This is a genomic window from Pseudoalteromonas sp. TAE56 (assembly GCF_000497955.1).
Taxonomy (GTDB): domain Bacteria; phylum Pseudomonadota; class Gammaproteobacteria; order Enterobacterales; family Alteromonadaceae; genus Pseudoalteromonas.
Genome location: NZ_AUTN01000149.1, coordinates 1 through 57,671, shown reverse-complemented (window position 1 = coordinate 57,671; position 57,671 = coordinate 1). Strand labels below are relative to the sequence as shown.

At 39.4% G+C, this 57,671-nt stretch carries 44 protein-coding genes and 1 pseudogene (1 of these 45 running past the window's edge); 17 read left to right on the top strand and 28 right to left on the bottom strand.

Features of this window, described 5'->3' with window-relative positions; genetic code table 11:
• Both L656_RS0119305 and L656_RS0119300 read right to left on the bottom strand, forming a co-directional pair.
• Positions 1–403: the start of an MJ1255/VC2487 family glycosyltransferase gene (locus L656_RS0119305; RefSeq protein ID WP_024600425.1), read on the bottom strand. The gene continues 632 nt to the left of window position 1, outside the view; 403 of the gene's 1,035 nt are visible here — the first part of the coding sequence; the start codon lies at positions 401–403; its stop codon lies off the left edge, out of view.
• Positions 400–939 (bottom strand): phosphatase PAP2 family protein, encoded by a 540-nt coding sequence (locus tag L656_RS0119300; protein ID WP_024600424.1) that lies wholly within the window; start codon positions 937–939, stop codon positions 400–402. Before L656_RS0119300 ends, L656_RS0119305 begins: the two co-directional genes overlap by 4 nt.
• 205 nt (positions 940–1,144) lie before the next feature.
• Here L656_RS0119300 and rraA point away from each other — a divergent pair, with 205 nt between their 5' ends.
• Both rraA and L656_RS0119290 read left to right on the top strand, forming a co-directional pair.
• The gene (rraA, locus tag L656_RS0119295; RefSeq protein ID WP_008169908.1) at positions 1,145–1,642 is read left to right on the top strand and encodes a ribonuclease E activity regulator RraA; all 498 of its coding nucleotides are present in this window, start codon (positions 1,145–1,147) and stop codon (positions 1,640–1,642) included.
• 1 nt (position 1,643) lies between these two features.
• Positions 1,644–2,693, top strand: a complete 1,050-nt coding sequence (locus tag L656_RS0119290) for a formimidoylglutamase (RefSeq protein ID WP_024600423.1) — start codon at positions 1,644–1,646, stop codon at positions 2,691–2,693.
• On the opposite strand, the gene L656_RS0119285 is transcribed toward L656_RS0119290, so the two are convergent.
• Positions 2,690–4,354 carry an EAL domain-containing protein gene (locus L656_RS0119285; protein ID WP_024600422.1) on the bottom strand — a complete coding sequence of 555 codons (1,665 nt, stop codon included), beginning with the start codon at positions 4,352–4,354 and terminating at the stop codon, positions 2,690–2,692. The two genes, L656_RS0119290 and L656_RS0119285, sit on opposite strands and share 4 nt — an antisense overlap.
• A gap of 120 nt (positions 4,355–4,474) precedes the next feature.
• Positions 4,475–5,722 (bottom strand): imidazolonepropionase, encoded by a 1,248-nt coding sequence (gene hutI, locus L656_RS0119280; protein WP_024600421.1) that lies wholly within the window; start codon positions 5,720–5,722, stop codon positions 4,475–4,477.
• 119 nt (positions 5,723–5,841) lie between these two features.
• Between hutI and hutC the strand changes: the two genes are divergently transcribed.
• From hutC to hutH, 3 genes are all read left to right on the top strand, one after another.
• Positions 5,842–6,549: a histidine utilization repressor gene (gene hutC / locus L656_RS0119275; RefSeq protein WP_024600420.1), complete on the top strand. Its 708-nt coding sequence runs from the start codon at positions 5,842–5,844 to the stop codon at positions 6,547–6,549.
• Positions 6,550–6,615: 66 nt separating this feature from the next.
• Positions 6,616–8,289, top strand: a complete 1,674-nt coding sequence (gene hutU / locus L656_RS0119270; RefSeq protein ID WP_024600419.1) for a urocanate hydratase — start codon at positions 6,616–6,618, stop codon at positions 8,287–8,289.
• Positions 8,290–8,291: 2 nt separating this feature from the next.
• Entirely contained in the window at positions 8,292–9,827 is a 1,536-nt protein-coding gene (gene hutH / locus L656_RS0119265; protein ID WP_024600418.1) for a histidine ammonia-lyase, read from the top strand.
• On the opposite strand, the gene L656_RS0119260 is transcribed toward hutH, so the two are convergent.
• Positions 9,824–10,594 (bottom strand): NADP-binding protein, encoded by a 771-nt coding sequence (locus L656_RS0119260; protein ID WP_024600417.1) that lies wholly within the window; start codon positions 10,592–10,594, stop codon positions 9,824–9,826. The genes hutH and L656_RS0119260 overlap by 4 nt on opposite strands.
• A 116-nt stretch (positions 10,595–10,710) precedes the next feature.
• Here L656_RS0119260 and L656_RS0119255 point away from each other — a divergent pair, with 116 nt between their 5' ends.
• The 4 genes from L656_RS0119255 (at position 10,711) to L656_RS0119240 (ending at position 17,414) form a co-directional block, all read left to right on the top strand.
• Positions 10,711–12,738, top strand: a complete 2,028-nt coding sequence (locus tag L656_RS0119255; protein WP_024600416.1) for a methyl-accepting chemotaxis protein — start codon at positions 10,711–10,713, stop codon at positions 12,736–12,738.
• A 371-nt stretch (positions 12,739–13,109) separates the two neighbouring features.
• A complete protein-coding gene (secA, locus tag L656_RS0119250; protein WP_024600415.1) occupies positions 13,110–15,824 on the top strand; it encodes a preprotein translocase subunit SecA in 2,715 nt (904 codons plus the stop codon).
• 67 nt (positions 15,825–15,891) lie between these two features.
• A complete protein-coding gene (gene mutT, locus L656_RS0119245) occupies positions 15,892–16,290 on the top strand; it encodes an 8-oxo-dGTP diphosphatase MutT (protein WP_024600414.1) in 399 nt (132 codons plus the stop codon).
• A 23-nt stretch (positions 16,291–16,313) separates the two neighbouring features.
• Entirely contained in the window at positions 16,314–17,414 is a 1,101-nt protein-coding gene (locus L656_RS0119240) for a phosphotransferase enzyme family protein (RefSeq protein ID WP_024600413.1), read from the top strand.
• 36 nt (positions 17,415–17,450) lie between these two features.
• Here the strand turns inward: L656_RS0119240 and L656_RS0119235 are convergent, their stop codons facing one another.
• From L656_RS0119235 to pmbA, 3 genes are all read right to left on the bottom strand, one after another.
• Positions 17,451–19,526, bottom strand: coding sequence for a M13 family metallopeptidase (locus L656_RS0119235; RefSeq protein ID WP_024600412.1), 2,076 nt, complete (start codon positions 19,524–19,526; stop codon positions 17,451–17,453).
• Positions 19,527–19,773: 247 nt separating this feature from the next.
• The gene (locus tag L656_RS0119230; protein WP_024600411.1) at positions 19,774–20,259 is read right to left on the bottom strand and encodes a DUF721 domain-containing protein; all 486 of its coding nucleotides are present in this window, start codon (positions 20,257–20,259) and stop codon (positions 19,774–19,776) included.
• A 72-nt stretch (positions 20,260–20,331) separates the two neighbouring features.
• Positions 20,332–21,681 carry a metalloprotease PmbA gene (pmbA, locus tag L656_RS0119225; RefSeq protein WP_024600410.1) on the bottom strand — a complete coding sequence of 450 codons (1,350 nt, stop codon included), beginning with the start codon at positions 21,679–21,681 and terminating at the stop codon, positions 20,332–20,334.
• Between the two features lie 144 nt (positions 21,682–21,825).
• Between pmbA and yjgA the strand changes: the two genes are divergently transcribed.
• Both yjgA and hemN read left to right on the top strand, forming a co-directional pair.
• Positions 21,826–22,359: a ribosome biogenesis factor YjgA gene (yjgA, locus tag L656_RS0119220; protein ID WP_024600409.1), complete on the top strand. Its 534-nt coding sequence runs from the start codon at positions 21,826–21,828 to the stop codon at positions 22,357–22,359.
• 122 nt (positions 22,360–22,481) lie between these two features.
• On the top strand, positions 22,482–23,855 hold the full coding sequence (hemN, locus tag L656_RS0119215; RefSeq protein ID WP_024600408.1) for an oxygen-independent coproporphyrinogen III oxidase: 1,374 nt from the start codon (positions 22,482–22,484) through the stop codon (positions 23,853–23,855).
• A 62-nt stretch (positions 23,856–23,917) separates the two neighbouring features.
• Here hemN and L656_RS0119210 read toward each other — a convergent pair whose 3' ends face one another.
• The 3 genes from L656_RS0119210 to L656_RS0119200 form a co-directional block, all read right to left on the bottom strand.
• Positions 23,918–24,433, bottom strand: coding sequence for a DUF2489 domain-containing protein (locus L656_RS0119210; protein WP_024600407.1), 516 nt, complete (start codon positions 24,431–24,433; stop codon positions 23,918–23,920).
• Positions 24,434–24,445: 12 nt separating this feature from the next.
• Positions 24,446–25,054: a Der GTPase-activating protein YihI gene (gene yihI, locus L656_RS0119205; protein WP_024600406.1), complete on the bottom strand. Its 609-nt coding sequence runs from the start codon at positions 25,052–25,054 to the stop codon at positions 24,446–24,448.
• A gap of 754 nt (positions 25,055–25,808) precedes the next feature.
• Positions 25,809–26,441 carry a c-type cytochrome gene (locus tag L656_RS0119200; protein WP_024600405.1) on the bottom strand — a complete coding sequence of 211 codons (633 nt, stop codon included), beginning with the start codon at positions 26,439–26,441 and terminating at the stop codon, positions 25,809–25,811.
• Between the two features lie 281 nt (positions 26,442–26,722).
• Between L656_RS0119200 and yihA the strand changes: the two genes are divergently transcribed.
• Positions 26,723–27,391 carry a ribosome biogenesis GTP-binding protein YihA/YsxC gene (gene yihA, locus L656_RS0119195; RefSeq protein ID WP_024600404.1) on the top strand — a complete coding sequence of 223 codons (669 nt, stop codon included), beginning with the start codon at positions 26,723–26,725 and terminating at the stop codon, positions 27,389–27,391.
• Positions 27,392–27,400: 9 nt separating this feature from the next.
• On the opposite strand, the gene L656_RS0119190 is transcribed toward yihA, so the two are convergent.
• The 3 genes from L656_RS0119190 to polA form a co-directional block, all read right to left on the bottom strand.
• Entirely contained in the window at positions 27,401–27,919 is a 519-nt protein-coding gene (locus L656_RS0119190) for a DUF1285 domain-containing protein (protein WP_024600403.1), read from the bottom strand.
• Positions 27,916–28,503: a YceI family protein gene (locus L656_RS0119185; RefSeq protein WP_024600402.1), complete on the bottom strand. Its 588-nt coding sequence runs from the start codon at positions 28,501–28,503 to the stop codon at positions 27,916–27,918. Before L656_RS0119185 ends, L656_RS0119190 begins: the two co-directional genes overlap by 4 nt.
• 490 nt (positions 28,504–28,993) lie before the next feature.
• Positions 28,994–31,729, bottom strand: a complete 2,736-nt coding sequence (gene polA, locus L656_RS0119175) for a DNA polymerase I (protein WP_024600401.1) — start codon at positions 31,727–31,729, stop codon at positions 28,994–28,996.
• A gap of 524 nt (positions 31,730–32,253) precedes the next feature.
• On the opposite strand from polA, the gene elbB reads away from it, so the two are divergent.
• From elbB to L656_RS0119160, 3 genes are all read left to right on the top strand, one after another.
• Entirely contained in the window at positions 32,254–32,901 is a 648-nt protein-coding gene (elbB, locus tag L656_RS0119170) for an isoprenoid biosynthesis glyoxalase ElbB (RefSeq protein WP_024600400.1), read from the top strand.
• 227 nt (positions 32,902–33,128) lie between these two features.
• Entirely contained in the window at positions 33,129–33,524 is a 396-nt protein-coding gene (locus L656_RS0119165) for a c-type cytochrome (protein ID WP_007582093.1), read from the top strand.
• Between the two features lie 164 nt (positions 33,525–33,688).
• Positions 33,689–36,253 (top strand): sensor domain-containing diguanylate cyclase, encoded by a 2,565-nt coding sequence (locus tag L656_RS0119160; protein WP_024600399.1) that lies wholly within the window; start codon positions 33,689–33,691, stop codon positions 36,251–36,253.
• Positions 36,254–36,268: 15 nt separating this feature from the next.
• Here L656_RS0119160 and rep read toward each other — a convergent pair whose 3' ends face one another.
• Entirely contained in the window at positions 36,269–38,287 is a 2,019-nt protein-coding gene (gene rep / locus L656_RS0119155) for a DNA helicase Rep (protein ID WP_010553826.1), read from the bottom strand.
• A gap of 162 nt (positions 38,288–38,449) precedes the next feature.
• Here rep and ubiK point away from each other — a divergent pair, with 162 nt between their 5' ends.
• A complete protein-coding gene (ubiK, locus tag L656_RS0119150; protein ID WP_024600398.1) occupies positions 38,450–38,713 on the top strand; it encodes a ubiquinone biosynthesis accessory factor UbiK in 264 nt (87 codons plus the stop codon).
• Between the two features lie 218 nt (positions 38,714–38,931).
• On the opposite strand, the gene L656_RS0119145 is transcribed toward ubiK, so the two are convergent.
• The 8 genes and pseudogenes from L656_RS0119145 to ilvG form a co-directional block, all read right to left on the bottom strand.
• The gene (locus L656_RS0119145) at positions 38,932–39,576 is read right to left on the bottom strand and encodes an NAD(P)H-binding protein (RefSeq protein ID WP_024600397.1); all 645 of its coding nucleotides are present in this window, start codon (positions 39,574–39,576) and stop codon (positions 38,932–38,934) included.
• A 4-nt stretch (positions 39,577–39,580) separates the two neighbouring features.
• Positions 39,581–40,241: pseudogene (gene can, locus L656_RS01000000122440) on the bottom strand (carbonate dehydratase).
• Positions 40,242–40,271: 30 nt separating this feature from the next.
• Positions 40,272–41,447, bottom strand: coding sequence for a methyltransferase (locus L656_RS0119135; protein WP_024600396.1), 1,176 nt, complete (start codon positions 41,445–41,447; stop codon positions 40,272–40,274).
• Between the two features lie 61 nt (positions 41,448–41,508).
• Complete coding sequence (locus tag L656_RS0119130) at positions 41,509–42,492, bottom strand: ABC transporter substrate-binding protein (RefSeq protein WP_033037225.1); 984 nt, start codon at positions 42,490–42,492, stop codon at positions 41,509–41,511.
• A 147-nt stretch (positions 42,493–42,639) separates the two neighbouring features.
• Positions 42,640–44,193: a threonine ammonia-lyase, biosynthetic gene (ilvA, locus tag L656_RS0119125; protein ID WP_024600394.1), complete on the bottom strand. Its 1,554-nt coding sequence runs from the start codon at positions 44,191–44,193 to the stop codon at positions 42,640–42,642.
• A 2-nt stretch (positions 44,194–44,195) separates the two neighbouring features.
• Positions 44,196–46,052: a dihydroxy-acid dehydratase gene (ilvD, locus tag L656_RS0119120; RefSeq protein ID WP_024600393.1), complete on the bottom strand. Its 1,857-nt coding sequence runs from the start codon at positions 46,050–46,052 to the stop codon at positions 44,196–44,198.
• Positions 46,053–46,155: 103 nt separating this feature from the next.
• On the bottom strand, positions 46,156–46,401 hold the full coding sequence (gene ilvM, locus L656_RS0119115; RefSeq protein ID WP_024600392.1) for an acetolactate synthase 2 small subunit: 246 nt from the start codon (positions 46,399–46,401) through the stop codon (positions 46,156–46,158).
• Complete coding sequence (gene ilvG, locus L656_RS0119110) at positions 46,398–48,047, bottom strand: acetolactate synthase 2 catalytic subunit (protein WP_024600391.1); 1,650 nt, start codon at positions 48,045–48,047, stop codon at positions 46,398–46,400. The genes ilvM and ilvG overlap by 4 nt, the downstream gene beginning before the upstream one ends.
• Positions 48,048–48,763: 716 nt before the next feature.
• On the opposite strand from ilvG, the gene L656_RS0119105 reads away from it, so the two are divergent.
• Positions 48,764–49,642 (top strand): TraB/GumN family protein, encoded by an 879-nt coding sequence (locus L656_RS0119105; protein WP_024600390.1) that lies wholly within the window; start codon positions 48,764–48,766, stop codon positions 49,640–49,642.
• A gap of 47 nt (positions 49,643–49,689) precedes the next feature.
• Here L656_RS0119105 and L656_RS0119100 read toward each other — a convergent pair whose 3' ends face one another.
• The 5 genes from L656_RS0119100 to L656_RS0119080 all read right to left on the bottom strand — a co-directional run bounded on the left by L656_RS0119100 (position 49,690) and on the right by L656_RS0119080 (position 56,873).
• The gene (locus L656_RS0119100; RefSeq protein WP_024600389.1) at positions 49,690–51,099 is read right to left on the bottom strand and encodes an ATP-binding cassette domain-containing protein; all 1,410 of its coding nucleotides are present in this window, start codon (positions 51,097–51,099) and stop codon (positions 49,690–49,692) included.
• 345 nt (positions 51,100–51,444) lie between these two features.
• Positions 51,445–53,172, bottom strand: coding sequence for a response regulator (locus L656_RS0119095; protein WP_024600388.1), 1,728 nt, complete (start codon positions 53,170–53,172; stop codon positions 51,445–51,447).
• Between the two features lie 127 nt (positions 53,173–53,299).
• Complete coding sequence (locus tag L656_RS0119090) at positions 53,300–55,633, bottom strand: fatty acid cis/trans isomerase (protein WP_024600387.1); 2,334 nt, start codon at positions 55,631–55,633, stop codon at positions 53,300–53,302.
• A complete protein-coding gene (locus L656_RS0119085; RefSeq protein WP_024600386.1) occupies positions 55,630–55,992 on the bottom strand; it encodes a hypothetical protein in 363 nt (120 codons plus the stop codon). Before L656_RS0119085 ends, L656_RS0119090 begins: the two co-directional genes overlap by 4 nt.
• An 86-nt stretch (positions 55,993–56,078) precedes the next feature.
• Entirely contained in the window at positions 56,079–56,873 is a 795-nt protein-coding gene (locus L656_RS0119080; RefSeq protein WP_024600385.1) for a VOC family protein, read from the bottom strand.
• Positions 56,874–57,671: the final 798 nt, after the last annotated feature.

The following is a 57,671-nucleotide window of genomic DNA, read 5'->3' as shown; positions in this document are numbered from 1 at the left end:
GACCAAACATAGGTACGTTATCTGACAAAAATGCGGCTTGATGACTAATGCCAACAACAGGTATATCAGCTCTTTTTGCAGCCCACGCTGTAACGGGCTCAAAGTCATTAAGTACAAAATCGTACTGCTTTATGTCAAGCGATTTTATATCTCTCACCAGCTTACAAATTCGCATGTTTTTAAGTGTTTTTAAATTTTTTATTTGACCATTTTCAGTACTAAACGATAAGCCCCTATACGCTTTATAATCTAAGAATTCGTGCATATCAAAATAATCTTTATTTGCTCGTCCTGAAAACACATAATCAACATCAATACCGAGTTTATTAAAGCAGCTAGCCATAACCCTAGCTCGCGTTATATGACCATTACCGGTGCCCTGCACTCCATACAATATTTTCATACAGGTACCACGAGTGCTAACGCAAATAAACCACAAAAACTGCCAATAATCGCACCAATAACGATATCAGCTGGAAAGTGTACGCCTAATATCACACGAGAAATAGCCACACCAGCAGCCCAACTAAGTAGTAGCCATACATACTCAGGAAAAAAATGACTTAGTATAATTGCAACTAAAAACGCTGCAGCGCTGTGACCAGAGGGTAAACTAAATTTATCACTTGGTACTATATAGGCATTTTTTACTAAACAGTCGCATGGGCGGATCCGGGCAAATCTGTTTTTAGCTAATAAATAAATAGGTCTTTCTATAGCAAAACCAATCAATATCGCTACAGGTAATAATTGATGCTGCTCATTATTACTAAGCCACCACACTGCTAAACACACGAGTATGTAAAGCCCACCATCACCGCTTTTAGATAACCCGAACGCCATTGTTTTAAACCACTTCGGTGAGTTGCAATTAAATAGAGTTAAAAATAATTGCTCATCTAGCAGAGCTGCCCTTTTAAACATATTATTGTTACCCATCACTTACCCCTCATTGCATAATATATGAACACCGATTTAGCTTAGGTGTTGTAAATAACAATTGAGTGACGCTTTTAAGACACTATTATTGCGATTAGTGTTCTAGCTCATGTTTTGCCTAAATTTACTGCGATTAAGTCGTTGTTATTGCTTATAAGGAGGGTATACTGAGGTATAAATTAATGTATCTTTTGAGGATAAAATAATGGATTACAGCACTTCTGATTTATGCGACCACTTTGCTGATGTGGTTGATGTGCTAGAGCCAATGTTCATCAACTTTGGTGGTCGACACAGCTTTGGTGGCCGCATTAAAACGGTTAAATGTTTTGAAAATAATGAACTGATCCGCGAATTACTTTCTCAAGATGGTACAGGCTTAGTACTTCTTATTGACGGTGGTGGCTCAACTCGCCGTGCGCTTATTGATATTGAATTGGCTGAACTTGCACTTGAAAACAACTGGAATGGGATTGTTGTTTACGGCGCAGTACGCCATGTTGATGAGCTTGAAGAACTCGATTTAGGCATTCAAGCTATTGCTTCTATTCCTGTTGCAGCCGACAGCGAAGGTGCTGGCGAAGATGCTATAGGCGTTAACTTTGCAGGCGTATCTTTTTTTGATGACGACTTTATTTATGCTGATAGCACAGGCATTGTTTTATCTGCAGAAGAATTAGAATTGGAAGTTGTAGAAGTATAACGTGACCACCCATTTAAAAATATATGATGAAAGCGCGGTTAGGTCACTTTGTTCTAGCCGCGTAAATGAAAAAAAAGCATGGCAATCAATGGCCTTGCTCGACACTCAAGTAAACCTGCAACAAGCACTTATTGACGCTGCTCAATTTGGTATTCGCTATGTACTTCTTGGTATTTGCGAAGATATAGGCCCAAAAGCAAACTTAGGAAATGGCGGTGCAAACGAAGCATGGCCGGCTTTTTTAAAACGCTTTTTAAACCAACCCCATAATCAGTTTATTGCCACTCAAAAAGTACTTTTATTGGGTGAAGTAAATACTGATGATTTAATGACTCAGAGTAACCAACTTAATAATCAGCAAGCCCAGCAGCTAACTCAATTACGAGATTTATGCCAACAACTTGATGAACGCGTAGAGTCAGTATTAAGCCTTATTTTTAAAGCAGGGCTTGAGCCAATCGTCATTGGCGGAGGTCACAATAATTGCTTAGGTATTATTCGCGCGCTAAGTAAGTCAAAAAACACGCCTGTTAATGCTATCAATTTTGACCCTCATGCCGATTTTAGAGAATGTGAAGGACGCCATAGTGGTAATGGTTTTCGCTACGCGTATAACGAGCAACATCTAAGTAATTACCATGTTATTGGCTTACATGAATTAAAAAATAATCAAGCAATTATAGATGCAATGAGTGAAGCTAACTTTAAGTTTGATAGCTATCAATCTATACAAGTTAAGCGAAAAATTACACTAACGCAGGCAATTGAAAATGCACTAAGTAATTTTAATGATTTACCACTGGGTGTTGAAGTTGATTTAGATAGTATTACTTATATGCCAGTTAGTGCATATACATACTGCGGATTTAGTGTGAGTGACACTGAGCACTTTGTGCATTTAGCTGCAAGCCACCGGCACTCTAAGTACTTACACTTATGTGAAGCAGCGCCTAGCCAGCACCCTAACGGGTTAGATGCCGGTGCTGCCCATGTAGGGCAAGTGATTAGTGCACTTGTAAATAGCTACCTACAAGCCAAAGAAAACACTTAACGTTGTTGAACCGATCGCCACTCTTTTAGCCAGCTCATTAAACCGATACTACTTAGCGGGTGACCAAAGTAATAACCTTGGGCAGCATAACCTTTTAAGCTTTTTACAAACTTAAGTTGCTCAAGTGTTTCAACTCCTTCAAAAATCACTTTTGTTTTTTGTTGGCTATGCATATCAACCATTCCACCAACTAAACTGCGTATATTGTTTTGATTACTAAAGTCAGCGGTAAGTGAAGGTGAAACCTTAATATACTCAACCGCTAAACTTGGTAACTTAGAAAGTAGTACCGGGTTATCACCAAGTCCATCCACGCATACTTTTAAGCCTATGTTATTAAGCCTTGCGATCATGCCTCGGCCTTTGTCATCTAAACCAGCAAAAATATGTAAAGGGCATTCAACAATTAAGTCTCCCGCCTCTAAGTGATGCTCATTTATAACAACATCAACAAATTCAACAAACTCTTCATTTAGCATTTCCGGGCCAAATACGTTAATGCTAAGCGGTATAGAAATACCCTCTACTCTAAGCGCCATTGCAAGCTCAGCGGCTCTTTCCATTACAAATTTAGCAAGCGGGTAACCAAGCCCTGCAATTCTGATGTCGTCAATAAAACGATTAGCAGATAAAATTCCTTGCTTAGGATGCTGCCAACGCAGTAGTAATTCTAAAAACTCAATTTGACCATTGTCATTACAAATTATAGGTTGAAAATAGAGTTCTAATTCGCTCGAAAAATCAATATTTGCCAACTCTTTTAGTCGCGCTTGTTGCTCTCGTAGTTCAATCATCATTTGTTGATGATAAGGCACAACCTTGCGATTTGGGTGGCTATCGAGTGCTAGGTATGCGTACGATATTAAATTATCAAAGTTATTGTCTTGCTCATTACAATCAACATAACTCGCCCTCGCTTTTACCTCTACAGTGCAGTTAGCAACATTAAATGGCTTAAGCGTTGCACCCAGTATTTGTTCAATAACCAACTCATGTAAATGTTTTTGATTCGCGAAACTACAAATAAACGCAAAGTTAAGGCCCCCTAAGTGGGCTAGCTTTTCTTGCCCTACTAAAGTCACTATTTCGTCACTTGAAAGTAATTCTTTTATTCGATTAGCCGATTGTGCTAAAAGTATATCGCCAAAATCACGTCCAATATGCTGGTTAACTTGCTCAAATCCTTCAAGACGAATAACGACTAATGCAGCACTTACTTGCTTATTGTCGCACCATGCATAGTAACCTTGACGTAACTGTTTTCTATCTGCAAAAACCGAAAGCGGTGACTCTTCAATAAATGCATCATCTGTTGGTTCTGGCTCTATCACGACTTCTATTTCAGCGCTTTCATCATTTAAAAAGCCAACAATAGTTAATAATAATATTGCTAACACAACCCAAAATAGCGGAACTTCCAATAATAAATGAGCTGAAAATAGAACAACAAATAAAAGACCAGCCAGTGAGCTGGTAATAATCATGCTCCAATTATTTCGCTCGAAGGCTTGCCATAAATGAAAACAAAATCCAAAGGCAAGTAGAATGGCAAGCCAAGCCGCACCACTGCTCAAAATAGCCAAACCAACAGCTGCTGTGCATAAATAACTAAACTTAATACTGACATTTTTAACGGCAAATAAAGTGGCAATCATCGCCATCAATAGTGCACCACTAAAAAATATTGGAAAATTACTGTCGGTTAGTATGTTCAAATTAACGGCATCCGTATTCGCTAAAAAAGTTTAAACCAGATTATATGTGGGTAAAAATAATACAAACTAGTTAATTCTACCCAAAATCCATAAATTTAACAGTTTATTTACGCCAAATTGGTAACTTAATTGTGATGGATGACTTATTTGCCAATGCGCAATATCAGCTCTTGCGCCAACTTTTAAAATACCACGATCGTCTAACCCAAGTGCTTTAGCTGCATTACGAGTAACACCTGCCAATGCTTGCTCGGGTGTTAATCTAAACAATGTGCATGCCATGTTCATCATCAAGTGCACTGAGCATAGTGGTGAAGTACCTGGATTAAAATCACTCGCAATAGCTATAGGTACTTTATATTGATTAAGTAACTCAATAGGTGGAAATTTAGTTTCTCTTAAAAAATAAAATGCACCGGGTAATAACACCGCGACCGTCCCAGCGTTTGCCATGGCTTTTACACCCTCTTCATCAAGATGCTCAATATGATCTGCCGAAAGGCCATTGAACTGCGCCACCAGCTCAGCACCATGTTGATTAGATAACTGCTCAGCATGACATTTTACTGGGAGATTATGCTTTTTAGCCGCCTCAAAAACACGTTTGGTTTGCGAATGACTAAAGCCTACATTTTCACAAAATACATCGACTGCATCAGCAAGGTTATTAGCCACTACCTGATCAAGCATATCAGTACATACCAAATCAATATATTCATCAGCGCGGCCTTTGTATTCAGGCGGTAGAGCATGCGCCCCTAAAAAAGTAGTTTTAATATCAATAGGATGATGCTCACCTAATAAACGAGCTACTTCTAATATTTTTATCTCGTTTTCAGTATCCAGTCCATAACCCGACTTTATTTCAACGGTGGTTACACCTTCTTTTAACAACGTATTTAAGCGATCTTTTGCATCAACAAACAATTGCTCACGGTCGGCTGCTCTCGTCGCTTTAACCGTACTTGCTATGCCACCGCCTTGTGCCGCAATTTGCTCATAACTTACACCCTGCAAGCGCTGCTCGAACTCTTGCGATCTTGAACCTGCAAACACTAAATGCGTATGACAATCTATTAAGCCCGGCGTTAACCACTGCCCTTTTACACTCAATGTCGGCGTTGCAAACACATCAAAATTGGGCAACGTTGATTGCTCTCCAATCCACGCAATTTTACCATTTTTAATAGCTATAGCAGCATTTTCGATTGCGCCATAAGGGGCATTTATATTGCTATCCATAGTGGCAATATTGGCATCAGTCAAAAGTAAGTCAATTTCTTCTAACTCATAGTTTTTTGTTGTGGTTTGCATTTTGCAGCCCTTTTTACGCCGAGAGTGATGAAAATATAGTCTAACAACCCATCTTGTATATACAAGACAATTGTGTCATCTTATTTATATAGTTTATTTTTAATGTAACCATAAATTTAATGACGACACCTAAATTTGCGCAAATAAAACAATTCATTGTTGATAAAATTCGCAGCGGTACGTGGCAAGAAAACCAACGTGTTCCCTCTGAAAACGAACTTAGTAGTCAATTTAGTGTCAGCAGAATGACAGCCCGCCGAGCACTAAGCGAATTAACCGAGGCAGGTATTTTAACCCGCAGCCAAGGGCTAGGTACATTTGTAGCCACATTTAAATCGCAGTCATCGTTACTCGAAATAAAAAACATTGCTGATGAAGTAAAAGAACGTAACGGTAATTACACCTGTAGTGTACTCATACTTGAATCAATAAATGCAGTCGCACCTATTGCCATTGCGCTTGGTGTTGAGATTGACAGTGTTGTATACCGAAGTGTACTCGTGCATAACGAAAACGACAGCCCCTTGCAGCTAGAGGAGCGTTTTGTAAACCCTGCTCTTGCGGCTGGTTACTTACAGCAAGACTTTAGCACACTTACACCTCATGAATACCTATCTAGTGTTGCACCACTTACACAAGCAAGGCATACCGTGGAGGCTATTATGCCAAACAGCGAGATGTGCCAATGGTTGAACTTATATAATGAAGAGCCGTGCTTACAAGTTATTCGACGCACATGGTCTGTTAACGGCATTGTAAGCTTTGCGCGCCTTGTATCACCGGGCAGTAAATATCGCTTAGGTGGCCACTTAACATTTAAAAAATAACAAACAATAGCGCTTACTGCGCTTTTTTTATAACAAATCACCTTGTATATACAACAGGAGCAAAACATGAACAACCGACTCGACACAAGTCGCGTAATACGTGCACCTCATGGCGATAAAATAAGTGCTAAAAGCTGGCAAACTGAAGCAGCTAAACGCATGCTAATGAATAACCTAGACCCTGAAGTTGCAGAACATCCTCATGCACTTGTTGTATATGGTGGTATTGGCCGAGCAGCTCGCGATTGGCCAAGTTATGACAAAATTATAGAAACCCTCGATAGGCTCGAAAACGACGAAACCCTACTTGTACAATCAGGAAAACCCGTTGGTGTATTTAAAACCCACAGTAATGCCCCTCGTGTACTTATTGCCAACTCAAACCTTGTTCCGCACTGGGCAAATTGGGAACATTTTAACGAGCTCGATAAAAAAGGCTTGATGATGTATGGGCAAATGACAGCAGGTTCTTGGATTTATATTGGCTCTCAAGGCATAGTACAAGGTACTTACGAAACATTTGTAGCTATGGCAAAGCAACATTTTTTAGGCTGCGCTAAAGGGAAATGGGTATTAACAGGTGGTCTTGGTGGTATGGGCGGTGCGCAACCACTTGCAGCTACAATGGCAGGGTTTAGCGCGCTAGTTGTTGAATGCGATGAAAGCCGTATCGATTTTCGTATAAAAACAGGCTACGTTGATATAAAAGCAACGAGCCTTGAACACGCACTGCAATTAATAACCGATGCATGTATAAAAGGTGAAGCCCTATCGGTGGGTTTGCTTGGTAACGCTGCTGATGTATTTAATACACTGGTTAAAACAGGTATTACACCTGATGTAGTTACAGATCAAACATCAGCTCACGATCCACTCAATGGTTACTTACCACAAAACTGGACAATGGAGCACGCAGCACAAATGCGTGAGCAAGATCCAAAAGCGGTAGTAAAAGCCGCAAAACAATCAATGGCAGTCCAAGTTAGAGCCATGCTGGCGCTGCAAAAAGCGGGTGCCGCCACTACCGATTATGGAAATAATATTCGTCAAATGGCGTTTGATGAAGGTGTTACCAACGCGTTTGATTTTCCTGGATTTGTACCCGCCTATATTCGCCCTTTATTTTGTGAAGGTATTGGACCGTTTAGATGGGTAGCGCTATCGGGCGACCCAGAAGATATTTATAAAACCGATGCAAAAGTAAAAGAGCTTATTCCCGATGATGCACATTTGCATAACTGGCTTGATATGGCCCGTGAACGCATCCAATTTCAAGGGCTACCTGCACGTATTTGTTGGGTAGGTTTAAAAGATAGAGCACGCCTTGCACTGGCCTTTAACGAAATGGTTAAAAATGGCGAACTTAAAGCCCCTATCGTTATTGGTCGCGATCACCTCGACTCTGGCTCAGTTGCCAGCCCTAACCGTGAAACCGAAAGCATGAAAGATGGCTCTGATGCGGTATCAGATTGGCCATTACTCAATGCACTCCTTAATACGGCAAGTGGTGCTACTTGGGTGTCACTTCATCATGGCGGCGGTGTAGGTATGGGCTTTAGCCAACACTCTGGTGTGGTTATTGTTGCCGATGGTACAAATGAAGCTAAAGAGCGTATTGCTCGCGTACTTTGGAACGACCCTGCAACGGGCGTAATGCGCCATGCTGATGCTGGATACGACACAGCAAAAAACTGCGCTAAAGAACAAAATTTAGACCTACCTATGCTAAACGAGGAATGATCATGTTCGAACATACTCTCACACCAGGCTCACTTAATTTAAACACACTGAGAAAAATTAATAATTCACCGGTAAAGTTAAGCCTCGTAAAGCATGCTGAATCACAAATAGCTGCCAGCGCACAAACCGTTCAAAACGTTATTAATGAGCACCGCACTGTATACGGGATTAACACCGGCTTTGGGTTATTAGCTAATACCAAAATAGCCGACGATGAACTTGAATTATTACAGCGCTCCATTGTGCTTTCACACGCTGCGGGCATTGGCGAATACATGGATGACAGCACAGTAAGGTTAATGATCACCTTAAAAGTAAACTCGCTTTCGCGCGGCTACTCGGGTATTCGTCTGCAAGTAATCCAATTTTTTATGCAGCTGCTTAGTAGCGAAGTATATCCGTGTGTGCCTAAAAAAGGCTCCGTGGGGGCATCGGGAGATTTAGCCCCTCTTGCGCATATGTGCCTACCTTTATTAGCTGAAGGTCAAATGCGACATAAAGGAAAAATAATTAGTGCAGCGCAAGGGTTAAAAATAGCGGGGCTTGAACCTCTTACCCTTGCAGCTAAAGAAGGCTTAGCATTATTAAATGGCACACAAGCGTCGACTGCATTTGCACTACAAGGCCTATTTAGAAGCGAGAACTTATATGCACAAAGCTGCGTTATCGGCTCGATAAGCATAGAAGCTGCAATGGGTAGTCGCGCGCCATTTGATGCACGTATTCATGATATTCGTGGTCAGCGCGGACAAATAGACACTGCTCAAGTATTTAGAGAGCTACTCGATACGCACTCTCAAATTAGTGATTCCCACGTCAATTGTGAAAAAGTACAAGACCCTTATTGCCTTCGCTGCCAACCTCAAGTGCTAGGTGCTTGCCTAACTCAGATACGCCAAGCCGCAGAAGTATTGTTATGCGAGTCAAACGGTGTAACCGATAATCCGCTAGTTTTTGCCGATGTAGGCGACATAATATCGGGAGGAAACTTTCATGCAGAGCCCGTTGCAATGGCCGCTGATAACTTAGCTATCGCAATTGCCGAAATTGGCGCATTAGCAGAGAGGCGAATTGCATTACTTATCGATTCAAACCTATCCAAGTTACCGCCATTTTTAGTTGAAAACGGCGGTGTAAATTCAGGTTTTATGATTGCTCAAGTTACCGCAGCAGCGCTTGCGTCAGAAAACAAATCATTAGCGCATCCAGCTTCGGTTGATAGCTTGCCTACATCTGCAAATCAAGAAGATCATGTTTCTATGGCAACCTTTGCAGCAAGGCGCTTAGATGAAATGGCCAATAATACCCAAGGTGTTTTGGCAATAGAATGGTTAGCATCGGTTCAAGGGCTAGAATTTAGAAAACCGCTTGAACCATCAAATAAAGTACAAAGCGCTAAAGCGTTATTGCGCGAGCATGTGAGTTATTATGATAAAGACCGCTATTTTGCTCCCGATATAGAAGCTGCCAATACATTATTAAGTGAAGGTAAGTTATGCGACTTCATAGAGAGCAGTCCCCTACCTTCAGCATATTAAATACCATATTGGTAAGTAAAGCCTAGCGCTTCGATAGCTGAGCCAATAACTTTGCGCTCAGCTTTATCATCACTGGTAAAGCGTGGTAACTCACCGCCATGTTCTGCACACTTCACTGCGTAGTATTCAGCTTTAGTGGGGTGCGCAGGATTAACCACATTATAAATATTTTGCCCTACTTGCCAGTGCTCTATCACCGCAAAAATAGCATTAATTACATCTTGTTGGTGCACCATATTTACCACTTGCTCACTTGATGTATTGAGCTCTTTACCTGCCACAAAACGCCCAGGTTCTCTATTAGGCCCTAGTAATCCAGCTAAACGCAGCACTTTTCCGTCTTGCTCAAGTACTTGCTCTTCTGCCTCATAGAGCTTTATTTGGCGCTCGTTTGTGCATGAAATATCGCAACTTTCACTATATACACCAGGCTCTTGATCGTATACCCCGGTTGATGAGCACAATAAAAAGCCCTTTGCGTTTAACTCCTTTGAAAGCTTAAGCGCTGCGGTGAGAGTTTCAGGATAATTACTTTCACTGTGCCTGCTACGTGGTGGAATAGCACATACCCAATAAGCATTTTGTAAATCAACTTGATGCACTAATTGGCCACCTTCAAGTGTAAACTGACGCTCAAAGTCAAACTCGTGTATATCTGTTCTATGCGTTCCTTGTACTTGCCAATCAGCTTTTTGCGCACTTACGCATAAAGCATGTCCTAACCAACCTGCACCTAATACTACTAATTTATTACTTTTATTTGTCATTTTTGTATAAGCCTTTATTTTAAACGCATAATTAGTTCTTTCTATCTAACTTTATAGAGATTTTAAGTAAGATATGATTAGATATAATTTCATAAATAATAAAAATATGCGTACTCATGCTAAATAATTTATCATTACGGAAGAAAATATTATTATTGATTGGTGGAACAATTACCGTTTTACTAATTATTGCCTCAACATTTTTTGTTAAACACATTGCCAACCTCTCTAGAGAAAACATAGAAAACGAAGCACAGAGTTATCTACAGACCGAGCAACTTTCAATGCAAAGTTACTTTGCGATGTACGGTAAAATGGTATCAACCTTTGTTAATAACCCACATTTAATCAATTTTTTTGAAAATTGGGATACTCGCGATCAAGCACTTGAAAGCGCGCCAGGTTACAACGAAGTAAACCAAGACTTTGTGCGTTTAAGCTCAAACGACGAAAATATTTTATCGGCCTTTTTTGCCTCAGCAACCACCGGTGAATACTTTAAAGAAAATGAACGTACAAGTCACTACAACGGCCAGCCTTATTACGCCTACAAGCGTGGTTGGTGGCAAGAAGCCATGCAAGTTAACAAACTTTACGTAGGTCCAATCTCCGTTGATTTAACCACAGGCGTAGCATCCGCAGTTGTACAACAACCTGTTTATAACGCACAGCGTAAACTCATTGGTATGGGCGGTGTTGATTTACAATTAAACAAAATTAACGACATGGTCGAAAATATTCGCTTTAATGGCCAAGGTTATGGGTTTTTACTCGATGGAAATCAAAAAGTAGTGCACTTTTCAAAAGCCACTGGGCACAAGCTTTCAATTACAGATGAAGGTGCAAACGGTAAAGAAGGACTCGATGCGCTTGAACAACAATTTACAGATACCGCAGGCTTTAAAGAGTTAAACACACAAATGCGAAATAACCTTGAAGGCAGCCAAATGGTTACCTTTAAAGGAGAGCAGTTTTATGTGGTTTACCATCGTCTGCAGTTAGAGCAGCCTTATATAGATTGGTATGTAGGTCTACTTATTCCTACTAGCATGATTGAAGAGCCCGTAAATGCTGCAGTAACTGCAACAACAACTGCAGTAATTATTATCTTAATTATTATATTAGCTATGATTTTATGGGCTACCCATATGATTTCAAAACCCATTACAACGCTTACACTCATTATGCGTGATATAGCATCGGGCGAAGGCGATCTTACTCAAAAAATTGATATTGATAGCCAAGATGAAGTCGGCCAACTGGCCAATCACATGAATACGTTTATTGATAAGTTACGCGCCATGATGCTCGAAACCGCAGCTCAAGCAGAGCAACTAAGCAACGCAGCAGCTCAACTAAGACATGTTTCTGAGCAAACTAATTCTGAAATTCAACAAGAGAAGCAACAAGTTGATAGCGTGAGCGCTGCGGTAACTGAAATGGCAACTACCGTGCTTGAAATATCACGTAATGCACAACATACAAATAACGCAGCTGAAGAAGTTCAGGCAATTACAGCTGAAGGTGCAAGCCGTTCTACACAGGCGCAAAAAGTAATGACTGAACTGGCGTTGCATATTGGTGAAGCATCCAAAGTGGTTGCGGGCCTTGAACAAGAAAGTAATAACATTGGTGCATTAGTCGATGTTATTAACTCAATTGCCGATCAAACCAACTTACTTGCACTTAATGCGGCTATAGAGGCTGCTCGTGCTGGCGAACACGGTCGAGGCTTTGCCGTTGTTGCGGATGAAGTACGCTCACTAGCAAGTCGCACACAAGAATCAACCGACGATATTCGTAATATGATTTCGCGTTTGCAGCAAATAGCTCAACAGGCCTCGGTGATGATGCAACAAGGACAAGACCAAACCGAAGGCTCAGTGCTGCAAACTAAAGAAGTACTTAGCTCACTTCACAATATTGCGCAGTCGGTCACTAAAGTACAAGACCAAAGTCATCAAATAGCAACATCAACTGAGGAGCAAACAGTCGTTGCTGAAGATATTAATACGAGCCTTTCGGCAATTAATAACTTAGTGAACAGTACCGCTGACCATGCACACACCCTCGCTGACGAAGCTCGTGACTTAAGTGATTTAGCTGCAGCGCTTAACAAAACGGTTAATCAATTTAAATTATAAAACTCTCATTTAATAGCTGTGTTTAAGCGTCAAACTTAAGCGCAGCTATAACCCTTGTTTTTAATTTATTTAGCACCATATCTTTACAGTTCGCTACTATTTTTACTGTAATTGAGTAATACAAAGTTATTTTTGCGAACCAGATCAAATTTTTCGATTTTATACACAGATCTTTTTATTGAGATAGTTTGTTGTTTGGCAGAGTCTGGTATAGTAGCGCACGTAATAAACAGTGCTTTTTGAGCGGTTTAATACAATATTGCTAATTAATATGTTCTAAGTGTTATTTAAAAGCACATATTAATTACCAATTGTTAAAAATGGGTTAGCCGATACTCGGCTGACAAAGAATACATTGTAACGGTTTTATCATGATATCTAATTTATTTACCAAGCTTTTTGGTAGTCGCAATGACCGCACTATTAAAAACTTAAGAAAGACGGTCGCGCTAATCAATGCGCTAGAAACGCAACTTGAAGCGCTTTCTGATGAAGATTTAAGAGCTAAAACAGCTGAGTTTAGAGAACGTTACGATAACGGACAAGGCCTTGACGACATTCTACCTGAAGCTTTTGCTGTGGTACGTGAAGCGTCAAAGCGCGTAAATGGCATGCGTCATTTCGACGTGCAGTTATTAGGTGGTATGGTTTTACATCAAGGTCGCATTGCAGAAATGCGTACCGGTGAAGGTAAAACACTAACAGCTACCCTACCAGCTTATTTAAACGGCTTAACAGGCAAAGGTGTTCACGTAATTACTGTGAATGACTACCTTGCTAAACGTGATGCTGAAACCAACCGTGCGTTATTTGAATTTTTAGGCCTTACTGTAGGCTGTAACGTACCTGGTATGATGCCACAGCAGAAGAAGCTAGCTTATACTGCTGACATTACATACGGTACAAATAACGAATTTGGTTTTGACTACCTTCGCGATAATATGGCTTTTAGCATTGATGAACGTGTTCAGCGTCCATTATTTTATGCTGTAGTCGATGAAGTGGATTCAATCTTAATTGATGAAGCGCGTACTCCGCTTATTATTTCAGGCCCAGCTGAGGACAGCTCTGAGCTATACACTGAAATAAATACCATCGTTCCTTTACTTGAACTTCAAGAAAAAGAAGACGAAGAAGGTGTTGAAGGCGATGGCGATTACACTATTGATGAAAAGTCTAAGCAAGTTCATTTAACAGAACGTGGTCAAATTAAAGTAGAAGAGCTACTTACTGAACGCGGTTTAATTGAAGAAGGCGATTCGCTTTACTCAGCGGCAAGCATTACGCTATTAAGTCACGTTTATGCGGCTCTTCGTGCTCACAAGCTATACCAAAAAGATGTTGATTACGTTGTAAAAGAAAACGAAGTAATCATTATCGATGAGCATACTGGTCGTTCAATGGAAGGTCGTCGTTGGTCAGAAGGTTTACACCAAGCTGTTGAAGCTAAAGAAGGTGTAAATATTCAGAACGAAAACCAAACACTTGCATCTATTACGTTCCAAAACTACTTCCGTTTATACGAAACACTAGCAGGTATGACAGGTACTGCTGATACTGAAGCTTTTGAGTTTCAATCTATCTACGGCCTAGATACCGTTGTTATGCCAACTAATAAGCCAATGGTTCGTGATGATCGCGCCGACTTAGTTTATCTAACGCAAGAAGAAAAATACGAAGCAATTTTAATTGACATTAAAGACTGCCAAGACCGCGGACAACCGGTACTTGTAGGTACTATTTCAATTGAAAGTTCTGAGTATTTATCACAGTTTCTACGCAAAGAAAAAATTAAGCACAACGTACTTAATGCTAAATTTCATGCGCAAGAAGCTGACATCGTTTCAGACGCGGGTCTGCCAGGTACAGTAACAATTGCAACCAATATGGCCGGTCGTGGTACCGATATCGTGTTAGGCGGCAACTGGAACAGTGAAGTTGAAAAACTTGAGAACCCAACTGCTGAGCAAATTGCTGATATTAAAGCGGCTTGGAAAATTCGCCATGATGCAGTAATTGATGCCGGCGGTTTACATATCATTGGTACTGAACGTCACGAATCTCGTCGTATAGATAACCAATTACGTGGTCGTTCTGGTCGTCAAGGTGACGCCGGCTCTAGCCGTTTCTACCTATCGATGGACGATGCACTAATGCGTATCTTCGCTGGTGAACGCATGACTAACATGATGCGTAAACTAGGTATGCAACGCGGTGAAGCAATTGAACATCCATGGGTTAACCGTGCGATTGAAAATGCACAGCGTAAAGTAGAAGCACGTAACTTTGATGTTCGTAAGCAATTACTTGAGTACGATGATGTAGCAAACGATCAACGTCGCGTTGTTTACTCTCAACGTAATGAGCTACTTGAAGAAGGCGATATTTCGGAAACTATCACAGCAATTCGTGGTGATGTTCTTGCTGGTGTAATTGATCAGTACATTGCACCGCAAAGCCTTGCTGAAATGTGGGATATTCCTGGCCTTGAAGAGCGTTTAAAGCAAGATTTCTTAATTGAGTTACCAATCACTCAGTGGTTAGCTGATGACAATAAGCTATATGAAGAAAAGCTTCGTGAGCGTATTGAAGAAGCTGTTGAGCAGTCATACAAGCAAAAAGAAGAGCAAGTAGGCGATTCTGTTTTACGTCAGTTTGAAAAAGCGATTATGCTACAAAGTCTTGATCAACATTGGAAAGATCACCTTGCTGCGATGGATCACTTACGCCAAGGTATTCATTTACGTGGTTACGCGCAAAAGAATCCTAAGCAAGAGTACAAGCGTGAATCGTTTGAGTTGTTTTCTGAAATGCTTGAAAACTTGAAAGTAGATGTTGTAAGCATCCTAAGTAAAGTACAAGTACGCGCAGAAGAAGATGTTGAAAAAGTAGAAGAGCAACACCGTAAAAGTGAAAATGCTCCTCGCGAATACCAACATGAAGAAGCTGAGCAAGTAGGTGGCGAAGCGCCAGCACCAGAAACAGCGACTGTAATGGCTCGTACAGAACCAAAAGTAGGTCGTAATGACCCTTGCCCTTGTAAATCAGGTCAAAAATTCAAACAATGTTGCGGTAAATTAAAATAGCCCAATATTGTTATTAGCTTATTAAAAAGCGGCGCTAGCGTCGCTTTTTTTATGGAGTTTTAAAGTAATGACTATAGAAATTGTACATGTAGCTGTTGGTGTTATTAAGAAAAATAACGCTATATTCATTTGTAAACGTGCAGATGAACAACATCAAGGCGGTTTATGGGAATTTCCTGGTGGCAAAGTAGAAGCAGGTGAAAGTGTTTTTGTTGCACTTAAACGCGAGCTTATTGAAGAAGTTGGATTAACAATTCACAGCTCTAGTCAACTTATGGTGATTGAACATGACTACGGCGATAAGTGCGTTAAATTAGATGTACACGTAGTGAGTAACTTTAGCGGTGAAGCACATGGCGCTGAAGGACAACCTAGTGAATGGGTAGCAATTAGTGAATTAGAAAATTATGATTTCCCTGAAGCTAATGCTGAAATTATCCAGAAAATAGTAGCCCGATACGCATAACAAACTAGGTACAAGTGAGCGCAATGAACATCTCAATACAAAATAAGCTAAGCGAACAATTAGCATTAAATCCTGAGTTAACTCAAGTTAGTGTGATTGGTAGCGGCCATATAAATAGTACATGGCTACTTAGATGTATTGATAAACAGTTTATTGTGCAAAAACTTAATACTGAGGTATTTAAATACCCTGCTCAGTTAGTAAGTAATGCAAAACTAATTGAGCAGCATTTAAATACCAAACAACTACAAAGCAACTACCCCCTTGAAACAGTTAAGCATATAGCTACGCAGAACAATGAATACTTAATAGAAATAGATAACGAACACTATCGTGTACTTAATTATATTAGTGACAGCTACAGCGAAGACGTTGTTAAAAACACGCAACAGAGCGAGCAAGCGGCTTACGCTTTTGGTGTATTTACGCATGCCTTGCAAGACTTTGATGCACAACAACTACATACTGTAATTCCTGATTTTCATAACTTAGCGATGCGCTTTGAGCAATTAAATACCGCAATCACAAATAACTCTGTAAATAGAGTAAAGCACTGCGCTGACGAAATAGAATATTGCTTATCGCAGCAGCATTTAATTACTGAGCTTAGTAGTATAGCTAAGCAGATACCACTAAGAGTGTGTCATAACGATACAAAAATAAATAATATGCTGTTTTGTAGTGCAACTCACAAAGCAAAAGCAGTGATTGATTTAGATACCTGCATGGCGGGATTTCGGCTTTATGATTTTGGTGACATGGTACGCACTTTCTGCTCCCCCGAAGCCGAGGATTCAACAAACTTACGCAACGTTGTTATTCGAAAAGATATATTTTCAGCCATTGTTAAAGGCTATGTAACGCCATTAAAAAGTAGCATGAGTAAACAAGAACAAGAAAGCCTGCTGCTAGGCGCTAAAATAATGCCGCTCATGTTAAGTGTGCGCTTTTTAACTGATTACTTAAATAACGATGTGTACTTTAAAGTGGCTCATGCAGAGCACAATTTAGAGCGCGTACAAAACCAACTCGCGCTTTATAAAAACATACTGAGTAACGAAGAATGGATGCACGCGTACTTAGTCGATGAACAAATTCAAGATACAAAAAAACCAGTAAGCTAAAAACTTACTGGTTTTTATTATTTACATACAATGTAATTACCAGATTTTTACGCGGTCTTCTGGTTTGATATACATTTTATCACCTTCTTTTACGTCAAACGCTTCGTAAAACTCAGGCATATTCGACAAGATACCGATTACACGGTAGTGACTTGGTGAATGAGGGTCTGTTAATAAACGATTACGTAACTCTTCATCGCGATAGTTACGACGCCAAATTTGTGACCAACCCATAAAGAAACGTTGATCGCCTGTGTAACCATCAACCACAGGTGCTTTTTTATCACCTAAAGATAGCATATACGCTTTATGCGCAACCGTTAAGCCACCTAAGTCACCAATGTTTTCGCCAAGCGTTAGCTCGCCATTAACACTTGCATCTTCAAATGGTTTATATTCGTTATACTGTGCAACTAAAGCCGCTGTACGCTCTTCAAATTGCTTAAGGTCAGTCTCACTCCACCAGTTACGTAAGTTACCGTCACCGTCATATTTAGCACCTTGGTCGTCAAAACCATGACCAAGCTCGTGACCAATTACTGCGCCAATTGCGCCGTAGTTTACAGCATCATCCGCTTCTAAATTAAAGAATGGCGGTTGTAAAATAGCAGCAGGGAATACAATTTCATTGTTTACTGGATTGTAATACGCATTTACCGTTTGCGGAGTCATATGCCACTCAGAGCGATCAACTGGTTTACCCAATTTAGCAATCATGTCTGCGTATGCCCATTCGCTATAACGAATGTAATTGCCTACTAGCTCATCTGAGTTAATCTCTAGCTCAGAGTAATCTTTCCACGTGTCTGGATAACCAATTTTAGGCGTAAATTTGTCTAGTTTTTCTTTCGCTGCAAGCTTTGTTTCAGGGCTCATCCACTCAAGATTTTCGATAGCAACGCCATAACCTTTAATTACGTTATCAACTAACTCTTCCATGCGTGCTTTAGCTTCTGGCGGGAAGTTATCTTTAACGTATACCTTACCTAAAATTTCACCAAGAACACTGTTAGATGCATCAACCGCCTGCTTCCAAAGAGGTGCTTGTTCTTCTACGCCACGAAGTGTTGTGCTGTAAAAGTCAAAGTTAAGGTTAACTAAATCTTCACTAAGTAGCTCTGCATAACCACTTACAAAATGAAATTTTAAGTAGTTTTTCCACGTCGCTAAATCAGTGTCTTTGTAAATAGTAGCTAGTGCTTCTAAGTAGCTTGGTTGACGTACAATAATGTCACTTGCACTCACACCTGCATCTTTAAAGAATGCAGCTAAATCAAGGTCGCCCATCAACTTGCTTGCGTCTGCTACTGTCATCTTGTTATAAGATTTAGTTGCGTCACGGCTTTGCACGCGGCTCCACTGTGCATCAGCTAGTGTTTTTTCAAATGCAAGTACGCTCTTAGCAGCTTCTGCTGCATTCTTAACGCCTGACTTAGCTAAAATATCAGTGATGTATTGCTCGTAAGAAGCGCGAATTTTAGTGAATTTTTCGTCATCGTTTGAGTAATAATCACGATCTGGTAAACCAAGACCCGACTGAGATAAATACAATGCATACTCGCTTGAATTTTTAGCATCGTTATTTACAAACCAACCAAACGGTAAAGTACCACCTTGTTTTTGAATTTTAGCCATTAAACCCACTAAATCAGCTTTAGATTTAACGCTATCAATTGTATCTAATGACGGTTGTAATGGCGTAATACCTAGCTCATTACGCGCATCTTTATTCATATAGCTTTTATAAAATGCACCAATTTTGTACTCATCACTGCCTTTTTTAGCGGCTTTGTTTGCGGCTGCACTTTCAAGGGCTATTTTCATCGCTTTTTGCGACTCATCATATAACTGCGAAAAAGAACCGTAGTTAGATTTATCACCTGGTATTTCAGTTTTAGCTAACCACTGTCCATTTACATGGTAGTAAAAATCGTCTTGTGCGCGTACCGAACTATCCATATTAGCTAATTCAATACCAAGCTCTAGTGGTTTTTCAGCAGGTGCTGTCACTACTGGAGTGTCGGTTACTTTAGTTTCTTGTTGTTTTTCACCACAACCTACCAAGCCAAGTGCAAGTGCAATACTTGCAGCAGCCATTGTTACTTTATTCATAATGATTCCGTTTGTTAGTTAGAATTTAATACCAACTCCATTAAATTCTTGAATATAGCAGGAGTAAAAATAGCACTGCCTACACGCTTTTACTTAATGGAATGGGTATCAGGGACTTCAATCAATATACATTACCAGCCAGTATCATAAACCTCATTAGGGCAACAATAAAATGGAATATGTAACAAAGTATTTTGAATGCGGTGAGCTGCCAAATTGACCCCACCAATAACAAGATGGTGGGTAGTTAAGGCTCGCTTTTATTTTTTCCATGAAGCGCTAAACGCTCAAGTTTTTCTTTTAAAGAAGGAGGGGCCGAAGATGCTATGGCGTTTAAGTAATCAGCTGTTTGCTTACTCATTTTACGAGAGTTGGTAACTGCAGGACTGCCCGACTTATTCGCAGTACTTAATCGCTGAGTCGCCTGAGGATTTGCCGTGATTTTTATTTGCCCAAGCTCTGCCATCCCGGCGGCTCTAAAATGTGAGAGCATATCCATTTTTAGATAGTTAAGCCTAAGCGCGATAGGTGCAGATACCGCCTCGATCATTAGCGTACCGTCTCGGTAATTACTTACTCGGCATTTATCACCCAACTTAGGACCTAAAAAATCTTTTAATAAGGTTTGCTGTGTATCAAGTGCTTGGCTTTTGCCTGCATAAGCAGATAAACGATTATTTAACCCCGCCATAATATCGGTTAGCGGTTTTGGTGCATATCTATCTTTAGCCATTTTACACCTCGTAAAAGCTCACTTAGACCCAGAGATAATACTCTGGACCCAAGTATACACTGCCTATTAATACTACGCGCCGGCTATTTGCATTTGCTCTATTAATATTGAGCCAGTTTGAATACCACCACGGCGCTCTATGTCACCACCAATAGCAGATATACCTTTAAACATATCTTTTAAATTACCAGCAATGGTAATTTCACTTACTGGATATTGTATTTCACCATTTTCAACCCAAAAACCAGCAGCACCACGAGAGTAATCACCTGTTACTGTGTTTACGCCCTGCCCCATTAGCTCGGTTACTAATAAGCCTGTGCCCATGGTTTTTAATAGTGCAGTTAAATCGTTATGAGTTTGTTCAACAAGCCAGTTATGTATACCGCCCGCATGCCCTGTTGGCGTCATATTCATTTTACGCGCGGCATAGCTTGCTAATAAATAAGTTTGTAACTCGCCGCCTTGAATAATTTCTCTGTCAATGGTTTTAACGCCTTCGCTATCAAACGGTGACGACGCCAAACCTTTTAAAATATGCGGGCGCTCAGCTATATTTACACAATTACTAAATACTTGTGTGCCTAAGCTATCAAGTAAAAAGCTTGATTTACGATAAAGTGCGCCACCACCAATTGCCGACACTAAGTGACCAAACAATGAGTTTGCAATATCAGCTCTAAAAATAACAGGCACTTTCATTGTGCCTAGCTTTTGACTATTTAATTTAGCGAGCGTTTCAGCTGCCGCTTCAAGCCCAACTGCCGCTGCGTCATTTAAACCCGCTTGATCGCGCGCAACAGTATAAGCAGAGTCGCGTTGCATCTGTTCGCCATCTTGACCTATCACCATAGTGCTAATGCTATGACGAGTACGTGGAAAACCGGTTATCAAACCATGGCTGTTACCATAAACACGTAGCCCCTGATGCGATGAAAAGCTCGCACCATCAGAGTTAACAATACGCTCATCAGCATTTAGTGCAGCTTGCTCAGCAGCATGACAAAGCTCAATGCCTTCCTCAGGACTTACATCCCAAGGGTGGTATAAATCTAAATCTTTAGGATTAAATTCTAGCAATTCTTTATCAGCAACGCCGTTAAATGGGTCATCAGATGTAAACTTAGCTATATCAATCGCTTTTTCTACTACCATACGCAACGTTTTCGGATTTAAATCAGCGGTTGACGCCGAGCCTTTATTATTACCAACATATACGCTAATGCCTAAGCCGCCATCTTGGTTAAACTCAATGGTTTCTACTTCACCCATTCGAGTACTAACCGATAAACCAGATGTACTAGACATGGCCGCTTCGGCAGCTGTAGCGCCTAATTTTTTAGCATGTTCGAGTACTTCTGCTACCGCATCTTTAACTTGCGATATTTGAGAATAAATTGGATCGTTTTGTTGGCTTTTCATAAATTAAGTCCTGAGCCTTAGAGGCATAATGCACGCATTTCTTATATTTAAATGCTAACACACTCAATGCATCACATCAGCTAATATTCCTAAGTATCATATTCATGTATAATGGCAAAAGTTATTTTTATTTAAGAGCACCCCATGGCAAAGAAAAAAGGCAAGCCTGCTGAAATTGAAGAAGAAATTGAATATGTATCAAGAACGGAGCTTAAGCGCGAAGCGCAAGAGTTTCATCAGTTAGGTACTGAAATTTCCAAAATGGGTAAAAAACAGCGCGAACGCCTGCCATTAAATGACGATTTAAAAGCGGCAATGGTTGTTGCTGATAAAATAAGTAATAAAAGCGATGCGTATCGCCGTCACTTAAACTACATTGCTAAAACGTTGCGTACTGTAGAAAACATTGACGCTATTAGAGCGATTATCGATGTAATGCTTAATAAAAATAACCAAGCTGAAGTATTGGTCAAAAAAATTGAGCAACTACGTTCAGACTTAATTGAACAAGGTGATGATCTTATCAATGAGACTATTGAGCAGTTCCCGTCTCTTGATCGTCAGCAAATGCGTCAATTGGTTCGTAATGCGGCAAAAGAAGCAAAAGCTGAAAAGCCTGGTAAAGGTTATAAAGAGTTATTTCAATATCTCAAAGATGCACATACCGTTACGTATTAATTAGACCGTATTAATTGATATTTTATTAAAAAAGGTGCTTCGGCACCTTTTTTGTTATAGATCAAACCGCCTCCCTGCGTACTTTTTTATAATCCCCCTAAATAAATACTTAGGTGCGCGTGATGATTAAACTTCCACAGTGGGATCAAACTCTAATAAACAAATATAATGTGTCTGGCCCGCGTTATACCTCATACCCCACGGCTCTATCACTGCGTGACGGTTATCAGCAACAAAACTTACTAAACGCGATAGAATCGTCAACGAGTCGTTCACTTTCTTTATATATTCATATTCCATTTTGTAGTCAGCTTTGCTACTACTGTGGCTGCAATAAAATAATTACCCGCCATCAATCTAAAGCAGATACGTATCTCGACTTTTTAGCAAAAGAAATTACTGCTCAAGCGCATTTATTTAAAAGCTACACGGTTGAGCAATTACATTTAGGTGGCGGTACACCCACTTTTTTAACCGCAAAACAAATGACCCGTTTAATAAAGCTTTTAGAGCAGCACTTTAATTTTACGCGAACTACTGAACGCGGTATTGAAATAGATCCACGTTCGCTTGCCGAAAACATGCTTGTTGATTTAAGGATGCTTGGCTTTAATCGTGTCTCGTTTGGGATTCAAGACTTTAACGACGACGTGCAACTTGCTGTTAATCGTCCGCAAAATGCAGATACGGTTAAGCAATTAATTACACAAGCTCGCGAGCTGGGATTTCAATCTATTAATGCAGATATGATTTACGGGCTTCCTCTGCAAACACCAGAGAGCTTTAAGCAAACTATAGAGCAACTTATTGAGTTAAGCCCTGACCGAGTATCGGTGTTTAACTACGCGCATTTACCAGAGCGCTTTGCCGCACAGCGAAAGATTAAAGATGCAGATTTACCCAGTGCACATAATAAACTCACCATGTTTAAAAATACGCTGGAGCAGATGACGCAAGCAGGCTATCAATTTATTGGTATGGACCACTTTGCAAAAATCGACAACGAACTAGCTGTTGCGCAAAATGAAGGGAAATTACATCGTAATTTTCAAGGTTATACAACCCATGGAAATTGTGATTTATTAGGCTTAGGCGTGTCATCCATTTCGCAAATTGGCACTGCCATTTTACAAAATCAAAAAGAATTAAAACATTATTACCACAGCGTAGAAACACAAAGCGGCTGTGCTCTTAATAAAGGTATGCATTTAACACATGATGATGTAATTCGTGCTGATGCAATTAAGCAGCTCATTTGCCAGTTTGAATTAGATATACAAGACTTTAGTAAAAAGCATGCGCTTATATTTAATGACTACTTTGAGGATGCGTTAATTGCGCTTACGCCACTTATAAAAGATGAACTAGTCACTATAAATGATAATAAAATTAGCGTAACACCACGCGGCAACTTATTCATTCGTATTATTTGCATGTGCTTTGACGCTCATTTACAAAAACAAATAAATGCGACACGTTTTTCACGAGTGATTTAACTAAAAACTGTCCGGCATAAAAAAAGCAGACCAAGGTCTGCTTTTTCTGAGTACTCGAAAAACTAGTTAAAAACCACTTTATCGCTGCCAGGAGCCGCTTTAAACTCGATGATAATTTTAGCGCAATCGGCTTTAACTTCATCTTTGAGTGTTTCTTCAGCTTGCCAGCGAGCCTTATCTAGCTTAAAAATCTCTTTTTTAGCGTATTTTTTACGTGCATCGTGTGTCGGCATTTCTTTAACTACCTGGTACATTTTATAAATGCCAGGGTACTGTATTGTTAAATCACGCTCGCTCTCAAAGCCATATTGAGACATAAGTACCCAAATACGTAAACAGCCTTCAGAAAACTCACACTGCTCTTCATTCATTGCACGCGCAATTAAATGAATACTATCGGCTAGTTTGGCATTTCGCTTTAAACGCGACTTCTCAAGCTTTTGCTTTTGTTCAGCCTGCGTTTTAGCAATTAACTTTTTTTGCGCATTTAACTTGTACAGCAACTGACCCGCATAAAATGCCAGACCAACTATTATAGCAGCGCCTAAAAGTAAGGCTAAAATTACCGCGGTACTCATTATTTATCCTTACTATTTGTCGTCTTCATCTAACCATTCGTTGGCTAAATCGTCAGATAAGTATTGATCGAAATCAGAATTGCCTTTGCTTTCAATATCATCTTCAAAGTCATCTTCAAAGTCATCTTCAAATTCGTCTTCATCCTCGTCTTCAATACCAAGAATTTCACATAACGCCTGATGACGAGCAATACGGCTATTAAAGTACTTAGCATCTTTACCTGTTAGCATTTCACCTTCTTCATGACGCTCTACTAATTTAAGTAAACGTTCGTCATTCTCAAGTGCTTCTAGCTCTTGTTCAGGTGTGAATTCAGGCTCGATTACCTTTTTCAGCTCAATAGTTGGCTTTAAGTTGCGTTTCATTTCAACTTTAGGCTCAGGCGCAGTTGCAATTAATGGTACTGGCTTTTTACTGCCTACACGCTTATCTTTAGGCGCGTGACCACCATTGTGGCTTTCGCTATCTAGTAAATCTGGCGCGTTACGAGAACCTGGCTTAGCGCCTTTGGTTTTTTTAACTCGCTGCTCTTTTAATGCGCGCATTTCTTTAAGCTTATCTTGGCTTAAACGAACAGGTCCGTTTGCTGGGCTTTTGCGTGACTTTTTAGTTCTACTCATATCTTGATCATCTCACTTAAGAGGTTTTGAGCGAAGCGCAAATTAATGGGCATCGCAGTGCTGGCCTAGCCAGAAGAATTCAGTTTGCGCTATAGAGGTTGGGTTTCCCATTTAAAAGCGCCTTAGCTAATTAATCGCTAATTTTAAACGGTGGGTATTGTAACAGGACAAATAAAAAGGCGGTAGAGAAAACATCTCTACCGCCTGCTAATCTGAGCGCCATTATCTGGACACTTCTCCCTTCGACTTTTTTTAGTCTTTATTATTTTTATTATTATCAGTCCGTATTGTTATTATTTTTACGTTCCTTGTTACATTCCATTTTGTTTTTATTATTAAACTTCCATGAGTTTTTTATTATTATCGGCCATCCTGACACTTTTTTATTATTTCCTTTAGTAGCACTAATCTTGTGCTATGTAGTCATGCCGCGCTACTTTCCTTGATAGTAATTTCCGTTTTATTATTGTTGTTTTGCGACAGTGGTTAATTTACTCGTTAATGATTTTGTTACAACTGGTTTATATAACTTTTATTATATTAATTACATTAGGATATTAAACTTAACATAAATTACAACAACTTAAGGTGCAACAAGAAATAAAAAGAAGACTTATCTTACAACCAAACATGGTCAATGTCTTACATTTAAGCGGGCGATATCGTTAATTTTCGACACAAAAAAAGCAGCCAGGGCTGCTTTTTTTTAACACATTGTAGTTTATTTATTATTAACTGCTAAATAAATACGACTTTAGTGTAAACCACCTAAGTACTGAGATAGTACTTCAATGTCTTTATCTGTTAATTTCTTTGCAATGTCGCCCATCATGCCATTTAAGTCATTATGACGAGTACCATCACGGAATTTTTCAAGTTGAGACTTGATGTATCCTGGATGCTGAAAAGAAATTTTTGGAAACTTAGCCAGTGACGAGCCATTACCACGTGGACCGTGACATGCTGCACATGATGGAATTCCACGCTCTGCGTCGCCTGCTTTAAAAAGCATTTCGCCAACTTCAACAACATCTTTAGGTGTAGCACCTTCAGACATGTTCATTGAAGAAAAATAAGCAGCTAGATCTTTCATGTCTTGCTCGCTAAGTGGCATAGCCATAGCGCTCATTACTGGATCCATACGCCCTTCTTTGCCGCCTGACGTCATACCTAATTTTAAATCCTGAAGTTGCTTAAGGATATAATCTGGATGTTGACCTGCAATTTTAGGGTAAATATTAACCGGCGCATTACCGTCTGGGCCGTGACAAGCCGCACACGTTGCTGATTTTTCTTTACCTGCGTTTACATCGCCATCAAATGCTGTTGCGTTGCTTGCTGACAACGCACCAAGCAATATTGTTAAAGATAGTGCTATTTTTTTCATGGTGAATTCTCTGTTTCCGACCCTGTATCATCTACAATCGTGATGCTGTAATACATATATTCTACACGATAATAAATTCTCTGGCACGTTTTCTACACATATTAAGCTTATAATTTACAGGGTTTTGACTTAGATTAAGCTTTAACATGTTTTAAATGTACCATAGGTGCTGTTTTTAGGTGGTTAAATACGCTTTTTAATACATCCTTTATAGTATAAAATACGCGCCCTGAGTGAATTTGGTTTACTCAACGTTATTTTTTTAAGTTTTAGGAGAGCCTGTGCTCAAATCTCGTATCAAATATAATACTGCGTCTTTCGTAACAAGCGCTCCCGACATTACTAAATTACCTGCTGATACGGGAATTGAAGTTGCGTTTGCCGGTCGCTCCAACGCAGGTAAGTCGAGTGCATTAAATGCATTAACCGATCAAAAACTAGCACGTACAAGTAAAACACCTGGACGTACTCAGCTAATCAATACATTTGATTTAGCTGATGTTGACGATATGCGCCTTATCGATTTACCAGGCTATGGTTTTGCTAAAGTACCAATCGAAATGAAAAAGAAATGGCAGAAGTCGTTAGGCGAATATCTACAAAAGCGTCAAAGCTTAAAAGGTATTGTTATTTTAATGGATATTCGTCATCCATTAAAAGATTTAGACCGCGATTTAATTAATTGGGCTATTGGCAGTGAAATTCCAGTATTGGCTCTATTAACTAAAGCCGACAAGCTAAAGCAAGGTCCTCGTAAATCACAAGTGCTGCAAGTTCGTCGTGAATTAAGTACGCTTGATGGGGATATTACAGTTCATGCATTTTCATCATTAAAAGGCACGGGTTTACCAGAAGTGGCTAAAAAACTAGATGAGTGGTTTTTAGGTCCTGTTATTGCTGTACCACCTACCGATGAAACAATCACAGACGAAGCTAACCCAGAAGCCTAAACGCTGGCGTTACGATAAATAAAACTGCTTTCCTGCAGATTTAATAAAATAGCCGAGCTTGTCAGTCTCGGCTTTTTCAGCCCACTGATAAAATACACTTCGCGTAACACGCGCACTACAGCCATAAGGTAGCTTTAAATAAGGTACTTTAGACCCTTTGTAATCTTTTATAACTAAGGGTTGCTGAGCGCTCACTAACCACTGCCTAGCTAAATTATCAATACAACACAACACCGGCCCTTGCGCTGTATTTTCAAAACGCCAATCAACAATAATAAACGGCGCATCATCAACCGTTATTGTTATTTTTTCGGCCGGTGTTTTTAAATAAAATAGCTCACCTTCTTTACATAAAACAGAAGCAAACAGCTTCACCATGGCTAGGCGTGTTATTTCGCTGCCATCGTAAAACCATTTCCCCTCATGATTAATGACAATTGGCAGTTCACCACAATGAGTTGGCTGCCAACTATCAAAAGGTTTGCTTGGCTCGCTTAATTGCTTGCTAAGCTCACTTAAAGAAATCACTGCTTTTTAAGTGTAATTGCAAAAGTAACAGGTACTGCTGTTGCAATTGAAGGTAAGCCCGCTAGCTCTTGCAGCTTTTTAACGCCTTCGGTTACACCAAAATCAGCACTATTAATAATAATAGGTGTTAATGATGATACCGTTAAATCACCACTTTGCGTGCTGCTAACGAGTACATCAATTGCCAATGGCTTTTTATTACCGTGAAAATCAAGCTCAGCTTTAATACCCTTCAATACATATTGACCAGGCTTTTTAATATTACTCAGCTCTTTAGTTAAATTTGCAGTTAAAATCGCGTTTGGAAATTTAGCTGCTTCAAACAAAAGTGCTGTTAAACGCTCATTACGAATAGGAATTAAAGTTTCAGCTGATGTTAAATCAACATTAACGCTAAACTCACCTTTATCAGAAAGCATACCTTCAAGGTTAGTAAAATGGTGAGCTTCAGCAATCGAATCTTTTTTAATTGAAACAAAACTTAGTTGGCTTTTATCATTCACTAGCTGCCAATTGGCCTGAGCAACATTAGAAATAACTAAACTTGATAAAGAAAAACCTGCAATAGCTAATGCTTTAAACATAACGCACTCCTTAGTAATAAAATGAAAAGAATAAAAATAATATCGCTTCGATGGTACCACCTGCGATGTACCCAAACCACCTCGAAATGACGAATGAATAATACAATTGGTATGGCGCAATAAAGAATTAATTAGATAGGATTTTCAGGCGTAAAACAAAAAACGGCCCACCAAACAAGTTGGTAGGCCGGTATAGCAAACTGGGGAGAAGCTATCAATTTGTTGCACCCTTTCAGATGCATCATCAACAGGATGTCCTACAGGATAGGACAGACGGGACTTTAACAAAAGCACGCATTAAAATACAATCATATTCCTGTAAAACAGCTCGAATTGACGAACATATAACTATTTAATACAAATAGTTGCTTAAATTAACCTTATTTTAACTAAAGCTTGCATATACCTGATTGAACCGTTGTTATTCGCCATTTTTATTAAACATAAAAAAAGCGCCAAAAGGCGCTTTAATTAAAATGCTTAAACTGCATTAATGGGCTTGTTCCCAGTTGTCACCTTCATCGGCTTCAACTATAAGTGGTACATCTAGCGCAGCAGCTTGCGACATTAGTTCACAAATATGTTTTGTGTATTGTTCTGCGCAGTCTGTTTTAATTTCAAATACTAATTCATCGTGTACTTGCATAAGTAGTTTAATTGTATTTGGTGCTTGTTCGTGTACCCAACGGTTAACGCTCAGCATTGCTTTTTTAATAATATCGGCGGCAGTACCTTGCATTGGTGCGTTTATAGCAGCACGTTCGGCTCCTTTCCTGCGCGCCCCATTACGTGCGTTTATTTCTGGTAAATGTAAACGTCGGCCAAATATTGTTTCAACGTAGCCATTTTCAGCTGCTTTTTCGCGTGTTGTTTCCATGTACTCTAATACACCAGGAAAACGCTCAAAATATTTATCTATATAATGCTGCGCCTCATGGCGTGGCACATCTAGTTGACGCGCTAAACCAAATGCCGACATACCATAAATCAAGCCAAAGTTTACTGCTTTCGCCTTACGGCGCATATCGGTAGTTACATCATCAAGCTCTACACCAAATACTTCAGCGGCAGTTGCACTATGTACATCTAAGCCGTTAGCAAATGCATTTAATAGACCTTTGTCTTGTGAAAGATGCGCCATAATACGCAGCTCAATTTGACTGTAATCGGCAGCGACAATTTTATAACCATCTGCAGCTATAAACGCTTCACGAATACGACGTCCTTCTTCTGAACGAATAGGAATATTTTGTAAATTAGGATCAGTTGAACTCAAGCGTCCCGTAGCTGTAATTGCCTGATGATAAGACGTATGTACACGCTGGGTTTTCTCATTGACCATTAATGGTAATTTATCGGTGTAAGTTGATTTGAGCTTTGATAAACCACGGTGCTCTATAATTACTTTAGGTAGCGGATAATCATGAGCAAGCTCCTGCAGTACTTCTTCTGCGGTAGAAGGTGCACCTTTAGGTGTTTTTTTAATAATAGGCAACCCAAGCTTTTCAAACAACAATACTTGTAGTTGTTTTGGAGAACTTAAATTAAATGGTTCGCCTGCTATTTCAAACGCCTCTTTTTCAAGCTCAATTAAACGCTCACCTAAGCGCTGGCTATGCGCTGCAAGCATATTGCTATCTATCGCAACACCGGTGCGTTCAATATCAGAAATCACACTAACTAGCGGCATTTCTATATCTTCAAATACCGATTTTAGCTTTTCATCAGCTTCAATTTTTGGCCAAAGCACTTCGTGTAAACGCAAAGTAATATCGGCATCTTCTGCGGCGTAAGGCGCTGCTTTTTCAAGTTCAATTTGGTTAAAGGTAAGTTGCTTTTTGCCTTTTCCAGCAATATCTTCAAAGCTAATATTTTTATGACCTAGGTATTTAAGTGCTAGCGAGTCCATATCGTGACGCGTGCCTACACTATTAAATACATACGACTCAAGCATGGTGTCAAACTTAATACCATTTAGCGCAAAGCCTGCATTCGCTAATACGCTTTTGTCATATTTGAGGTTTTGCCCTACTTTAGCTTTATTTTCATCTGCCAAAATTGGACCTAGCTTTTGCATTACAAATTCAAGGCTTAATTGCTCAGGCGCACCCGGGTAGTCATGCGCTATAGGTAAATACACAGCTTCGCCCGCTTTTACGGCAAAGCTCATACCCACCAATTGCGCTTTCATGTAATCAAGGCTGGTTGTTTCAGTATCAAATGCAAATAACTCAGCACTATTTAATTGCTCTATTAGCGTACCAAATTGCGCCTCAGTTAAAATAGTTTCGTAATGAGCGTCTTCTACTTTTGGTAATTCAGTCGCTTCGGTAGGTACCGCTAGGTGTGTTTCTGCATCTTTAGGATTATCAAGTAACTCAGCTAACCAACGACGGAATTCGCACTCACCATATAATACAATTAATTCGTCTTTGTTAGGCTCTTGAAGTTTGAATGTATCAAGGTCAGATTCCACTTCAACATCGCACTTAATTGTCGCAAGTTCGTAGCTCAAAGGAAGATGATCAAGCGCAATTGCTAACTTTTCACCTATTTTACCTTTAATCTCACTGGCATGATCCATCACACCTTGAAGAGAGCCATATTTTTCTAACCATTTAACCGCAGTTTTAGGTCCACAACCTTCAACACCGGGAATGTTATCGACCTTATCACCCATTAATGCTAAGTAATCGATAATAAGTTCAGGGCCTACACCAAACTTTTCAACCACAGTAACGGGATCTGAAATACTGTCGGTCATCGTGTTTATTAGCGTAACGTGTTCATTAACAAGCTGTGCCATGTCTTTATCGCCAGTAGAGACGAGTACATGTCTTTTTTGCTCTGATGCTATACGTGCAAATGTACCAATAACATCATCAGCTTCAACGCCTTCAATACTAATTAGCGGAAAGCCCATCGCTTTAATAATACTGTGTATAGGTGCTATTTGAGTGCGTAAGTCATCCGGCATAGGCGGACGATTTGCCTTATATTCGCTATACATATCGTTACGGAACGTTTTACCTTTAGCATCAAATATAACCACCATATGTGAGGGATCGTATTGTCTGATCAAGCTTTTAAGCATGTTGATCACGCCATAAATAGCGCCCGTAGCTTCACCTTTAGAATTAGTTAAATGCGGCGGAGAATGATAAGCACGAAATAAATATGACGAGCCATCAACTAAAATAAGTGGGTTTTCGGGGATCTGAGCCATGATGAATTTGGATCCTAAATGCAAAAAATTAAGGTAATTATAAGCATGCCATAAGGTAGTAAATAAAACGACTGTGAATTACTGCTTATCGTGTTATTAAAACTATAGCAAGCTGTGGATAAGTGTGTAGATAACAGCCACGAGCTATCCTTCCAAAGCATTGTAAAATGCCTAGAAAATACTTTAACTGTATGTTTTAATTTAAAAAAGATAATACGAGGTTCTTTTTTTATTATTTTAAACCAATGTGGAAAAAGGTTTTCTAACGACTGCTTGTGTTGTTATTCACTTTGATTATTCGCGTCCATTTAAATAACCGGAGGAGTATTCTAGCACAATGGATCGAAGATCATAGCGATCCTTTATAATTTTTTTAAAGGCAAAGTGATCGCAAATGGCATAAACCGCAAAACAACTTGCATAGAGAATGATTTTTGAACTAGAAATTTATTTTCGCGAGAAATTTTGAGCATGTTAGACTTCATCCGATCGACTTATAAAAAAGACTTTAGGGGCACAAAAGCATGAAAAACGTAGCGGTAATATTAGCAGGATGTGGTGTGTACGATGGTAGTGAAATTAATGAAGCAATTTTAACTTTATTACATATAGCCAAAAATGGCGCAACTTATCAGTGTTTTGCACCGGATATTGAACAACTTCATACCATTAACCATTTAACGGGCGAAGTAATGCCTGATAAACGTAATGTATTAACAGAAGCGGCTCGTATTGCACGGGGTGACATTAAATCGCTGCTTGAACTAAATGTAACTCAGTTTGACGCATTAATTGTACCTGGCGGTTTTGGCGCTGCAAAAAACTTATGTGACTTTGCAATTAAAGGCGTAAAAGCAAATATTAATAAAGACGTACTTGATGCTTGTAAATCATTTGCAAAAGAAAATAAGCCTGCTGGTTATATGTGTATTGCACCCGCTTTGATCCCATTTATTTACGATAACGCTGTACTTACTATCGGTAACGATGCAGAGACAGCACAAGCGCTAAGCACATTAGGCGCTAAACATATAAATTGTGCAGTAGATGATGTTGTTATTGATCAGCCAAATAAGCTAGTTACCACCCCTGCTTATATGCTTGCGCAATCAATTCTTGAAGCCGATGCAGGGATCGAAAAACTAGTTAGTAGCGTATTATCAATAAATTGATCTTAGGATCTAAAAAGTTAATTGTATGGCTGTTTGCAATTATTAAATTGCTTAACAAAAAACAGTAAATAATTAAATTTTATTGCGTTAACGCAAAAAGTAGTCAGTTTTATTAATAAAAACGCCTCTTAGCATTTTATAAATTGGCTCAGAGAGTTATAATCGGTTTAATTTCCGTCATCTTTAATCGTGATTGATCACGTTCAAATCGAAGTGAGCAAGGCAAAATGAAAAAATTAACAGCTGCAGCATTATTAATGCTAGCAACCACAGCATACGCACAGCCATATGATAACTCTATGACTGAAGATGCAATTAAAGCACGTCTCGCGCCGGTTGGTGCTGTATACCTTGAAGGCGATAAAGCTGCTGTAGCAGCGGCGCCTACTGGTCCTCGTTCTGGTGAGCAAGTGTATCAAGGTGCATGTTTTGCATGTCACGGTACTGGTGCACTAGGCGCGCCTAAATCGCCTGACGATTGGGCTCCACGTATAGCTAAAGGTAAAGACACATTACTTGAGCATGCACTAAATGGCTTTAATGCTATGCCTCCAAAAGGCACCTGTATGGATTGTTCTGATGATGAGATAAGCGCTGCTATCGACTTCATGACATCTAAGTAAATACAGCTGAAATACACAAAAAAGGTTTACTTCGGTAAGCCTTTTTTAATACCTAAAATAGTGTTTCTAGCCAGTATGGTAGTACGAATATCAACTTGACGATAAGCGCTAAAAGTGAAAGTATAAGGCTAATAACTATACAATAAAAATAGCCGGTTAGATCATTGGAAGATAAACACCCTGTATCGAGTAAATTAGCGTATCAAAATAAACGTCTTAAAGCGCTACTAAAAAAATACAAACAATCACATCACTTACAAAGTGCGCTGATCCAATTATCAGAGCAAGCTAGTACTGTTGCCGAGCTAACTCTATTATACCCTGCCATCCACGATATTTTACAAAAGTATGTACCGAGTAAAAGCTTTTATGTGGTGCTATTAAATCAACACAGTCAATCATTAGAGCTATCTTACTTCTCAGATGAGAAAGACGGTATTGCTGTTGCCCTTAATCAATCAAATAGCTTTGATGAAGGAGCAACTGGTTATGTGTTTAAGCAAGGTAAAACAACATGCTTTACGAAGAAGCAAATGCAAGACGCTGCAGCCGAAGGCTTATTTAAAGCATTAGGCACACCAGCAGAGCATTGGGTAGGCGTACCTGTTTACCAAGAACATAATATTATTGGTGTATTAGCAGCGCAAAGTTACGATACAAAACAAGGTTATAGTTCACAACAAATACAATTACTCGAGTTTATGTCGCTTTATTTAGCAACTGCAATAGAGCGTGTAAAAAAACGAGAGCTCCTTGAATCGGAAGTAAAGATTCGCACCCGAGCACTCACTCAAAGTAACGATGCATTGAACCTTGAAATAGAGCAACGTAAACGCGCACTTCAACGTCAACAAATTCTGTTCAAAATATCTGAAATAGCAACGCAAGCTAAAAATCTTGATGATGCTTACTTTCAGATACATCAAATAATAAAAACAATTACCTATGCAGAAAACTTATATATTGCACTTTATGATAAAGAGTCTGGCTGGATAAGCTTTCCTTATTGTGTTGATGAATTTAAAGAAAATACACAACCAAGACGCTTTGCTAAAGGTTATAGTGAATTGGTAATAAGCACTGAAGAAACGCAACTAATACACCCATGTAGGGCAAAAGAATTAATAGACAGCGGTGTAGTACAAAGAGCCAAGCCTGTACAAAAAGAGCAAATGGCCACCAGTTGGCTAGGCGCTCCACTTAAAACCGCTCAAGGTGTTATCGGCCTTATTGTTTGCCAAGCTTACGATAATAAACATATTTTCAGCCAAGATGATTGCGAGTTAATTACCTTTGTATCACATCAAATTGCAGCTGTTTTGCAGGCAAAGCTAGCCAATCAAGCGATTGCAAAAAGCCATCAAGAACTCGAATTTAGAGTAAACGAAAAAACCAAAGAATTGCGCCAAACTAACCTTCACTTACAAATGCAAATTGATGAGCGTAAAAAAATAGAGCAACAGCTTTATCATGATGCACACCATGATTCACTTACTAGCTTACCTAATCGTAGCCTATTTTTAACTCAGCTTGAAAAAACGCTACAACATTATCAACGTTTTCCTGAGCATCACTTTGCCGTTTTATTTATTGATTTAGATAAATTTAAAGATATTAATGACCAGTTGGGCCACCATGCTGGCGATCAGTTTTTAATTAATGTCAGTGAGTTATTCGCCCAATGTATCCGCGAACACGATTTACTAGCACGCTTAGGTGGCGATGAGTTTGTTATTTTATTAACGCATTTAACTGAGCCTCAACAAGCAGAAGATGTTGCAAATCGCATTATCGACTTAATGGAAAAGCCTTTTTGCCTTAAAGGGGAATATTTACAAAGTGGTGCAAGTATAGGGATAACCTATTCAAAGAAAAGCTATATGCATACGGATGAAATTATTCGTGATGCTGATGCCGCAATGTATCACGCTAAAAACTCAGGAAAAAATCGCTACGAGCTATTTCATCCGCTACTAACACAATCAATACCTGCGCAGGCTCTAAAAGCACAACATCACCTTGATATATTACCTATGAGCTTTAGAGGCTCAGAAATAATTACGCTTGATGAGCAGCATCAGTCTGAATCTTTATTTGAAGCATTTGGTGAACACCCAATACTTGGCTTTACTAGCTTTGATATTTTGAAAAAGTTTGCATCAGATAAAGAACAGCACCTCGAGATAGAGTTACAGTTATTACAACGCGCTTATGCACAAGCAATTACCGCAAATGTAACTATGGCGCTGGTTCCTTGTTCTGGTTTACTACTTGAGGAGCACGAATTTGTTTTATTTACAGATACGCTAAATAAACAACAAGGACATAGCCAGCTCTGTTTGCTATTTGATGAGCAAGAGATTCGCCATGCAAGTGCAACACAAATAGAAAACCTCAAAAAGCTGCCGCAACTAGGCTATTCGATTGGTTTAAACAATTTTGCTAAAGATAGATGCGAACTGAATTTACTAACCGATATTAACTTTGATTATCTGCTACTTAGCTCGACCTTTAGTAAACGTGTTTTACAACAAGAAAGTTACGATTTTCAGCTACAAGGTGTGCTAGCAATTACGAAGCTAAAAGCAATGAAAGTTATTGCTAAAGGGCCATCAATACTTAATTTTAGAGCTTTACTAGACAAGCACGGTTTGGCATTTTTTGTGGGAAAACAACACGCTCTAGTGTGTTCTGAGTTACCTGAAATACAAGCAACCCAGTCTTTATGAAATTAGCCTGAGGTATTACTCAGGCTTTTTAAACATTGCACGAAGGTTAGCGACCCTTGCTTGGCCTTTTTCCATTCGCTCTGCTTGCGTATTTGGCGCTTTTTTGTTTTCGAACGCGAGATCGTCCTGCGGTAATTCTTGTACAAATCGGCTTAACTCAGTTTGTGAGGTTTCACCAAATTGACGACGTATTTTTGCATAAGTAAGTGTTAACTCCTGCTGTGCACGAGTAATACCAACATAAGCTAACCGACGTTCTTCATCTACGTTATCTTCATCAATACTTACCTGATGCGGAAGTAAGCCCTCCTCCATACCCACCATAAATACGTACGGATACTCTAGGCCCTTTGATGCATGTAGTGTTGATAAGTGCACTGCATCGGTTTCATCTTCTTCTTCGTTGCGCTCTAGCATATCCCGAAGGGTTAGCTTGCTAACAACCTCAGCTAATGTCATTGGTTCGTTGTCGGCATCACCGGTCAACATATCGGTGATCCAGCGATACAATTCAGATACGTTTTTCATACGCATTTCAGCGGCTTTTGCGCTTGGTGACGACTCGTACAAATATGCCTCGTAATTAATGTTACGCACTAAGTCTTTAACAGCTTCGAGCGTATCACCACGTACTGCGTTATCAGATAGCTCAACAACCCAGCGTGCAAACCCAGCAAGCGCATTAAAGCCACGCCCTTTTAATCTATAACCTAAATCGTTATCAAAACAAGTAGCAAATAAGCTCACGTGTTTTTCGTTAGCGAGCGTTCCAAGCTTTTCAAGTGTGACCGTGCCTATTTCGCGTCGTGGTGTATTTACAATACGTAAAAATGCATTGTCATCATCTTGATTAACTAGCAAACGTAAATACGCCATAATATCTTTAATTTCTGAACGAGCGAAAAACGACATACCGCCACTAATTTTATAAGGGATACGGTTACTCATTAATGACTTTTCAAAGCCACGTGCTTGATGATTACCACGATATAAAATCGCGTAATCTTTATAGCTTGTGCGCTTCATAAACTTATGCGAAATTATTTCAGCAACTACGCGTTCAGATTCATGCTCTTCATCGCGGCACCCTATTACTTTAATCGGCTCACCATAACCTAGTTCACTAAATAACTTTTTTTCTATGTCATGTGGGTTATTCGCAATTAAAATGTTAGCCGCTTTTAGTATTCGTCCTGCACTTCGATAGTTTTGCTCAAGCTTTATAAGTCTAAGCCCTGGGTAGTCTTTACCTAATAACACTAAGTTTTGTGGGCGAGCACCACGCCATGAGTAAATTGATTGATCGTCATCACCTACCACAGTAAAACGGGCACGCTCGCCTACTAGCAATTTAACAAGTTGATATTGGCTTGTATTGGTATCTTGATACTCATCCACCAGCAAGTATTTAAAGCGTTGCTGCCAGCGCTCACGAGACGTGGCGTTATTAGTAAGTAACAAAGTAGGGATCATAATTAAATCATCAAAATCCAGTGCGTTATAAGCACGTAGCTGATTTTGATAGCGAGCATACAGCTGTGCAAACAATGCCTTTTGCGCATCACGCGCTTCGCGTATTGCTTGCTCTGGCAGTACTAATTCATTTTTCCAACTACCAATTTCCATTTTAAGTAGTTTGAGTAAGTCCTTGTCTTTTTTTAGCTCATCCTCGGTGAGTTCACTAAGAAGCTGATTAGTATCTTGATCATCAAATAACGAAAAGCCGGGTTTAAACCCTAATGTACTTAACTCTTTTTTTATTATTTCTAAACCAAGTGTATGAAACGTTGATACCCATAAACCTTTAGCGTCTTGTTTACCAAGCGTTTGCAGTACTCGCTCACGCATTTCTTTGGCTGCTTTATTGGTAAAAGTAACGGCGGCTATATTTCGCGCTTTGTACTCACATTTTTTCACTAAATAAGCGATTTTATTAGTAATAACACGGGTTTTACCAGAGCCTGCGCCCGCGAGTACTAAGCAGGGACCACTAATATATTTTACGGCTTCATCTTGTTTAGGATTGAGTTTCATAACGACCAAAGAAATTTAAAAGACGCACAATTTTAACGTAACCATAACTGCGAGCATAGCAATTGCCTTAATTAATTAAGGTAAAGATGATCATGTGTTAAATACCGTGGGTATAAGGTAATATTAGTTATTATTATTTTAGGCCGCATCGAAGGGACAATTATGATCAACCCAGCAAAACTTGAAGAAATTGCTAAGCAAATTACTAGCAATATGCCACAAGGTGTAAAAAACCTAGCAGACACACTCGAAGGTAAAACAAAGCAAGTTTTACAAAACAAGCTTGCTGAGATGGACTTTGTGAGCCGTGAAGAATTTGATGTGCAAAGCCAAGTACTTATTCGTACTCGCGAAAAGTTAACTGAGCTTGAAGCTAAAGTTGCCTTACTTGAGCAACAACTTAGCACTAAAACTGACGCTGAATAATTATACCAATTGCATTAAATTAGTGATCTATTATAGCGATAAGGAAATAGCTCTATAACAAGGCTAAAATTATGATACATAGTTGTTCTATATAAATAATTTTTAACGTAGTTAGTGAGTTATTTAATACGCTAGAATGATCATGTTTTTAATAAAATTGGTATTAATTTAATGTACAAAAAAGGCAGCTTAGGCTGCCTTTTTGCGCTTTACTAAGTTTATTCAAATAGCTCATCAAGTACATAGTAAGATAACTTAACCTGCTGCGCTAAACTCACACTCAGCATTTTTTGCGCAACTTGCTCGCCAGTTATTGGTTTGTAACGCTTTAAAAACGCAAATCGTGTAACAACAGGAAAAATAATACTGCCTATCTTTTCTGCCACTCTAAATTGCTCACGATCACCTAATAATAAAGACGGTTGTAAAATACTTATTTTATCAAAAGGGAGTGCTTTAATATGTTGCTCAAGCTCACCCTTCATTTTCAAATAAGCACTATTACTGTGCGTGTTCGCCCCGCTTGATGACACTAAGCAGTAATGCGTAACACCATTACATGCCGCTAACTGCGCCGCTATAAACTGATAATCAAAATCTACTTTACGCTGAGCTTGTGTAGAGCCCGCCCGTTTACGGGTTGTACCCAAACACGAAAACAATACGTCACCTTTAAAAAGCTCAACGTATTGAGTTAATTTTTCAAAATCAATAACGTGATTAACTAGCTTTGCGTGTGTAATAGGCAAAGCCCGACGACTTAACGTAACCACTTTGGTATAACGATCGCTATTAAGTAGCTTGTGTAGCAACTCATTACCGACCAAACCTGTAGCACCTATTAATATCGCCGTTTTAGTCATAAATTTATTTATTTTCGCCCACTTTATTAAGTACGTGCTGCACTGCTTTTTTGTAGCTTTGCGTTTCTTCACTCGCGCACGTTACTACAGATTCTAAATCATGAAGATGGCCGTTTTCTAAACCATAAACCCAACCATGAACGCTTAGCTCTTGGCCGCGTTCCCACGCATCTTGCACGATGTTAGTACGGCATACATTACGTACTTGCTCAATTACATTTAGCTCAATAAGGCGGCTTAAACGTTCGCTTTCTGGCATTGCATCAAGTTGTTCAAGATGCTTTTCTTTTACATCCCCTACGTGGCGTAGCCAATTATCAATAAAGCCGAATTTTGCATTGTTTAAAACGGCTTGTNCCACCACAGCCATAGTGACCTACTACCATGATATGTTTTACTTTTAAAACCTCTACAGCGTACTGCATAACCGACAAACAGTTATGGTCAGTGTGTACAACCACGTTAGCAACGTTACGATGTACAAATAATTCGCCTGGTAATAAATCAACTATTTGATTAGCAGGTACACGAGAGTCTGAACAACCAATCCATAGATACTCTGGATTTTGTTGCATTGATAAAATTTTAAAAAACTCAGGATCAGCTTCGCTTGTACGTGCAGCCCAACGTTTATTGTTATCGAATAAATTTTTTAACTTTCTCATTGCATCTCTTATTAAGTCGAGGACGGAAATTTAATGGATATTAGCAAGAATCAAAATATTACGAGGCGTTAACTGCTTTTCACAAAAAGTATTCACACTCACCTGATAGCCTTGCTGTTGCAAATATAAAGCACGATCGAGCACAAGCCAAACCTCAATTGCCCTTCTGAACACATGTCGAACCAGTTCAACTCGGTCAGTTATTTTTTTTCGAGCAACCCCAACACCTAAATATTTATTATAATCAGTATCTTGCGGTAGGTTTATTGCCTTTTTGTCTGCAGCCCATGCACAAAATGATTTAAACGAATCTGAGAATATAGCTTTGTTAACCGAAGGTACGCTTACATAATATTGCTCGCCAGTAATCGATTTTCTAAGTGCGTCAAAACCAAGCCGCCATTCTAGTTCTGTTTTGCGTACTTTTTCCAGGCGAGAAGGTGCTGTAACGGTTTCTTGTAATGCGAGCTTTAAATCGCGATGCGTTAGGTTAAGCTTGCTTTGATTTGCAACCTCACTCATTGCACGGTACTCATTAGCCGTAAATAAATGATAGCAACAAGGTGAAAAGCTAATTTGTTGAACTTTCGCTAAACTTGCTTGGCGCATAAATGCTTGGTGCAAACCACCACATGCGTGTAGCGCTACGGCATGCATATCAGCATTAAAAAATTGAGTGATATCGTCTTTTAATACATCAGCTTGGCTAAAATGCATTGCTAAGCCTTGTTGCTGTGCACTTTTTTGCCCTTGCTCGCATAAGCTTTGTTGCAGCTCAATACTATGCACATTACTTGCGCCATTAAAAGCAAGCATTCGCCCTAAGTGCCCTTTACCAGCACACCACTCTAAAACCGGTTGCTTAGTAGTAGGTAATGCAGATACAAAATCTTGTAACTGATCAAACTTACGACCTTTAATCCCGTTACTTATCCAAAATGGATAGTCGACTCGAGAGTGTGCAGAGCTAGGTAACTCACACAGCTTAGCAAGTTCATCAAGTTGGTTTATGTGTTGGCTAAAAAATTTGTATAGCTGATTTTGATCGTTATCAAGAACGGTTACCTGATCATCAGTTAGTTCGTTAAGCATGCCTTGCAGCTCTGGCCAAGGAATAGTGTCAAAATCAAACGCGGTGCACTGCCAATACTGACGATGGCTCATTAAAAGTGAATCAAGTGCAAAAAATTGCTCGGCTAAAGTCATAACAGCTTAAAAAATAAAAAGACAATTAATTATATCAGCTCAGTGAGTTCTCATTAAGCAGTTATTTTTGGCTAAAAATCAGCCGTAAATACAAAGGTATTGAAATAACACTTACCAAAATAGCGGCTATGAGCATCCAAGATAATTGCATCTTTTCGGGTTCTTGGTATTTATAAATAAAGTGAGATTTTACTTCGTCAAATTCGTTTTGCTGTATGCCATATAAGTCAGCAATTAAGCGCCATTTTGCTATCGACATATGCCCTAAACTAGTGGTGGGTGGAGTTATATAACTTTTTAGTACTTCAGCCTCAAAGGCGAGCTGATGAAAGCTTTTGCTCGGTGCATAGTTTTGCTGGGTGACTGCAATGGCTTCATCCATATTCATCATTGCATAGCGCCAACCTTTTAGGCTCGCTTGGTAGAATTTTTCGACCGTTTGCGGATTTTTCTTAAGCATGTTTTCGCTGGTAAATAAAATGTCGCTATACACGTCCATTCCATATCGCTGTGGGCAAACAAGCCGATGGGCTACGCCTTGCTGAGTCATATAATAAGGCTCTGTAGTAACATACACTTGCATAGCATCTAGTTTGTTTTCAATCCAAGCCTGAGCTGGATTCTCGCCATCGTAAACTTTGAGATTACCTACTCCTACACCACTGCGTTTAAGCATAACAAGTAACTCGGTGCTATCTTTTAGACTCACCGCTGTAATACGCTTATTAACGAAGTCACGTGGGTGAAAAATATCAGAGGTGTCTTTTACCATCCAGCAATAAGGTGAAAACTGCAGTAAAGCAGCCATAGCAACAAGAGGCTGACCATTAATGCGCTGCTGCAAAATACCAGAATGCCCTACGCCAAATTGCGCTTCACCACTTGCAACAGGACCAAAAGTATCAGGTTTCATTGGATTAGCTTGTTTAATGGTGACATCAAGGCCAACATCATTATAAAAACCTTTTTGCTTTGCCATATAATAACCGGCAAACTGAAATTGATGTGTCCATTTTAACTGTAATGTAACTGATTCTTGCGCCATTATGTGGCTGCAAAAAAAGCACAATCCAATGATTAATCCTTTAAATAGCAACGAGGTGTCCTCAAAAGCATGACGATTACCTGTAACTATATGTAAAACGTGTGATAAAGCAAGCACCCTAGTTAGGTGCCTGCCTTTAAGGAAGGGTTATACTGAGGCGAGTTTTTCGACTTTTTCTGCTTGCGGTTTTGATGTTAAAAATTGAGTAAAACACGGGTTTTGTGTTTCATCTTGTACACTGTAACCTAAGCGATTTAAATGCTCGTTAAACATCTCATACTGACTCGGCTCAATAGCAAAACCGGCTAGTACATTCCCCATAGAACCACCGTGATTACGATAATGAAACAAGGTAATGTTCCAATTACTGCCTAAAGTATCTAAAAAGCGTGCAAGTGCGCCCGGATATTCAGGAAACTCAAAGCGAAGTAGACGTTCATGTAATTGCTCTGGCGCTTTGCCCCCAACCATGTAGCGCACATGTAATTTAGCGAGTTCGTTGTCTGATAGATCGCAAAATTGATAATCGTTACTTGTTAAGTCTTGCTTTAGCTCATTAAGCTCTTGCTCGCCTTGGCGCAGGGCAATACCTACAAATATCTGCGCTTCACCAGGTCCTGCATAGCGGTAGTTAAACTCAGTAATAGCACGACCACCTAAAGAAGCACAAAACTGCTTAAAGCTGCCTTTTTCTTCTTTAATAGTAACAGCTAATAACGCTTCGTTTTTTTCACCCAACGCAGTGCGCTCTGCTACATAACGCAAACGATCAAAGTTTAAATTAGCACCCGATAAAACAGCGGCTAAGTGCAACCCTTTTAATCCCGATTGCTGACTCCACTTTTTAAGCCCAGCTGTTGCAAGGGCACCTGATGGTTCTGCAATTGCACGCGTAGATACAAAAATATCCTGCATGGCTGCACATATTTCGTCGCTAGTTACTGTAACAACCTCATCACAAAACTTTTGCGCTAAACGAAACGTTTCAGTGCCAATAATTTTAACCGCTACGCCATCGGCAAAACTACCAACGCGATCAAGCTCTACTGGCTTACCGGCTTCAAGTGCTGCTTGTAAACATGCACTTTCGTCAGCTTCTACGCCAATTACTTTTATATCTGGACGCAACGATTTAATGTAAACCGCCATACCAGCAAGTAAACCACCACCGCCAACAGGAATAAACACAGCATCAAGCTCGTTTAATTGCTGCATTAATTCACGTGCTACAGTGCCTTGACCAACAATAACGTCTGGGTCATCAAATGGTGGGACAAATATACCGTTACGCTGCTCTGTAAGCTCAAGCGCATATGCTTTTGCTGCATCAAAATGATGGCCATGTAATACAACTTCACCGCCAAGTGCACGGACTGCGCTGACTTTTATTTCAGGTGTTGTTACTGGCATTACAATAGTTGCTTGATGCCCAAGGTGAGATGCACTTAATGCAACCCCTTGAGCATGATTACCCGCAGAGGCAGTGATAACCACCGAGCCTTTAGGTAATTTATTTAATTTGTTATAGGCACCGCGTAATTTAAACGAATACACGGGCTGTTGGTCTTCACGCTTTAACCAAACATGGTTACCTAGCTTTTTACTGAGTTCAGCCATTTCGCTGACCTCAGTAACTTTAGCCAAAGGCTCCATGTTTGCTTGAATAATAGCGCGAAAATAATCGAGCTCTTGAGAGACCATAATTAACTAAGCGCCTCCAATTTAGCTAAATCGCGCACAGCGCCTTTATCGGCACTCGTTGCAAGTAATGCATAGGCTTTTAAAGCAGACGACACATAGCGCTCACGATCAACTGGTTTGTACGCCATTTTCCCGCGTGCTAATTGCTTTTGTTTACGCGCCTCAAGTTCTTCATCGCTTAGCGCTAAAGTGATTTCGCGTGTTGCGATATCAATAATGATTTTATCGCCATTTTCAACATAAGCAATTGCACCACCACTTGCCGCTTCTGGCGACACGTGACCAATTGATAAACCTGACGTACCACCCGAAAAGCGACCATCCGTAATAAGGGCACACTTTTCAGCTAAGCCTTTCGATTTTAAGTAGCTTGTTGGGTATAGCATTTCTTGCATACCAGGACCGCCTTTTGGTCCTTCATAACGAATAACCACTACATCACCGGCTTTTACTTCATTATTTAAAATACCTTCTACCGAATCATCTTGTGATTCGTACACCACTGCGGTGCCTTCAAAATGCAGCATTTCATCAACGACACCTGCACTTTTCACAACACACCCATCAACGGCTAGGTTGCCCGATAGCACAGCCAAACCACCGTCTTGGCGATAAGCGTGTTCAACGCTTCGAATACACCCATTCACACGGTCATTATCGCCTTCATCCCAACGACACTCTTGGCTCATTGCTTTAGTTGTACGAATGCCCGCAGGACCCGCACGATAAAACTTGCGCGCAGCTTCGTTAGTTGGGTCTGTTGCATCCCATTTTTTAACAAGCTCAGCCATCGTTGACCCAGCGACATGATTAACCGACATATCAACTAAACCCGCTTTACCAAGTTCGCGAACAACTGCCATCATGCCACCAGCACGGTGGACATCTTCAATATGGTACTCTGGTGTTGCTGGTGCAACTTTACATAAAAACGGTGTTTTACGAGAAAGCGCATCAATGTGCGACATATCAAAATCAACGCCCGCTTCTTGCGCTGCAGCGAGTAAATGTAATACGGTATTTGACGAGCCGCCCATTGCAATATCAACAACCATTGCATTCATAAAGGCTGTTTTATTGGCAATAGCGCGTGGCAATACATCTTGATTATCTTTTTGATAATACTCACGACATAAATCAACAATACGAGCACCCGCTTCAACATACAGTTGTTTACGGTCTTTATGAGTGGCAAGCGTGGTACCGTTACCCGGAAGTGCTAAGCCTATTGCCTCTAACAAACAGTTCATTGAATTTGCAGTAAACATACCTGAACACGAACCACATGTAGGACACGCAGAACGCTCTACTTGCTCTGAATCTGCATCACTTACCGATTCATCAGCGCCTTTAACCATGGCATCAACTAAATCAAGTTTAATATCGATGTTAGCAAGCTTAGTTTTACCCGCTTCCATTGGACCGCCCGATACAAATATTACCGGTATGTTTAAGCGTAGTGCTGCAAGCATCATCCCTGGAGTGATTTTGTCGCAGTTTGAAATACAGATCATAGCATCGGCGCAGTGACCATTTACCATGTACTCAACCGAATCAGCAATTAAATCGCGCGAAGGCAGCGAATAAAGCATACCGCCGTGTCCCATCGCAATACCATCATCAATCGCAATGGTATTAAATTCTTTAGGAACGCCACCGGCTTGGGTTATTGTCTCACCCATAAGTTCACTAAGCTGATTAAGGTGTACATGTCCTGGTACAAATTGTGTAAACGAGTTAACTACGGCAATAATCGGTTTACCAAAATCAGAGTCTGTCATACCTGTTGCGCGCCATAATGCTCTTGCGCCTGCACGTTTACGTCCTTCAGTTGTTGTTGCACTTCTTAATTTAGCCATAGTTACCTCTGTTTTTGCCGCAATAAAAGCGGGCATTCCTCATTCTAAAATTGGTAAATAACTGAGTGTCTCAGTTACTCGTAAATTATTTTTTAATTCGTAATTACACAGCCTGTTGGTGCTGTAAATTTTGTAAAGTGACTTCTTTAACATCCACTAGCTTATTTAGCTGGCTTGTTAATAGGTGAATAGGTTTATCACTATCTACCGTCATGGCTACATTGTATAACCCATCATCTATATTGAGTTGAAAATGCGTAAGGTCAAAACCACGATGACGCACCACTCGTAAAAAGCGCTCTACCGCTATACTTTGGCTTTTTAATGCAATAGTTAGGCTATGTTTCATTTTGCTTTCTCCGTCATCATTTCGTCGTTAGCAGCCCCAGGTGGTACAAGTGGCCAAACATTTTCTTTATCATCAATACAGGCATGTACTATGTACGGACCTTTGCTGTTTACTAATGCAGTAATAGCATCATCAACTTGGTTTGCATGGGTAATTGTTTGCCCTGGAATACCAAATACTGCAGCTAATTGAACAAAGTCAGGGTTATCCGAAAGGTTAGTTTCAGAGTAACGGCCATCAAAAAATAGTTCCTGCCATTGGCGAACCATACCCAAGCGTTGGTTATCTAAAATTAATATTTTTACAGGTAAATTATTACGGCGAATAGTGGCTAATTCTTGAATATTCATCATTATTGAACCATCGCCCGACACAGTAATAACAAAGTCATCAGGGCGTGCTACTTGTGCGCCAATAGCGGCCGGTAAACCAAAGCCCATTGTGCCAGCGCCACCACTGCTTAAATGATTACTCGGGTGGCTAAACTTCATGTGCTGTGCTACCCACATTTGGTGCTGACCCACATCGCAACACACAACACCAGTTTTTGGCATGCGTTGGCTCAGTTGGTTTAATAAGTACGGTGCATAAACCTTTTCACCCGGGTAGTCGTAACGCCACGCGTGCTTAATATTCATTTCTTTGTTTGTGTCACACCACGCTTTAGGTGTTACAAAGCACTCAAGTGCGGGTAAAGAGGTTTTTAAATCAGCAATTAATGAAGCTTTAGCTGGTTTACGCTTACCTACTTCAGCGGCATCAATATCTAAATGAATTACTTTAGCTTTAGCTGCAAATTTAGCTAAGTTACCCGTTACGCGGTCATCAAAGCGCGCACCTATACACACAAGTACATCACATTCCTGCACTGCAATATTAGCAGATTGAGTTCCATGCATACCAAGCATGCCTAAGTAGTGCTCGTAGTCAGGTAATACACTGCCTAATGCTTTAAGTGTTGATACAGCAGGCATCTGCGTTTTATTTAAAAACTGCATTAGCTCTTCTTGCGCATCGGCGGCTTGTACGCCGCCACCTACATACGCTACAGGCTGTTTAGCCTCACTCAACAATTGATTAGCAATAGCAACTTGCTTTAAATCTAACTCAGGTAAGTATTCATCAGCCGCAAGCCAAGGTTTAAAAGGTACTTGCGCCATTTGAATATCTTTAGGGATATCGACAAGTACAGGACCTGGACGACCGCTTTGCGCTAAATGGATAGCTTCTTGTAGTATTTCTGCTAAGTCTTCCGCTCGTTCTACCATGTAGCTGTGCTTAGTACACGAAAGCGACATACCTAATACATCTATTTCTTGAAATGCATCTGAACCAATAGCTGCAGTAGGCACTTGGCCGGTGATCGCCAATAATGGCACTGAATCCATCATTGCATCGGCAAGAGCGGTTATTAGGTTAGTTGCACCTGGGCCCGATGTTGCAAAACACACACCTAATTTACGCGTACTGCGAGCATAACCAACAGCTGCAAACCCTGCACCTTGCTCATGGCGAGTAAGGTAATGTTTGACTGGCGCGCCATACAGCGCATCGTAAATTGGCATAATAGCTCCGCCTGGGTAGCCAAATACTTCATTTACGCCGTGTTTGGCCAATAAGTCGATTGTTAGTTCTGCGCCTGTCATTAATAAACCCTCATTCCTCAGTGACAACCCAATTACATTTTTACGCTAAAAATTTTACCCTTAAAACTAAAAAGCCCTCCGAACGGTTAAGTGCGGAGGGCTCTTTAATGCTTAAGTTTTTAAAGCACTACGAAGCCCTCGCGGGAATAATCACCACGATAATAATCAGGACTAGGTTAAGTGCGTTTGTAAGCATGTAATTAATACCAAATTTTGTTCAATTATCGCGAAGGTTATTCCTTCGCTCTCTTTTTATATTAGTACCGCGCTAGGCCCTTTAAGTCAACACCAAAGTTAATCTAACAAAAAGACTAAAACACAATTTATCAGGTTTTAAAATTCACTATATAAGTTAGTAGTGGTTTTTTTATGCTCTAATTTTAATCTCAGAAATTCACTATTCTTATATCCCTTATTTAAGGTTTGATTAATTTTTGAGAATATTTTTATAAATAAAATTATTTATCACCTTCAGGTAATGCGTAGGTTCTCTTAAGCGTCTCTTAAGTGTTGTTGCATAGCATGGCGTTGTTATTTTTAACGAGCCTAAACATGAGCGTAATTAGCCTAACTGTAGAGCTTATGTAACTTAAATGGCTTTACTATTACGGCCAGTAATACCGAAAGCAATACGCTAACGTTGATATTAACGTTACCTCTGAAGAAAATTTAGGTTAGTATTTACACTACTAATTTTGAGATTTTAAGGACAAACCATGAATGCTCTTATCCGTGTTAGCCACTTTTTTATTGTGGCATTACTTATAACATTTAGCCTTAACAGCTATGCAGCTCCTGCTTTATATAAAATAGAAAAAAATGGCGTCAGCTCTTACTTGTTTGGCACTGTACACGTTGGTGATGCCAGCATGAAAGGCTTACCTAAAAATGTAACCGATGCAATTAGTGCAAGCAAAGAAGTGATTGTTGAAGTTGATATAAGCAAACTTACTCCCCTTGAAATGCAGCAGCGCTCAATGCCATTTATGATGCTAAGTGACGGTAAAACGTTGCAAACTGAGCTTTCAAAACAAAATTATACCAAGTTAAAAGATTACTTTGCTAAAAAGTCGATTGATATTGCTATGTTTAATGGCTTAAAGCCTTGGGCTGTTATGGTGACTATGATGCAAATTGAATTTCAAAATGCAGGTTATTCGGATAAAACCGGCATAGATAAGCAAGTGCTTAGTTATGCTAAAGAGCATAATATTAAAATTGGCGAGCTTGAAACCCTAGAGCAACAACTACAAATGTTTGATGGTATGGCGCTATTAAGCAATGAAATGATTGAAGAAACCTTTGAGCAACTAGCCGATATTAATACTTACTTTATCAAGTTAGTTAATGCATGGAAAAGCGGTGACATGGACACACTAACTGATTACTACAACATGAGTTTTGATGACAGTAATTACGGTGAAATTAGCGAGCAAGTAATGCTAACTAACCGCAATAATAATTGGGTTAAACAACTCACACCGCGCTTAGCAAACGAGCAGCTATTTATTGCTGTAGGCGCCCTGCATTTACCTGAAAAACACGGGTTACTTAAACAACTTCGAGATAAAGGCTTTAGCGTTACTCGTCTTTAAAATAAAAATGGGTTGAGTGAGTTTTCGCTCAACCTTTCTCTGAGTTTTTAATGAAAGTCTTCCATTTTTAAGTAGCTCTCTATCCCTTTAATTTTGTCTGCCGCATGATGATTTACATAAATCACAGTACTTGTATTGGCAGCACAAATCTTCTCTATTAATAGCAGTACACGTTGCCTGTTTGCTTCATCTAAGCCTAAGCAAGGTTCATCTAAAATAAGTAGTGTAGGATGCTTTACCATAGCCCGCACAATTAACAGCATACGTTGATCGCCGTACGAAAGCTGGGTGAATGAGGTATTTTGTTTATCACTTAAACCAATAAATGCCAACCACTGTTGAGCAATATTAATTTGTGCGTCGCTCGGTTTTTGATATAAACCTATGCTGTCGTAAAATCCTGAAATAACAGTATTTAAAGCCGATATACTTACGCGGTAATCCATATGTAGCGCGTTAGATATAAAACCAATATGCTGTTTTATATCCCAAATACTCTCCCCTGTTCCACGTTTAAAACCGAACACTTCAATGTCATTGTTATAACACTGTGGGTTATCACCTGTTATTAAATTTAATAAGCATGTTTTGCCTGAACCGTTCGCTCCACTGAGCTGCCAATGCTGATGCTTTTTTATAGTCCAATTGAGATTTTTGAATATGCTTACGTCACTATAACTAACTTTAGCATTACTCAATTTAACTAAGGTATTACCGGTGAATGCCTTTTGCTCTTGTTCGGTATCATGAGATGGCACATCTAATGAGGTATGTTCTAAATGAAGTAGTTTTAGTAAATCACTCAATTGCTCACTGCCTGGCTTTGCCAAAGTATGTAACAAGTAACCTTGGTTTACATAACCATAGTGAGTAATGAATGAAGGGATTTCGTCTAGGCGGTTTAGTACAAAAACAAAAGTAATAGTTTGGCTAAGTTCTATGAGTATTTTATTAAGCTGCTGGCAAGATTGTACGTCGAGTCCATGAAATGGCTCATCAAGCACGACTAACTCACTATGGGAGCTGAGTGCTTTTATAAGTAGGAGTTTACGAGTTTCTCCCGTTGAAAGGTCTCTAAAATGCCTATTTAGTAATGAGCTAAATTTAAATAATTCTATTAGCTGCGCTAATAACTCATCATTATTACTATGCCCTGTAAAAATAAGGTCTTTAACGAGGGTGTGCTTTTCATGCTCTAATTCTTGAGCTAGTAACTGTTTATGCGAATCAGAAGACACGAGCATAAGCTTATTAATACTACTTATACGCTTACCAGTTTCGCACTTAGCCTCACCGATTAACGCAGCTGTCAGAGCAGATTTACCCGCTCCATTAGCACCTAAAAGCAACCAATGCTCTCCTAGGTTCACTTGCCAATCTAGGTTGCATATATCGTAACGGCTTTTACCTTGCCCTTGTAAATAACCATTAAATTGCTCAAGCGTAATTGACTGCACTAACTTTTCCTAATAAACCTTAAAACAGCAAGTTAACGTATATTAAAAGTGCTTAGCAAGCTTGTTATCTGCAAAATTAATTTATTTCACTAGGGCGTATTGATCTTTGTGGATTGAAATTTGTTCAATCTAGGGGCGATTAAATCGCGGCGCGAGGTTTGTAACCTAGTGGGCTAAGTCAAAACCGAGTAACAAAGAGTTAATCGTCCCTAGAAAGAACCCAATGGGCAGCGCATGTTTGGTATTTATGCTGCGTTATCGCCTATTTATGGGGAATAACCACGCTACATAGGCTCTGCCTTGCCTAAAAACCAAACAGTCTGCTGCAAATTCAACTACCAAAGATCAACACGCCCTAGCAACGCTAATACTATTTAATGCATCTTCAATTGCTTGTTTATTTATTGGTTTATGAATATGAAGGTTAGCCCCGTATTTATAAACTCGCTCCATATCTTTTTGTGAGGTATTTGCTGTTATAACAATAATTGGCGTTACCTTATTAAGTTCAGAGCGTATTTTTTTAATCGCCTCAAACCCATCCATTACTGGCATATTTAAGTCCATAAAAATAATATCGTAGTGATTTTTACATACCATGTCGCACGCCACTTGGCCATTTTCAGCGCAATCATAGGTTAAATTTAACAAAGTAAGTATTCTGGTCAATAACATGGTATTTAATGGGTTATCTTCTACAACTAAACATTTTAGTTTGTTATTTATTTTACGAGATTCTGGGAAATCTTTACTGACGATTATTGGTAAACTCAACGATACCAACGCTCCATGGACTTCATTATTTTTAAAAGTAATTTCGCCGTGCAAAGCTTTTACAACATACTGAACTCGAGTCAGGCCTGTTCTTAACCCTTGGAAGTGGTTTGTTTGTTTAAATGAATCAAATTCAAGCTCAGTAATCTCTTTCGAAAAACCACAGCCAGTATCACTTACCGTTACACACAGCTCGTCATTAAAGAGCTTAGCAGATACAGTAATTTCACCTTCAGTCGTAAACTTAATAGCGTTACTAATTAACTCTGTTAATGTGTGCTGAAACCGTTGATGATCCAATTTACAGACAAAATTTAACGAGTCATCTAAATAACTAACTAGTTTAAGACCTTTTTGCTGACAAGCATGCTCGTAAGCCATTAGTACTTTATTACACGACTCTAGAAGGTTTTCATTTTTAAAATGCGGTACCCACTTACCAGCGCTTAAAGCTTGCAAGTCTTGCAGCTCATCTAATATGGTTATTAACCTAAGTGCGCAATAATTGGCTTGGATTTTCACACTTTGCTGTGCATCAGAAACCTCTAGTTCTTCAATAGATGTTATAAGACCCTGCAAAGGAGTTCTGAATTCGTGACTTGCTCTGGCAATAAAGTGCTCTTTATTTTGGCTTGTTTGATGAACAAAATCTTTTTGTTTTTTTAGTTTTATAAGCGTATCTGAAACCTCTTTTTCCATTGGCATAAAAACAAACCTTAGCTCAACAAGTAGCAACGCCATTGCCAATAACCAGCATAATATCTCTATATTGATGACCCTGTTTATTTTTTTAACAGCTTGGGACTCGAATAAGCTGACCGCTTTGTCAAGCTTAGCTAATAGCATTTCAACATGCTCTATTGAAAAGAGAGACTGGTTTACCTCACCTTTTTGATACAAAAGCCTCTCAGTTTGTTCTACATATTCTAATACGGTCTTATCCAAGCCAGTAGTTGTACCAAAATATAAATCCACTAATGCTGAATCTAAATAAATGTATTCACCATCAGAATTTTTTGTTAATAATGTTTGGTGGGATTTTTTAAATGTATTGAGAGATTTCTCAAGCGATTCAGTATGAAGTGGTGAGTAATTACTAATGTTGAGTATGGCATTGCTATGCCACGCTATTTTTTGCGACAGCATTCTTTGCTTACCAGCAATATTAATAACTTTTGCATCGTATTTTTGAACGGAGAAGCTATATTGTAACAATAGAGCAGAACCACTGATTAGAAGAGCAATAGTCAATAACGCCCATCGATATCGCTTTCTAACACTTTTAATAATATCGAACATGCAACAGCCTGTTCTTTATTTAAGTGTAGACTAATTTTATAAAACAAAAAATCAGTTAGAGTAATTATGTTTTTAAGTTAATAAGCAATAAAAAGCCCAGCAAAAACTGGGCATATTAAGGTAAGCGTTAACGGTTCTCTAATCGATTATAGTCAAACATTCCATATTCTATACCTCGATATTTTTTAGCCGTTTCGTGCAATATATCGCTGTATTGCCAAAACTGTGGGTGAGTGCGGCGAATACCATATTTACTTTTTAAAGCGCGATAATCAGCTTCAATTTGCATCATTGGTAATTGCTCAGCAAAAGCATTCACTTGTTGCTCATTATTTAAATACCAAATAGACGCCGGGTAATCTCCAATAAAGCCGGGAACTATTGTAGCTGTATCTTCATTATAAGCACGCTGCCCATCTTCGTTTAATAAACTAGATATATTGTAGTGCGCGTTATGATGGATAATGGTGTAAGCCTTATGACTATTATCGGCTTGCTTAACTAATACAAAAGACAATTGTGGTAATAAATTGATCGCTTTTGCTGGCATGTTATTTATTATACTTAACTCTTTAGAAACTTTAGTATAATCATATTGCTCACTTAATACAGGCGCTAAGGCTTCTTTCATCAAGGTATATAGCTCATGCTGTGGATCATCAGTTTCATAGTTAATACCACTTGGCTGGCTAAATTCACGATTGCTTTTAAAGAACTTAGATAAGTCAGGTGGTGAATTACGGTACCACTGCTTTTTGATTTGATTACGCTTGTGCTCAGGTAATAGAGCTAAAAAGTTTTGCTCTCCCTCTAAACGTAAAAAATCCATATATAAACGTGTAACCAATTGATGGCCTATATTTCCGTATACATCAAAGCCTGCCACAAGCAAATAATGAATACGTTCAAATAACGCATAATCAAGTATCCACGTGGTTTTAGGCTCTTGACCAATAAAACCTTTAACAACAGTTGCACTATCAAAATGGCGGAAAATAGTCAGCGCAGCATTTTTATTATGCCCATCACCTTTCCAAAGCAAGTCAGTTGTAAGATGCTCACCACCTTTGAACATTTCGTTAGCAAGCTCAACTTTTGCCTGTAAATATTTTTTCTCACGAACTGAATATTTAACCCAGCTAGAAATAGGTAACGCATTACTTTCTTCTGCAGCAGGAAGTTCTAACGCTTCCTCATGTTGCATTAGCATTTCTCCTACAGCAGGAGTCGCAACCTTATCAGGATCAGCAAATGCCACCCAAAAGTGATCGTTTATAACATTTAAAGCAATCTGACCACGACAAACAGGCCCCTTTATAAAGCCCATAATAATAAGCTCAGACTCATCAAGCATAAACTGATATTTAGACTTAATAGGGATCACTTCGAAGGTTTTAAAAGGATTAGAAGCCGACTCTGCTTTATAGCTAGGCATTTGCGTGACAGTATAATCTGGCGCAATAAACTGCTCGTATAAACGCAGTAACTTAGCTTCATTAAGCTCAAGCGGTAAATGCGTTTTAGAAAGTATTGTTGTACGCTCTTGCATAAAGCGATAATAAACACGGCTAACTTTAGGATCGTCATATGGACGACGCGTATTTATTAACTTTATTGTCTCACCAGGAGGCGTACTTGAGCGAACGAGTTTAAAAAAGCTTTGTGGGTTCTCTGATGTAAAATAAATATGGGCTAAAAACCAATGCTCATAAATATAACGTGCTGATAACTGATACTTTAAATTATCTTGATTTAAAAAGGCCTCCCAGCCCTTTATTTTATTCTGATCATATTCACTTGGAGGCTTAACGTGTGACATTTTACCGCCACTTTTAAGCCAGTTCTGCAAATGATTAAACTCTTCGCGCGAAACCCCAGGTAAGCCATAAGGCATACCACCATGAGGTTGCTCATCAGCTAATCGGTCAAACTCTCCCATTGTCGCACAGGTTTGCGAACGCCCTAATGAAAAATCAAATTCATCATCTAAAACCTCATTAGCTGGTAATTCATAACTTTGCTTTAGCACTAAACTATTAAATAAAACGCTACCCGCTAAGTTAGCTTCTTCACTTTGCACGCGCTCATTTAGCACTGGGGTAAAGTTTTTTTCTCGCCATTGCTGTGTATTGGTTGCATCAAACAATAGACGGCTTGGGGTCGTTGCCAATAAACGAGTTCCATCGTAAACAAGCTCTTTACTCAAACCTCGATCAATACCTTCAGGGGATGAGAGCTTAAGCTGGCAAGGTGCGTCATAACAACCATGGCAGACGACGCAGCGGGTATCGAGTACTGGTTTTACATTTTGTAAAAAATCAGCTCCAGCAAGAGTAGAATGTGGAACGATACGCTCTTGCGCTTGTTCAGGTCCAAATAAATCATCGTAATGCGCATTACCTAGGTAAGCACAACCACTAAGGATAATTAATACAAATGTACTTATTATTATTTTTTTCATTCGTCCTCGTCACCTAAATCAAAGGTGGGCATCATATCCATTTGAGGAGAAACGAATGTTTTCTGACCTTCAGTATTTAAAACAATACTTAAAAGAGGTCCATGCGTTAATGTTATCTGCGCATCATGCTCTTGCTCTAATATACTTAAATACAGAGAATCCGTTATAAGCAATTCATAACCACTAACGGTAATAGCTACACTGCTATCTTCACTTGGATTTTGGCAAATTTGAGCAAGTAACTCATCATCAAGTCCAATTGATATTTCAAAATCAGGCTGCTCTAAATCTCTAGAGCTTAATGATTCATCTAATAGAAATAAAGGAAGGGTTAAATTGCTATCTTGTTCAAATTCCATTGCGTTCTCTGCACTTTCTGACGATTTAATTGGCGCGTATTATAGCAAACTAACGAGTAAATTAACGCTAAAGCTAATGTAGTTGTTTAAACGTCATCCATAACAGATTCGATCACCGAAAATACAGCACCTTGAGGGTCGCATATAACACTAAAACGACCAACATCGGGGATATCTGTTGCAGGAACACATACTTGCCCACCTAAGCTAGCGGCTTTATTTACTGCTGTATCGCAGCTCTCTACTGCAAAATAAATCATCCAATGAGCAGGAATATCTTCGGGCCACTCATTTGTCATTTCAAGCATGCCAGCAATTGGCTGTCCATCCACTAAGAATAAAGTGTAGTCCATACCTTCCATTGGTTTTATTTCACTTTCCCAGCCTAGTAAAGTACAGTAAAAGTCTCTACTTACTTTACTATCTCTGGTTGCTAACTCATGCCAATAAGATGTATTTAATTCACCTAAGTGCTTACAACCTTTATGCTCATTGCCTTGCCATAACGCTACAATTGCACCTACAGGATCTTTTAGCATCAACATTCGGCCTGCATTCATAACATCATGAGGACCTGCAATAACTTCAGCACCCAGTTCTTTTGCTTTTAGCGCACAGTCATCAACATTATCGACGGCAATGTAAGCCAACCAATGACTTGGGATCCCTGCACTAATTTGCTCTTTAGGCATTTCATACATAGCGGCTATATCATCACCTTGCTTTTGTAGCATGGTGTAGTATATGTTTTCTCCAATAGGTTGATCGTCATATCCCCAATCAAATAATGATGTATAAAACGCCTTACCATCTTTCCAATTGTGCGTACAAAGTTCTGACCAACAAAAAATACCATGCGGATGATTATCAATTTCACTCATTGTTAAACCCTTATTATTCTAATTTTATCTAAACGAGCTCTGTCACATTTTATAAACTACATAATTGAACAGATCATAAATTGAGATTAGAGCAATAACTAAGCGGAGTCGATAAAAGAAGGGCAAAAAATTCGTTATTCAGTTGTTTCATATATGAGGTTTTTAACGCATTTAGCGTCAGGTTTAAACCCTCAAATTGGTTAAATATTATTGCTGATTGATATAAATGATTTACTAAGAAGTTCTTCGTTCTAGAGGAATCCATGAATCAATTTTTTGCAGACGTAAAAAGCTCAAATCGTTAGATTCGGGCTCTCTATGATTTGAAGTCGGTGCCCTACACAGTAGAATGTCGTAGTGCCCACAGCGGTAAAAAGTCACAGTGAAATGCTACATACTTATCGGCGTGCAGAGATATTGAGTGATTTTGGTGTGATTCTAGCGCCAGAAGTCGTTGCACCCGCCCTACGTAATGAGTGTTGGTGTAAGAGTCTATCAATTGTGCGCATTTTACTTTTCTGCAGACGTAAAAAAGCCCGACTCTTTCGAATCGGGCTTTCTACAATGTGAAGTCGGTGCGCTACGCAGTAGGATGTCGTAGTGCCCACAGCGGTAAAAAGTCACCTAGCAAATGCTACATACTTATCGGCGTGCAGAGATATTGAGTGATTTTGGTGTGATTAAACATAATTTTAGCGTCAGGAGTCACTACGCTCGCCCGCCCTACGCGATGGATGTTAATGTGAGTGTCTATTAATTGCGCGCATTTTACTTTTCTGCAGACGTAAAAAAGCCCGA

Bases quoted from the DNA above. Each gene is read 5' to 3' on its own strand.
- L656_RS0119230 (WP_024600411.1), bottom strand. From the start codon at position 20,259: ATGGCTAAAGATAGATATGCACCAAAACCGCTAACCGATATTATGGCG.
- L656_RS0119085 (WP_024600386.1), bottom strand. From the start codon at position 55,992: ATGGAATTTGAACAAGATAGCAATTTAACCCTTCCTTTATTTCTATTA.
- hutI (WP_024600421.1), bottom strand. From the start codon at position 5,722: ATGCAAACCACAACAAAAAACTATGAGTTAGAAGAAATTGACTTACTT.
- L656_RS0119135 (WP_024600396.1), bottom strand. From the start codon at position 41,447: ATGACTTTAGCCGAGCAATTTTTTGCACTTGATTCACTTTTAATGAGC.
- ubiK (WP_024600398.1), top strand. From the start codon at position 38,450: ATGATCAACCCAGCAAAACTTGAAGAAATTGCTAAGCAAATTACTAGC.
- hutU (WP_024600419.1), top strand. From the start codon at position 6,616: ATGAACAACCGACTCGACACAAGTCGCGTAATACGTGCACCTCATGGC.
- L656_RS0119300 (WP_024600424.1), bottom strand. From the start codon at position 939: ATGGGTAACAATAATATGTTTAAAAGGGCAGCTCTGCTAGATGAGCAA.
- L656_RS0119105 (WP_024600390.1), top strand. From the start codon at position 48,764: ATGAATGCTCTTATCCGTGTTAGCCACTTTTTTATTGTGGCATTACTT.
- rraA (WP_008169908.1), top strand. From the start codon at position 1,145: ATGGATTACAGCACTTCTGATTTATGCGACCACTTTGCTGATGTGGTT.
- rep (WP_010553826.1), bottom strand. From the start codon at position 38,287: ATGAAACTCAATCCTAAACAAGATGAAGCCGTAAAATATATTAGTGGT.
- L656_RS0119080 (WP_024600385.1), bottom strand. From the start codon at position 56,873: ATGAGTGAAATTGATAATCATCCGCATGGTATTTTTTGTTGGTCAGAA.
- yjgA (WP_024600409.1), top strand. From the start codon at position 21,826: ATGGCAAAGAAAAAAGGCAAGCCTGCTGAAATTGAAGAAGAAATTGAA.
- hutC (WP_024600420.1), top strand. From the start codon at position 5,842: ATGACGACACCTAAATTTGCGCAAATAAAACAATTCATTGTTGATAAA.
- polA (WP_024600401.1), bottom strand. From the start codon at position 31,729: ATGGCTCAGATCCCCGAAAACCCACTTATTTTAGTTGATGGCTCGTCA.
- L656_RS0119200 (WP_024600405.1), bottom strand. From the start codon at position 26,441: ATGAAAAAAATAGCACTATCTTTAACAATATTGCTTGGTGCGTTGTCA.
- L656_RS0119260 (WP_024600417.1), bottom strand. From the start codon at position 10,594: ATGACAAATAAAAGTAATAAATTAGTAGTATTAGGTGCAGGTTGGTTA.
- yihI (WP_024600406.1), bottom strand. From the start codon at position 25,054: ATGAGTAGAACTAAAAAGTCACGCAAAAGCCCAGCAAACGGACCTGTT.
- L656_RS0119240 (WP_024600413.1), top strand. From the start codon at position 16,314: ATGAACATCTCAATACAAAATAAGCTAAGCGAACAATTAGCATTAAAT.
- hutH (WP_024600418.1), top strand. From the start codon at position 8,292: ATGTTCGAACATACTCTCACACCAGGCTCACTTAATTTAAACACACTG.
- L656_RS0119235 (WP_024600412.1), bottom strand. From the start codon at position 19,526: ATGAATAAAGTAACAATGGCTGCTGCAAGTATTGCACTTGCACTTGGC.
- L656_RS0119130 (WP_033037225.1), bottom strand. From the start codon at position 42,492: ATGGCGCAAGAATCAGTTACATTACAGTTAAAATGGACACATCAATTT.
- mutT (WP_024600414.1), top strand. From the start codon at position 15,892: ATGACTATAGAAATTGTACATGTAGCTGTTGGTGTTATTAAGAAAAAT.
- ilvG (WP_024600391.1), bottom strand. From the start codon at position 48,047: ATGACAGGCGCAGAACTAACAATCGACTTATTGGCCAAACACGGCGTA.
- ilvM (WP_024600392.1), bottom strand. From the start codon at position 46,401: ATGAAACATAGCCTAACTATTGCATTAAAAAGCCAAAGTATAGCGGTA.
- L656_RS0119165 (WP_007582093.1), top strand. From the start codon at position 33,129: ATGAAAAAATTAACAGCTGCAGCATTATTAATGCTAGCAACCACAGCA.
- L656_RS0119145 (WP_024600397.1), bottom strand. From the start codon at position 39,576: ATGACTAAAACGGCGATATTAATAGGTGCTACAGGTTTGGTCGGTAAT.
- ilvD (WP_024600393.1), bottom strand. From the start codon at position 46,052: ATGGCTAAATTAAGAAGTGCAACAACAACTGAAGGACGTAAACGTGCA.
- L656_RS0119285 (WP_024600422.1), bottom strand. From the start codon at position 4,354: ATGGCGATGATTGCCACTTTATTTGCCGTTAAAAATGTCAGTATTAAG.
- ilvA (WP_024600394.1), bottom strand. From the start codon at position 44,193: ATGGTCTCTCAAGAGCTCGATTATTTTCGCGCTATTATTCAAGCAAAC.
- pmbA (WP_024600410.1), bottom strand. From the start codon at position 21,681: ATGAAAAGCCAACAAAACGATCCAATTTATTCTCAAATATCGCAAGTT.
- elbB (WP_024600400.1), top strand. From the start codon at position 32,254: ATGAAAAACGTAGCGGTAATATTAGCAGGATGTGGTGTGTACGATGGT.
- L656_RS0119210 (WP_024600407.1), bottom strand. From the start codon at position 24,433: ATGAGTACCGCGGTAATTTTAGCCTTACTTTTAGGCGCTGCTATAATA.
- L656_RS0119090 (WP_024600387.1), bottom strand. From the start codon at position 55,633: ATGAAAAAAATAATAATAAGTACATTTGTATTAATTATCCTTAGTGGT.
- L656_RS0119255 (WP_024600416.1), top strand. From the start codon at position 10,711: ATGCTAAATAATTTATCATTACGGAAGAAAATATTATTATTGATTGGT.
- hemN (WP_024600408.1), top strand. From the start codon at position 22,482: ATGATTAAACTTCCACAGTGGGATCAAACTCTAATAAACAAATATAAT.
- L656_RS0119185 (WP_024600402.1), bottom strand. From the start codon at position 28,503: ATGTTTAAAGCATTAGCTATTGCAGGTTTTTCTTTATCAAGTTTAGTT.
- secA (WP_024600415.1), top strand. From the start codon at position 13,110: ATGATATCTAATTTATTTACCAAGCTTTTTGGTAGTCGCAATGACCGC.
- L656_RS0119095 (WP_024600388.1), bottom strand. From the start codon at position 53,172: ATGTTCGATATTATTAAAAGTGTTAGAAAGCGATATCGATGGGCGTTA.